Here is a 57671-nt window from a genome sequence, read left to right as displayed (position 1 = left end):
CGTCCGCCGCCGCGGCCAGCCGGCCCTCCGCGATGCCGGGGCCGTCGTCCCTGACCGTCACCAGCACCGCGTCCGGCTCGTCCTCGACGAGGATCCAGGCGTGCGCCTGCTCGCCGGCGTGCCGCCGTACGTTGTCCAGCGCCGCGCCCACCGCGGCGGCCAGCTCCGCGGCCGCCGCCGGGTCGAGCAGCACGGGGGTGCCGGGCGCGGACAGCGTCACCCGGGCCGAGGTGTACGGCACCAGCCGGGTGCGCAGGTCGTGCGGCCCGTCCTGCGCGCCGTCCGCGGTGCGGGGCGCCGGGATCGGGGCGCCGCTGATCAGGGTGCGCAGCGCGGCCTCCTGCTCGCCGGCCATCCGGCCCAGCTCCGCGGCCTCGCCGCCGGCCTGGTTGCCGCGCCGCTGGACCATCGCGAGCACCTGGAGCACACCGTCGTGGATGTCCCTGGCCAGCCGCTCGCGCTCGCGGGTGGCGGCCTCGATCTGCAGCGCGCGGGCCAGGGTCCGCTCGCTGATCCTGGCGACCTCGACGACGTAGCCGATGCCGATGCTGGCGACCCAGACCAGCAGCACGTTGTGCAGGGTGTCGCGGCCCGCGGTGCCGCGCTCGACCAGGTCGGCGGCGGCCACCAGCGAGGAGGCCACGGCGGCCCACCGCCAGCCGCCCTTGATCGCGAAGGCCAGTACGGAGCCGGCCGTCCAGATGGACGGCAGCGTGAAGGCGCCGGAGTCGATACGGGCCTGGGTGTCGACGACCGCGGTCAGCAGTATCCCGGTGAGCGCCAGGGCCAGGTCGGCGGCCAGGAAGCGCTTGGTGCAGCGGCGGGCCGACATCACCCGGCCGAGCGTGGCCAGCGTCCACGCGGCGAGCGTCCCGACGTACACCGCGCCCAGCAGGGGGTGCCGCAGCTCGTCGTACGCGTAGCAGCACAGTGCCACCGCGTAGGCCGCCGTCAGCACCCGGTACGCCACGAGCGCGCGCCACAGCGGCTGCTCCACCGACATCCTCACCCGCGCCACCCTAGCCGTCGGCCGGCCGGGGCCCAGGGTCCTTCCGCAGTACGGCGCCCTCCTCGACAGGGCCGGGCCCCGCCCGCCCACCGTCGTGTGACGACCGACCGCCACCGCCCCGGGGGCGCGTGGGGGCACCCCCCTCTCGCGTCGCTCGCCGGCCGGTGGTCCGGCACGGTCCGAACAGCCCCTTTCGGACGGAGACGAACCGCGCGCGGTCGGTGGCCGGTCGCTCCGTTCTCCCCCAGAGCTTCGCCTGGGGGTGCCCGCCCCTGATGGGGCACCGCCCTCCGCAGGGGCATCCCCTCAGCCACCGCGGCCCGCGAGACCGCGCCCTTCTACCGAAGGGGAACCGCCCGAGCCACCGCGGCCCGCGAAAACGCTCCCCTGCGCAGGGGACCGCACTCCCCGGGCGGCCGGGGGTTACTGGGGCTGGGCCGCGGCCTTGGCCGCCTCGGCCAAGGCCCGCTTGGCCGCCGTCGCGTAGATGTCGACGTACTCCTGCCCGGACAGCTTCATGATCTCGTACATGACCTCGTCCGTGATCGACCGCAGGATGAAGCGGTCGCCCTCCATCCCGTCGTAGCGGGAGAAGTCCAGCGGGCGGCCGATCCGGATGCCGGGTCGTACCGAGAGCTTCGGGACGACCTTCCCCACCGGCTGCACCTTCTCCGTGTCGATCATCGCCACCGGGATCACCGGCGCCCCGCTGGCCAGCGCGACCCGGGCCAGGCCGCCGGGCTTGCCCCGGTAGAGGCGGCCGTCGGGCGAGCGCGTGCCCTCGGGGTAGATCCCGAACAGCTCACCGCGCTCCAGCACGGCGACCCCGCTCTTGACCGCGGCCTCGCCGGCGCCGCGCGCACCGGAGCGGTCGACCGGGAGCTGCCCGACGCCCTTGAAGAAGGCGGCGGTCAGCTTCCCCTTCACGCCGGGCGAGGTGAAGTACTCCTCCTTCGCGATGAAGGTGACCTTGCGGTCGAGCACCGCCGGCAGGAAGAAGGAGTCCGAGAAGGACAGGTGGTTGCTGGCGAGGATCGCGGGACCTTCGTTCGGGATGTGCTCGATGCCTTCGACCCAGGGGCGGAAGGCAGCCTTGAGGGGTGAGCCGATGGCGATCTTCATCGCGCCGTAGAACAACCTCGGACCTCCTGTAGCCGACGCACCGACCTTAACGCCAGCGAGCGGCTCCAGCTGGTTCCGATGGGGCTTACCGCTTGGTATCGCGGCCGCGTACGCTGAACATCCGACCTCCGTGTACCTCGTGTACCCGCGTACGCGGTTTCACGCCCTCGAACAGGAGACCCACGGTGCCGCTCATGCCAGGAGCCGAGCCGTACCGCCATGACGGCGGCGAGATCGGCGTGCTGCTCTGTCACGGATTCACCGGTTCGCCGCAGTCCATGCGCCCCTGGGGCGAGTATCTGGCGGAGCGCGGCCTGACCGTGTCGCTGCCGCTGCTGCCGGGCCACGGCACGCGGTGGCAGGACATGCAGATGACCGGCTGGCAGGACTGGTACGCCGAGGTGGACCGGGCGCTGCGGGAGCTGACCGACCGCTGCTCGCAGGTCTTCGTGTGCGGCCTGTCGATGGGCGGCGCCCTCGCGCTGCGGCTGGCCGCCCGGCACGGCGCGGAGATCAGCGGCCTGGTCCTGGTCAACCCGTCAGTGAAGGCGGACAGCCCGGCACTCAAGGCGGTGTCGGTGCTGCGCCACGCGGTGCCCTCGGTGAAGGGCATCGCCAGCGACATCGCCATGGAGGGCGGCGCCGAGGTCGGCTACGACCGCACTCCGCTGCACGCGGTGCACTCGCTGACCAGGTTGTGGCGGGTGGCGCGGGCCGGGCTGCCGCAGGTGACCCAGCCGCTGCTGCTGCTGCACAGCCGGGTGGACCATGTGGTGCACCCGTCGAACTCGGCGGTGGTGCTGGGCTCGGTGTCGTCCACGGACGTCACCGAGAAGGTGCTGGAGCGCAGTTTCCACGTGGCGACCCTGGACCATGACGCGGAGCGGATCTTCGAGGAGTCCTACGCCTTCGTCGAGCGGCTGTCGGCCGCGGGCAGGGCGGACGACGCGGTGAAGGAGGGCACGGCCGGTGGCTGACCGCGAGGACGAGGGCACCGCCCCGCACGAGGAGGAGCCGCCCCGCCCGCCCCTGGACGAGGACGCGGCCTGGGCCGCGCTGATCGCCGGCTACGACGACGAGCCGGACCCGGGCACGGCCGCGGCATGGCCCGAGGCGGAGAACGTCCCCGTGCAGCCGCCGGACCCGGACCCGACCGACCCCGCGGCGGTGAGCACGGCGCCGCCGCCCGCGGACCGCACGATCGTGATCCACCCGGTGATCAGCGGCCCGCGGGACTTCGAGCTGGCAGACGACGACGAGGACGCGCATTTCGTGCCGCCCGAGCCGCCGCCGCTGCCCGACGCGGACGCGACCACCAAGTTCGCCTGGATCGCGGTGCTGGGCGGCCCGCTGCTGCTGCTCGCCTTCGTCCTGCTCCAGATGGAACTGACCTGGTGGGCGGTCACGGTGGGGGTCGGCGGCTTCCTCGGCGGCTTCGCCACGCTGGTGGCGCGGATGCGTACCGGTGACGAGGACGACGACGATCCGGGCCGCGGCGCCGTCGTCTGAGGACGACGGCGGCCGCGCGGCCCGCGCGCGGGTTCAGCGGATGTACAGCGCCTCGATGTCGGCTGCGAAGTCCGCGAGCACGACGTTGCGCTTGAGCTTCATCGACGGCGTCAGGTGTCCCGACTCCTCGGTGAACTGCGCCGGCAGGATGCGGAACTTGCGCACCGACTCGGCCTGCGAGACCGCCGCGTTGCCCTCGTCGACCGCGTGCTGGACCGCGGCCAGCAGGTCGGGGTCCGTCGCCAGTTCCGCCACGGCGCGTCCCTGCTTGCCCTGCTGGGCGGCCCACCGGGGCAGGAACTCCTCGTCCAGGGTGATCAGCGCGGCCACGAAGGGGCGGCCGTCGCCGACGACCATGCACTCGGCGACCAGCGCGTCGGCCCTGATCCGGTCCTCGATCACCGCGGGGGCGACGTTCTTGCCGCCGGCGGTGACGATGATCTCCTTCTTGCGGCCGGTGATGGACAGGTAGCCGTCCTCGTCCAGCGTGCCGAGGTCGCCGGTGTGGAACCAGCCGTCCGCCTTGGCCTCCGCGGTGGCCCGCTCGTTGTTCCAGTAGCCGGTGAACAGGTGCTCGCCGTACAGCAGCACCTCGCCGTCGTCGGCGATGCGGATGGTGGAGCCGGGCAGCGGCTGGCCGACGGTGCCGATCTTGGTGCGGTCCCAGGGGTTGAACGCGGTGGCGGCGCAGGACTCGGTCAGGCCGTAGCCCTCCAGGACCGTGAAGCCGATACCGCGGTAGAAGTGGCCGAGGCGCTCGCCGAGCGGGGCGCCGCCGGAGACCGCGTGGGTGGCCCTGCCGCCCAGGACCGCCCGCAGCTTGGCGTAGACGAGCCGGTCGAAGACCTTGTGGGTGAAGCGCAGCCGCACCGAGGGGCCTGACGGGGTGTCCAGGGCGCGGCTGTACTCGATCGCCGTGGCCGCGGCCCGGTCGAAGATCTTCCCCTTGCCGCCGGCCTGCGCGGTGGCCCTGGCGGTGTTGTAGACCTTCTCGAAGACCCGCGGCACCCCGAGGATCAGGGTGGGCCGGAAGCCCTGGAGGTCGTCGGTGAGGTGCTTGATGTCGGGTACGTGGCCGAGCCTGACCGGCGCCATCACGCTGGCGACCTCGATCAGCCGGCCGAAGACGTGGGCCAGCGGCAGGAAGAGCAGCACCGAGGAGTCGCCGGTGCGGAAGAGCGGGGCGAGGCGTTCCAGCACGTTGCCGCACTCGGCGAAGAAGCTGCGGTGGCTGAGCACGCAGCCCTTGGGGCGGCCGGTGGTGCCGGAGGTGTAGACGATGGTCGCCGGCGAGTCGGCGTTCGCCGCGGCGCCGCGCTCGTCCAGGACCGCGTCGGAGATGTCGCCGCCGGCCGCGACGAGCGCGTCGACCGCGCCGGTGTCGATCCGCCAGACGTGCTTGAGCTGCGGCAGCCGCTCGCGCACCGACTCCACGGACTTCTCGTGCGCGTCGGACTCCACCACGACGGCGACCGCGCCGGAGTCGGCGAGGATCCATTCGAGCTGGGAGGCCGAGGACGTCTCGTAGATCGGCACGGTGACGGCGCCGGCGCTCCAGATCGCGAAGTCCAGCAGCGTCCACTCGTAGCGCGTCCTGGACATCAGTGCCACGCGGTCGCCGGGCTGCACGCCCTCGGCGATCAGTCCGCGGGCGGTGGCGCGCACCTCGGCGAGGAAGCGGGTCGCGGTGATGTCCTGCCAGTGGCCGGCGGAATCCTTGCGGCCGATGACCGGAGTGTCCGGGTGCTGGGCGGCGTTGCGGCGGATCAGGTCCGTCAGGTTGCCGTCAGCGGGGACCTCGTAAAGGGCCGGAAGGCTGAACTCACGCAAGGCGACTGCTCCTCATCGGTGCCACGGCGCACCCGGAGGGAAGGTGATGGACGGGCTGGACGTTACCCATCGGTAAAGCTCCGGCGGTAGGGGGGCACGACAAGATGTTTTAAGCATCACACACCGGGCCGAGCCGGGGCACCGATGCCCGGAAGACTAGACCAGCGCCCCGCCGATCCGCAGGTGACCCGCGAGCGGAACGGCCCGGCGGCGGCCTATAAAGTGACCGCATGCGGGTGCATGTGGTGAGCGACGTCCATGGTGCCGCCGAGGCGCTGGCCCGGGCCGGCGAGGGCGCCGACGCGCTGGTCTGCCTGGGCGACCTGGTGCTCTTCCTGGACTACGCGGACCACTCCCGCGGCATCTTCCCCGACCTCTTCGGCGTCGAGAACGCCGACCGGATGGTGGAGCTGCGCACCGCCCGCCGCTTCGACGACGCCCGCAGGCTCGACGCGCAACTGTGGACGGGCATCGACCGGCGCGACGCCATCGAGGCCGCGGTGCGCAAGCAGTACGCCGAGCTGTTCGCGGCCTTCCCGACGCCCACGTACGCCACCTACGGCAACGTCGACGTCCCCGGCCTGTGGCACGAGTACGCCGGCCCCGGCACCACCGTGCTCGACGGCACCACCGCGGAGATCGGCGGCCGGGTCTTCGGCTTCGTCGGCGGCGGCCTGCGCACCGCGATGCGCACGCCCTACGAGGTCAGCGACGAGGACTACGCGGCCAAGGTCGCCGCGCTCGGCCCGGTCGACGTGCTGTGCTCGCACATCCCGCCGGCCATCCCCGAGCTGTGCTACGACACCACCGCCCGCCGTTTCGAACGCGGCAGCCAGGCCCTGCTCGACGCGATCCGCAGCGTGCAGCCGAAGTACGCGCTGTTCGGCCACGTCCACCAGCCGCTGGTGGCCCGTACCCGGATCGGCCGCACCGAATGCGTCAACGTCGGCCACTTCAACCACACCCGCACCCCGTGGGTCCTGGAGTGGTGAGGCGCGCGGCGATCCCGACCCGCCGTGGTGACGGCCGCGCCACCTGGGCGCGATAGCCTCTCAGCACACTCCTCAGCACACTTCACGCAGCATCCTGCACCAGTAGTCCGGAGGGCCACGGCGATGGCGGAACACACACGGTCGAGCATCACGATCGAGGCGGCACCGGCCGCCGTCATGGGCGTCATCGCCGACTTCGACCGCTACCCGGAGTGGACCGGCGAGGTCAAGGAGGCCGAGGTGCTCTCCCGTGACGACCAGGGCCGCGCCCAGCAGGTGCGGCTGCTGCTCGACGCCGGGGCGATCAAGGACGACCACACCCTGGCGTACACCTGGATCAGCGCGGACGAGGTGCACTGGTCGCTGGTCAAGTCGCAGATGCTGCGCACCCTGGACGGCTCCTACGCGCTCGCCCCGCTGGAGGGCGGCCGGCGTACCGAGGTCACCTACCAGCTCACCGTGGACGTCAAGATCCCGATGCTGGGCATGATCAAGCGCAAGGCCGAGAAGGTCATCATCGACCGGGCGCTGGCCGGGCTGAAGAAGCGCGTCGAGGCCGCGCCCGAGGATGCCGCGGGCGGCGCCGACGCCGAGACCGCGGGCTGATGCCGGCGGCTCCCGTACGCACTCTGCTCATCACCGGCGCCGGCGGTGCGGGCCGCACCACGGTCGCCGCCGCCACCGCGGCCGCGGCCGCCAGGGCCGGTACCCGCACCCTGCTGCTGACCTACGACCGGGACGCCGCTGCCGCGCTGGCCGGCACCGTCCCCGGGCTCGGCGTCGCCTCCGTCGACCCGGGCGCCGCCTTCCAGGACGCGCTGCTGGACCTGCAGAGCCGGGGCGGCACCCTCCTGGCGCTGCTGGGCGCGGCACCGCTGGACCCGGAGGAGCTGACGCCGCTGCCCGGCGCGGAGGCGCTCGCGCTGCTGCGGGCGGTGCGCGCGGCCCACGACGGTACGTGGGAGCTGGCGGTCGTCGACCTGCCGCCGGTGCGCGAGGCGGTGGCGCTGCTCGCGCTGCCCGGACAACTGCGGCGCTACCTGGCCCGGTTGCTGCCCGCCGACCGGCAGGCGGCGCGTGCGCTGCGCCCGGTGCTGGCCCAGCTGGCGGGGGTGCCGATGCCCACCGAGTGGGCGTACGAGGCGGCGGCCCGCGCGGACCGCGAACTGGCCGCCGTCCAGGCGGTGATCGACGACCCGGGCACCTCGGTCGCGGTCGTGGTCGAGCCGGGTGCGCACGCGGCCGGCGTCGTACGGACCGCGCGGACCGGCCTGGCGCTGCACGGCCTGGGCCCCGCGGCGGTGGTCGCCAACCGGCTGCTGCCGGCCGCCGCGGCCGACCCCTTCCTCTCCGCCCTGTCCGGCATCCAGCAGGACCACCTCAAGGCGCTGGCCGAGGTCTGCGCCGCGGACGGCGTCCCGCTGCACGAACTGCCGCACCTGGGACGGGAGCCGCAGGGTCCCGAGGAGGCACTGGCGGTGCCGTACGAGGCGGCGCACGCGACCGGCGGCGATCCCTGGACCGTGGAGGACCGGCTGAAGGACGAGGGCCACTTCGTGTGGTCGCTGCCGCTGCCGGGGGCCTCCAAGGACGGTCTGGACCTGGTGCGGCGCGGGGACGAACTCGTCGTGGACGCCGGGGGTTTCCGGCGCATCCTGCCCTTGCCCTCGGCGCTGCGGCGCTGCACGGTGGAGGGTGCCGCGCTGCGCGACGGCGCGCTGCGGGTGCGTTTCACGCCGGACCCGGGTCTCTGGCCGCGCTGACCGGGCGGATCGCGCGGGCGGTTCGGCCGGGCCGCCCCTGCGGGTCGTTCAGGTAACGTCGTGAGAAAGCCGCGCACCCGACTGCCGCGCCCGTTTGGAGCCGATCATGAGCGAAGCCACCGACCGTCCGGACGCCGACGCGTGGGCGAAGGCCAGCGCAGAGGACATCGCAGCAGAGCACGCCAGGCGGCGCGAACAGGCGGGCCAGGCAAGCGCCGCCGAGGAGCTGCGGCGCTTCGCCGAGGCGGTCGGCGAAGCGGTCGGTGACCGGTTGGCCGCGCTGCGCAACCCGGCGGTGCAGATGGCCGCGCAGGGCGTCCTGTCCCAGGTGCGTTCTGTTGTCGAACCCATCAAGGAGCGGAATCCCGACGTCTTCGACCATCTGACGGCGGCGGGGGCCGAATTGCTGGCGGCATACCGGTCCGCAGTGGCAGGAGCGGAATCCCGCTGGACCTCGGGCGAGGCCTCCTCGCGTTCAACGGCTGAACACATCGACCTCGACTGACCCCCTCTCCGGTACGGTTCTCTTAGCGGGGATCGACCGAAAACTGAGGGACACATGGGACTCACCATCGGCGTCGACATCGGCGGCACCAAAATCGCGGCCGGCGTGGTCGACGAGGAAGGCTCGATTCTTGAGACCGTCAAGGTGCCGACGCCGCCGACTCCCGAAGGCGTCGTGGACGCGATCGTGGAGGCGGTGCGCCAGGTCAGCACCGGTCACACGATCGAAGCCGTCGGCATCGGGGCCGCCGGCTACGTCGACGACAAGCGTGCCACCGTGCTGTTCGCGCCCAACATCAACTGGCGGCACGAGGCACTGAAGGACAAGGTCGAACAGCGCGTCGGACTCCCCGTGGTCGTGGAGAACGACGCGAACGCGGCGGCCTGGGGCGAGTACCGCTTCGGCGCCGGACAGGGTCACTCCGACGTGATCTGCATCACACTCGGCACCGGACTCGGTGGCGGCATCATCATCGGCAACAAGCTGCGCCGCGGCAGGTTCGGCGTCGCGGCCGAGTTCGGCCACATCCGGGTGGTGCCCGACGGCCTGCTGTGCGGCTGCGGCAGCCAGGGCTGCTGGGAGCAGTACGCCTCCGGGCGCGCCCTGGTCCGCTACGCCAAGCAGCGGGCCAACGCCACACCGGAGAACGCGGAGGCCCTGCTCGCGCTGGGCGACGGGACCGTGGACGGAATCGAGGGCCGGCACATCAGCGCCGCCGCCCGGCAGGGCGACCCGGTCGCCGTCGACTCCTTCCGCGAACTGGCCCGCTGGGCCGGTGCGGGGCTCGCCGACCTGGCGTCGCTCTTCGACCCGTCCGCGTTCATCGTCGGCGGCGGCGTGTCGGACGAGGGCGAGCTGGTCCTCGACCCGATCCGCAAGTCCTTCCGGCGCTGGCTGATCGGCGGGGAGTGGCGGCCGCACGCCCAGGTGCTCGCCGCCCAGCTCGGCGGCAAGGCCGGACTCGTCGGAGCCGCCGACCTGGCACGACAGGGCTGAGCCGATGACGACCGTGGAGGATCTGCCGGGTTCCAGCACCGAGCCGGCCTCGGCGGTCGTCCGCGTGCTCAGCTACAACATCCGCTCGATGCGGGACGACGCGGCGGCGCTGGCCCGGGTGATCCGTGCCTGCGCCCCCGATCTCGTCCTGGTCCAAGAGGCCCCGCGGTTCTTCCGATGGCGCAAGGCCGCGGCCCGCCTCGCACACGCCACAGGACTCGTCCATGTGACCGGCGGCGCCACAGCGGCGGGTCCGATGGTGCTCTCCAGCTTGCGCGCGCACGTCGAACGCACCGAGGACGTCCTGCTGCCGCACCATCCGCCGCTGCACCAGCGGGGGTTCGCCACCGCCGTCCTGCGGATCGGCGGCGCCCGGCTCGGAGTGGTCAGCACCCATCTCAGCCTCAGCCCGGCCGAGCGCTACGAACAGGCCGGGCTGCTGCTGGACCGGGTGGCCGCGATGGGCGAGGCGAACGTCGTGGTCGGCGGCGACTTCAACGAGCCGCCGGACCGCCCCGGCTTCGCCCGTATCGCCGCCCGCCTCCAGGACGGCTTCGCCGTCGCCCCCTGGGGCGGCGAGGTCACCAACGTGCGGGCACCCTTCCAGCGCATCGACGCGGTCTTCACGACGAAGCCGGTCGAGGTGCTGGGCTGCGGGGTGCCGCACGCACTGCCCGGCGTCACCGACGCCGACCTGCACGCGGCCACCGACCACCTGCCGGTGCTGGCCGCGCTGCGTGTCCCCAAGGCCTGACGGCCACCGGCTCAGAGCAGGTCGCGCAGCCGCTGGGCCAGCAGGTCCCAGCGCCAGGACTCCTCCACCCAGGCCCGCCCGCGCTCGCCCATCCGGCGGCGCAGGTCGGGGTCCCGCAGCAGCGTCAGGATGCGCTCCGCCGCCTGCTCGGGGGAGCCGCCGGGGACCACCCAGCCGGTCTCGCCGTCCAGTACCGCGTCCGGGGCGCCGCCCGAGTCGCCCGCCACGACCGGCAGCCCGGTCGCCGACGCCTCCAGGTAGACGATGCCGAGGCCCTCCACGTCGAGTCCGCCGCGCCGGGTCCTGCACGGCATCGCGAAGACGTCGCCCGCACCGAAGTGCGCGGGCAGTTCACCCTCGGGCACCGGCCCGGTGAAGCGCACCGCGCCCGCGACGCCGGTGCGCTCGGCGAGCGTCTCCAGCTCGCTGCGGTACGGGCCGCCGCCGACGATCAGCAGCGCGGTGTCCGGCTTCTCGCGCAGGATCCGCGGCATCGCCAGGATCAGCGTGTCCTGCCCCTTGCGCGGCACCAGCCGCGACACGCACACCACGACGGGGCGGTCCGCGAGCCCCAGCCTGGCCCGTACGACCGACCCGCCCGAGCCGGGGTGGAAGGTCTTCTCGTCGACGCCCGGCGGCAGTTGCACCATCCGCTCGGCGGCCCGCTCGGTCAGCGCGGAGGCGATACGGGAACGCGTGTACTCACCCAGATAGGTGAGGGTGTCGGTGCCCTCGCCGATCCTGCGCAGCAGCTGGCGGCTCGCCGGCAGCTGCGCCCAGGCCGCCTCGTGGCCGTGCGTCGTGCCGACCAGCCGCAGCGCGCCGGCCCTGCGCAGCGCCGGCGCCATCAGGCCCAGCGGGGCCGCCGCCCCGAACCACACCGACGAGCAGCCGTACTGCCGCAGCAGCCGCACCGCGGTGCGCGTCACCCCGGGCGTCGGCAGCAGCATCTTCGTACGGTCCCTGACCACCGGGAACGGCTGCTCGGCGTCGAACCGCGCCACCGCCGTGCGGTCCTTCCACGTCGAGGCGTAGACGACGACCTGGTCCGGGTCCAGCCGCAGCGCCATGTTGTGCACGAAGGACTGGATACCGCCCTGGCGCGGCGGGAAGTCATTGGTGACGATCAAGGTCTTTTCCATCGCCGCCGAGATTACTCCGGCGCCGCGGGCCGCCGCGCAGGCCTCCCTGCGCGTCCCTCCCGCCGGGCGGCCGCCGCGGGCCGCAAGATGCAAGACGTGAGATATCGGCATACGAGCGGTCCGGTGCCGGTGGTGGTCGTGTGGGTGCTCACCCGCGCGGCGCTGCTGGCCTTCGTCTTCGAGCTGGTCCACTTCCCCGGGCAGGTCGTCGTCCACGACGTGTCGGCGGTCTACCAGCACTGGTACCCGACGCTGCGGCGCGGCGCCTTCCCCGCGCACGACGTGACCTGGCAGTATCCGCCGGGCGCCGCGGCCGTGCTGGTCGCCCCGGGCGCGCTGCCGTTCCTCGACTACACCGCGGCCTTCTTCTGGCTGGCCTTCCTCTGCGACGCCGCCGTCCTCGCCGCGCTGCTGCGCGACGCCTCGCGCCGGTCCTGGCGCCTGGACGGCGCGTGGGTGTGGGTGGCCGGGGTCGCGCTGCTCGGGCCGATCGTCTACGCCCGCTACGACGTCATGGCCACCGCCGTCGGCGTCGCCGCACTCCTGGCGCTGCGCCGCCGCCCGGTTGCCGGCGGGCTGCTCGCCGGGGCCGGCGCGCTCATCAAGGTGTGGCCGCTGCTGCTGCTCATCGGCACGCCGCCCGGCCGTGCCACCCGTCGCGCCTGGACCGCGGCGGGTGCCGCCGTCGCGGGCGGCTCGCTGCTCTTCCACGCCACCATGCCGGGCGCCTTCTCCTTCCTGACCTTCCAGCGCGACCGGGGCACGGAGGTCGAGTCGCTCGGCGGCCTCGCCCTGCACCTGGCCAGGCGGGCCGGCTGGCACGGCGTCACCGCACTCCACTACGGCTCGGTGGAATTCCTCGGCTCCCCCGTGGCGGTGGTCAGCGACGTGGCGCTGGCGCTGAGCCTGCTGGCCTTCTGCTGGCTGCTGCTCTGGCGGCTGCGGGCACGGGTCTTCACGGCGGCGACGCCGTACGACGCCGGGTTCGTCGCGGTCCTGCTCTTCACCACCACCAGCCGGGTGATCAGCCCGCAGTACATGGTGTGGCTGGTCGGCATCGGGGCGGTGTGCGCCACGCTGCGGGAGAGTTCTCTGCGGTTGCCGGTGCTCCTGCTGCTGCCTGCGGCGCTTCTGACGACGCTGGAGTTCCCGGTCTACTTCGCGCACGTCGTGCGCAGCGACCTTCTGGGCGTCGCCCTCATCCTCTCCCGCAACGCACTCCTGGTCGCCGCCTGCGTCCTGGCCTGCCGCCGCCTGTGGAGCGCCGCCGCTCCCGTCCGACCCGCGACCCCCGCTCCCCCGCCCGTCCCCGAGCACGCAGCCCCCCGCACCCCCAGGTGACGGCCCCCTGCGGTGGCCGGCCCCCTTCCCAGCGGCACTGTGAACGCAACAGGCCGGGGCTGCCCCCCAGGGGCGCGAGGAACTGCGCGGCCAGCCACGACGGCCGGAGAGCCGACCGCGAACCGCAGGGGGCAGGACCCCAGGGGCGCGAGGAACTGCGCGGCCAACCACGACGGCAGATCAGGCACGCGCGCAGCGCAACGCGCACTCACCCCCGTGGAAAGCCCGCCCGGGCAAGGGCAATGCGCTGGACGGGAGTCGGATGCGTGCCGAAGAGGAAGTGGAGCGCGCGCGGCGGCCGCGGCTCGCCGACGTTCACGACGGTGAGCCGCCGCTGCATGGCGACGAACTGCGCCGGGTCCGCGGTGAGGTCCAGCGCGTGCCGGTCGGCGCGTACCTCCACGCGCCGGCTGAGGGCGCACCCCAGCGGCCCGGCGAGCGCCCCGCCGGCCGAGGCGACCGCCGCGAGCAGCCACGCCGAGCGCGGGTCGGCGAAGTGGTCGACGCCGGCGAGCGAGAGCAGCGGCTCCCAGCTGACGACCGCGGCCAGTACGCACACCCCCAGCGCCGCACCCACCGCGCCCAGCGCGGTACCGCGGGCGACATCGCGGTGCACGACGTGCCCGAGTTCGTGCGCGACCACCAGCTCGACCTCCCGCGGCTCCGCCGTGCTGAGCAGCGTGTCGTAGACGACGATCCGCCGGGTCCGGCCGAAGCCGGAGACGTACGCGTTGAGCGCCGTGGTGCGCCGCGACGCGTCGGCGACCAGGACGTCCCGTACGGTCACGCCGTCGCGCTCGGCCAGCCCGAGCAGGGCGTCGCGCAGCGGCCCTGGGGCCATCGGCGTGAAGCGGTTGAAGAGCGGCTCGAAGAGCACCGGTGCGGCCCAGGACAGCGCGACCGTGGCGGCCGCGGCGCCGAGCGCGGCCCACACCCACCACCAGCGGGTGGCACCGGCCAGCGCGTAGACGGCGAAGAGGGCGCCGCCGACCAGCGGGAGCGAGACGAGCAGCCCGCGCAGGACGTCCACCGCCCAGCCGCCCCAGCCCTGGGTGACCAGGCCGAAGCGGGAGCGTACGACCCGGGTGCGGGCGCCGAAGGGCAGGGCGAGCAGTTGCGGCAGCAGCACCAGCGTGACGGCGCCGCCGGCGACCCGGCCGGCCCACGCGCTCCCGAAGCCCGCGACGAGCCCGGCGCCCGCCGAGGTCAGGCCGAGCCCGAGCAGCAGCGCGAGCCCGGCGGCCCGCCCGCCCAGCGCGACGGGCCACACCCCCTGGCGCAGCGCCCGCGCCCGCGCGACGTACTCGGCGGTGAAGTCCCCCTCGTCCATCCCGTCCTCCTGGCTCATGCCCAGCACAACGCCCCGCCCGCTCATGCCAGTTCCTGCTGGACGTACGTGCGCCAGCGGGAGGTGAAGTCGGCGAGCGACACGTGGAGGGTGCTGTGCAGGAGCGTGTCGAGGGGGGTGCCGGCCGCGGCGGCGCGGTAGAGGGCGGTGAGCTGGGCGGGAGACCACTGGTCGGCGATCATGCGGCAGGCGAGCCAGCCGCCCTCGTAGGCCTGGGCCAGCGCCGTGGAGGTGGGGCGGAAGTCCGCGTCGGCGGGGAGGGTCGCGGGGAGGTGGCCCGCGGTGACGTCCTTGGCCAGCTCGGGGGCGATCTCCGGGGCGGTGCGGCCCGCGTCGCGGTAGGCGACCCAGTCGGCGAAGCCTTCGGACAGCCACAGCGGGGTGTGCGCGGAGGTGGCCGACCGGGTGGCCACATGGGTGGTCTCGTGGGTGAGGACGACCTGCCGCCCGAAGGCGGACAGCTCGCCGAAGGCCGCCGGGTTGACGATCACCCGGTCGGCGGGGGCCTGCGCGCTGCCGCCCAGCTCGCCGGTGGTGACCGCGGCGATGCCCTGGTAGTCGGCCGGGTTCGCGGCGAGCAGCTCGCCGAGCTGGCCGAGGGTGCGCGGCGCCTCGATCACGACGGTGCCGGGCCAGCCGGCCCGGCCCCAGGCGTGCTGCACCTGCGGCACCGCCTCGTCGGCATCGGCCGCGTAGCCGCGCAGCGTCTTGGTGTCGCCGAGGCCGAGCACCAGGCTGCGCGCCCCGCGCACCACGGTGACCTTGCCCTGGTCCCACAGCTGTACGGCGCTGCGCAGCCCGGCGGACGCCCCCTCGTCGTCGGCGGCGACGTACCAGCGCCCGGCACGCTGGGTGAGGGTGAGATACGACGTGGAGACCACCGGCTGCGCGTCGTAGCCGCGCAGCCGGTAGCGCAGCTCGACCTGTGCCCCGGTCCTGCGGGTGCCGTCCGCGGCGGCCGCGGGCGGCAGCGGGAAGGCGCCGGTACGGACCAGGCGGTAGGACCAGTCGGCGAGCGGCACCTGCGCGAGGTTGCCGAACATCCGGCGCTGGTCGGCGAGGAAGCGGGTGGACCGGGGGTCCACCCCGGCGAGGAAGGCCCGCTGGTCGTGCTGCCGCACCGCCGCGGCCTGCCGGTCGAGCAACTGCTGTACGGCGGTGTCGGCGGCGGGCCGCGCGGGCTTGTGCGCCACTCCCCCGCATCCGGTGAGCGCGGCGAGCAGCCCGAGAAGGGCCAGGACGGCGTACACGGCGCCGGCCGTCGAGCGTCGTGGCTGCACCGCGGTCATGCGCCCGATCGTACGGCCCTGCCCTGCCGGCGGCTCTGGGGGCGCCCCGGACCGTACGGCAGGCGCTACGGCCGGGTCACCGCGGTGATCGGCATCATGCCCACGGGGTCGTAGCGGACCTGGGCGCCCGGGTAGGGGGCGTGGATGACGCGGCCGCCGCCGACGTACATCGCGACATGGCCGGCGTCGCCGCGGTAGATGACCAGGTCGCCGGGGCGGGCCTGGTCGAGGGGGACGCGGCGGCCCGCGTTCATCTGCTCCTGGGACGTGCGCGGCAGCGCCACGCCCGCGCGGCCGTAGGCGTACTGCATCAGTCCTGAGCAGTCGAAGGAGTGCGGGCCTGTCGCGCCCCACACGTAGGGCGAGCCGAGGACCTGGCGGGCGGCGGCGACCGCGAGGGCGGCACGGCCGGAGGCGGCGGGCAGCTTCGGCAGGTCGGGCAGCGGGACGCGGTCGCGCGAGGCGCGGTCGCCCATGCCGGGGACGTAGCCGGCCCGCTGGGCGGGGGGCAGGGTGTACAGCACCCGCCTGGCGGCTGCCAGCGCCTGCTGCACCGCGGTCTTGCGCCGCCCCAGCTCCGCGGTGGTCCGGTTCAGTTCCGTGAGCTTGCCGGCCGCCTGGCGGCGCTGCCCGTCCAACGCCTTTTCCGCGTCCTGGAGTTCCCGCAACTGCTGGGTCTGCCGGGCGCCGAGCCGGTCGAGGGCGGCGGCGCGGTCGAGGGAGTGCGCGGGGTCGTCGGACAGCAGCAGCGCGATCGACGGGTCGAGGGCGCCGCCGCGGTACTGCTCCGCGGCCAGCGCGCCGAGTTCGTTCCGCAGTTCGTTGACCCGCTGCTGGCCCTGGGCCGCCCGGTCCTGGAGGGTGGCGACGTCGGCGCGCAACTGCCTGGCGCGCTCCTGGGCGGCGTCGTAGCTCTCGGTGGCCTGCTCGGCCTGCTGGTAGAGCCGGTCGAGCCGGGTCGCGGTGTCCGGGCCAGCGGCCGGTGCGGGGTCGGCCGCAGCGATCTGGGCGGTGCCGCCGGACAGTGCCGCGGTGGCCGCGGCCGCCGCGGACAGCACGGTGACCCGGGTGGTGCGGACGGCCAGGCCTGGCTGCGGTGCGCGTCGATGGGATGCCACAGCAGCCGACAGTAGCCAGCCGGACACCGGCAGTACAAAGGCGAGATGAACCGCACACCTGCCCGCTGGCCGCCCAGCCGCAGGTCAACAGCCCCTTGCGGTCACCGAGGGGCGACCGGCACCACCCGAACGCCGTATTCCCGCGACACCCCGAGGGGTCAGACGCGGACGCCGAACTGGAAGGGCATGTTGCCGATCGACTCGTAGCGCACGACGGTGCCGGGCTTGGGAGCGTGCAGCACCATGCCGTCGCCGGCGTAGAGGCCGACGTGGTGGTGGTCGCTGTAGAAGATGACCAGGTCGCCGACCTGGAGCTGCGACATGCTCAGGTGGGTGCCGGCGTTTGCCTGCTCGGCCGCGGTCCTGGGTATCGTCACCCCGGCCTGGCGGTAGGCCCAGGAGGTGAGCCCGGAGCAGTCGAAGGAGCTGGGGCCGGAGCCGCCGTAGACGTAGGGGTCGCCCCGCTTGGTCTGGGCGGCGGCGTAGGCGGCGGCCGCACGGCCGGAGGCGGAGGTGCCGCCCATCGGTGCGCGCCCGGTGGAGCGGTTGGCGCGGGCCGCGTCGTCGGCTATCTGGGCGCGCTGGGCGGCGGTGAGCGAGTTGAGGATCGCCTGCGCCTGGGCCAGCTTGTTCTTGGCCTCGGTCTTGCGGTTGCCCAGTTCGGTCTTGGTGGCCTGGAGCTCGGTGAGCTTCGCGGTGGCCTCGGCCCGCTCCTGGTCCAGGGTCCGCTTGGCGTCCTGGAGTTGCTGCAGCGCACTGGTCTGCAGGGAGCTGATCTGGTCGAGCGCGGTGGCCTGGTCCAGGTAGCTGTCCGGGTTGGAGGACAGGAACAGCTGCAGCGACGGGTCGATTCCGCCGGTGCGGTACTGCGAGGCCGCGATGGTGCCGATGCTGTCGCGCAGCGTGTTGAGGTGCTGCTGCTGCTTCGCCACCTGGTCCTGCAGCGTGCCGGCCTCGGTCTGCAGCGACTTGAGCTTCTCGTTGGCCCCGTTGTACTTCTCGGTGGCCTGCTCCGCCTGCGTGTAGAGCGCGTCCACCTGGGCCTTGGCGTCCTTGACCGAGGTGGGCTTGCTGGGCTTGGCGGGGGCGGCGTTGGCCGCCTGGGCGGAGAGCGCGACCGCGGCGGCGGCGGTTGCGGTGAGCACGGTCACACGCGTGCGGCTTGCCGGCTTGGGACGACGGTGGGACGCCACGAAGGCGAGCTCCTTCTTCCTTCAGCCGCCTACCGGTTGACCACTGGTGGGCGGCCCCCGACGCGCCACCCGGATTGGATGATCGACTGCGCGGAGGTTCGAGGCCTGACCCTAGTGACCTTTCCGTGATCGGTTCAAATCCTTCAAGGCAAAATCTCGACCGGTTCGCGTTTTCTTTACAGGCTTCACACGCGCAGTGATGATCGTTCGACGCAGAGTGTGCACTAGTGCACTAGTGAACGCCGCCGGGGGTTCGAGCGGCCGGAACTGCCGCGCCGCGGCGGGCGGTCAGACCCGCGCGAGGCGGCGCAGCAGCAGCGTCGAGGCGACCGGACGGGCGCCGGCCTTGGCGACACCGTCGGCCACCTCGCGGTCGGCGGAGACCACCACGATCTGCCGCCCCGGCGGCTCGGCCCGCACCAGCCGCCTGATCAACTCGTCCGCGGTCTCACCGGCCTTGCTGAACAGCACCCGCACCCCGCGCGGCGGCGCGAGCAGGACCGGCATGTCCAGGTCCGCGCCGTCGAAGACACAGGTGACCTCGGCGCCGCTCTGCGCGGCCAGCGCCGCGAGCCCGCCGAGCAGCCGCAGCCGCTGCTTCTCCAACGGCAGGGCCGGGTAACCGGTCTTGGTGACGTTGTAGCCGTCGACCACCAGATGCGCCTGCGGCAGCGCGAGCAGCTGGTCCAGGAGCGCGGGGTCGGTCTCGGACAGCGCCCGGGTCGCGATGTCGCGCGCGCTGAACGTACCGGGGGCCACCGCGTCCACGGTGTCCGCGGGGCGCACCGCCATGGTGTCCCGTGGCGGCAGGGCGAGTTCGCGGCGCAGCCCGGACGCCGCGTCGAGCACCGTGTCGAGCAGCAGCCGCAGCCGTACGTCCTCGATGCTGCGGCCCTCGCGGGCCGCCTTGCGCCCGGTCTCGATGACGGCCTCGGCCTCCGCGAGCCGGGTGCGCAGCCGCCGCGCCTCGCTGTCGGCGGCCGCCTTGTCGTGGGCCGCGGCGGACCGCAACTCGTCGACCTCCGCCTGGAGTCTGCGCTGCGCCGCCTCGGCCCGCTTGACGTCGCTCAGCGCGCTGCGCAGCTTGCGGTGCAGGGCGTCGCTCTCCTTGCGCACCGACTCCAGCTCCGCCCGCGCCCTGGCCGCGTCCGCCCTGCCGTGCTCGTGCAGCGCCTCGACCTCGGTGCGCAGCGCGGCCAGTTCGCGCAGCGCCTCCTCGTCGGCCCGTTCCGCATCCGCCCGCTGGGCCTCCTCACCGGCCGTCGCGACGAGCTTGGCCCAGCCCGCGGGGCGCAGCAGATACGCGGCGGCCGCCACGTCCAGCGGGTCGGCGGCGGGCGGCGGGGTGCCGCCCTCCAGCGCACCGGCCAGTTCCTCCTGCGACTCCCGCAGCCGTCCGGCGACCTTCTGCCGGAAGGCCGGGTCGTGCTCCAGGGCTGCGGCCAGCGCGGTCCCCGCGTACTTCACCCGCCGGGTGGGCGTGAAGCGGGCGTAGGGGCGCAGCGAGACCGGCAGCTCCTGGAAGGTGAAGCCGCCGAAGGCCTCAGCGGCGATCGCGACGACCCGGTGGCGTACGCCCTCGGGCAGCGGCCGATCGAGCGCGGGCTCGCCGCCCGCGGCCTCGTCGGCCCGGTCGCCAAGGTCGCCCGGCTCACCGGGGTCGGCCGGTGCGGGGGGTCCGGCGGGCTCCGCCGCGGCGCCGCTCGCCCCGGCATGCGGAAAACCGCCGATACCGTCCACCAGTCACTCCCGTCCGGTTCTTCGGCGTCCTCCCGGCCCCCTTCGATCCCTCCGGCCCGCCGCCCTGCTGCTTCCATTGTCCCCGCCCGGCGCTCAGCCAGACGCGGAACCGCTCCCGGACGCGCTTTCCGTACTACCGTTCCCGTCGCCTGCGCCGGGCCGGTCGACCAGCTCGACCCGGTCGACCGCGTTGCACCAGCGGCAGCGCACCGACTCCACCGTCTCGGCCAGCACCTCGGTCTCCTCGACCGACGGCTCGCCGCCGAGATCGAGGTGGACGTACTCCACGACCCGCGAGGAGCGGGTCACGTCGAAACGGGTCAGGTTTCCACACAGAGTGCAGCGCCACCGCGTCGTCGCGGTCGGCAGCGGAACCGGCATCGCAGGTACCTCTTCCTCTGATTCCTCTGAATCCACCGTGGGAGCGTGCGTCCCGGTCACCCTAAGGCCTCTGAGGTCCGGCGCGCTGCGGCGAGGCGGCCTATGTCCGTTACGACCGCTGCGTCATGATCGGTCCATGGTCATCCCGGTGTACGACAAGAACCCGGTCCGCCGTACGCCGGTCGTCACTTACGGGCTGATGGCCCTGTGCACCGCGGTCTTCCTGCTCGGACCGCTGTCGGGTTTCACCCCGGTCTACGGCACCGGGCACCAGCTGGCCTGCGAGCAGGCGCTGTACTTCGACCGCTGGGGGGTGATCCCCACCGAGCTGCTCCACGGCCGGCTGCCGGCCACCGGACTCGGCCTGCCCGCCGGCTGCCACGCGCCGGCCTCGTACGCGAAGGTGCCGGTCCTGTCCGTGTTCACCTCGATGTTCCTGCACGGCAGCTGGCTGCACCTGATCGGCAACATGCTCTTCCTCTACGTCTTCGGCGACAACGTGGAGAACCGCATGGGCCGGGTGCGCTTCGCGCTCTTCTACCTGGCGGCGGGCTTCCTGGCCACCTACGGCTTCGCCTTCGCGCACGCCGACGACACGCAGAGCCTGGTCGGTGCGTCGGGGGCGATCTCCGGGGCGCTCGGGGCGTACCTCTACCTCTATCCCAAGGCCCGGGTGACCAGCCTCTTCCCCTTCCTGTTCTTCATCCCGCTGCGCTTTCCCGCGTGGCTGGTGCTCGGCTTCTGGTTCGTCCTGCAGTGGTTCGCCGCGCAGACCGCGGCGGGCGGCCCCGGGGTGGCCTACCTGGCCCACGTGGTCGGCTTCGCCTTCGGCTTCTGCTGGGCGTGGGCGTGCTATCGCCCCAGGTCTAAGCTGGGCGTCGTTGCCGGGACGACCCAAGGAGACGTTCAGTCGTGATCACCGCGATCGTGCTCATCAAGACCACCGTGGACCGGATCCCGGAGATCGCCGAGGCGATCGCCGCGCTCGACCACGTCAGCGAGGTGTACTCGGTGACCGGCACGTACGACCTGGTCGCGCTGGTGCGGGTGGCCCGGCATGACGACCTGGCGGACATCATCCCGGGCCGGATCAGCAAGATCCCCGGCGTCGAGGTGACGGACACGCACGTCGCCTTCCGCACGTACTCGCAGCACGACCTGGAGGCGGCGTTCGCGATCGGCCTCGACGCGTAGCCCCTCCGGGGCGGGACTCCCCCAGGGCGCCTTCGCGCCCCCGGGCACCCCGCTCATCCCCCCGACCTGCCCCTCCCGCCGGGCACGCGACGTCTGCGGCTCCCCTTGCGCGGGGGCCGCGCTTCCGCCGGGCGCCGTGGCTGGTGCGGTGTCCCTCGCGTAAGGGGGCAGCCCTTAGGGGCGTGGGGGGTACCCCCACGCGCCCCTGGCGGTTGCCCCTGCGGAAGGTGAGCCGCACACAGGCCGCCGCGGCCCGCGGAAGCGCGCCGCCCTGCGGCAGGGGCACCCCGCGTCACGGGACCCGCCGTCGTTACGCGGACGGGGAGGGGACGCAGCGGCCGCCCTCGGTGTGGTAAGTCCACGAGGCACCCTCGTGGACAAGCGTGGCCAGAGCGCGCGTGAAGCGCAGGATGTGCTCGGGCGGGGTGCCGACGCCGAAGCTGACGCGGACCGCGTTGAAGGAGAGGTCCTCAGGGGAGCCGCAGGCCCCGGGGTCCTCCGGGCGGCCGCCGAGCAGGTGCTTCACCAGCGGGTGCGCGCAGAAGAGCCCGTCCCGTACCCCGATGCCGTGCTCCGCGGACAGCGCCGCGGCGAGGTGCGAGCTGTTCCAGCCGCTGACGACGAAGCTGAGCACCCCGACCCGGTCGGCGTCCGCGCCGAACAGCGACAGCACCCGCACCTCGGGGATCGCGGCGAGCCCGTCCCGCAGCAGCCCGAGCAGCTGCGCCTCGTGCTCGGCCAGATTGTCGAAACCGGCCTCGGTGAGCGCCTTGCACGCCGAGGCGACGGCGTAGGCGCCGATGACGTTGGGCGACCCGGCCTCGTGCCGGGCGGCCGCCGACTCCTGCCATTCGGCCTCGACTTCGCCGTCGGCCCGCCGCACCACCGTGCGGGTGGCGCCGCCGCCCGCGAGGTAGGGCTCGGCGTCGCGCAGCCAGTCGGGCCGCCCGGCGAGGACCCCGGCGCCGAAGGGCGCGTAGAGCTTGTGGCCGGAGAAGGCGACCCAGTCGACGTCGAGTTCCGCGATGTCCACCGCCCGGTGCGGTACGAGCTGTGCGGCGTCCAGCACGATACGGGCGCCGTGCCGGTGCGCGGCGGCGGCGAGTTGGCGTATCGGCCACAGCTCGCCGGTCACGTTGGACGCGCCGGTGACGCACACCAGCTTGGGTCCCTTGGGCGCCCCGTGCAGCGCCACGTCGAGCGCGGCGACGGCCTGCTCCGGTGTACGGGGCGCGGTCAGACAGGTGACCCGCGCGCCCTTCGCCCGCTGCCAGGGCAGCAGGGCCGCGTGGTGCTCGGTCTCGAAGACGAAGATCTGCGTACCCTCCGGCAGCGCCGCGGCCAGCAGGTTCAGCGAGTCGGTGGTGGACCGGGTGAAGATCACCTGGTCGGCCGGGCGACACCCGAGGAACTCGGCGACGGTGGCCCGGCTCTGCTCGAAGAGCTCGGTGGACAGCTGGGACAGGTACCCGGCGCCGCGGTGCACGCTGCCGTAGTAGGGGGCGTACGCGGCCACGTCGTCCCACACCCGCTGGAGCGCCGGCGCGCTGGCGGCGTAGTCGAGCGCGGCATAGGTGACTTCGCCGCCGGTGACCAGCGGCACGGTCACGTCCCGGCCGAGAACGGGAAGCGGCGGGTTGGGAACGTCGCAGGTCACAGTGGTGCTGGTGAGGGAAACGGTCATGGCAGGCTCCTGGCACGAAGGCAGGCGACAGCAGCGTCGCGCGACAGGGACGCGACGGGCGGTCGGACGGCAGCGGAGGAAGAGGGACCGGTGCACTACGGCACCGCGGTACGGCGGAACCGGGGCCGAAAGGCCCTATCGCATTCGCTTGCGCATGAAAGAACTCCCGAGTCCGGCTTGCTGCGAGCCTCGCTGCCCACAGCCCGGTCATCACCCGGGGCACCCCGCCTCGGACGGAGGGTTGCCGGACAGCGAGCCGGGGCCTTTGCGCTGTCACTCGTGACCTGAGAGGGATTCTGCCACAGGTCGCCGTATACGCAAGGCGCCGTCCGAGGTTCGGACGGCGCCTTGGTGTGCGGGCTGCGGCTCAGGCGTTGGTGGCGGCCGCCCAGCGCTCCAGAACGGCCGCGGCGGCGCCGGAGTCGAGGGACTGCGCGGCCTTTGCCACGCCGGCGGCCAGCTGGTCCTCCAGCGTGCCGGTGCCCGGGTGGAGGGCCACCAGCGCGGCGGCCGAGTTGAGCAGGACCGCGTCCCTGACCGGACCCGTCTCGCCGGCCAGCACCCGCCGGGCGACGTCCGCGTTGTGGGCCGGGTCGCCGCCGCGCAGCGCCTCGACCGGCACCAGGCCGATGCCGATGTCCCGCGGGTCGAAGGCGTGCTGGGTGACCTTGCCGTCGCCGACCACCCACACCTGCGAGGTGGCGGTCGTGGTCAGCTCGTCCAGGCCGTCGTCACCGCGGAAGACCAGCGCGGACGAGCCGCGTTCCGCCAGCACGCCGGCCATGATCGGCGCCATGCGGGGGTCGGCGACCCCGGTCGCCTGCGCGCGCACCCGGGCCGGGTTGGTCAGCGGGCCGAGGAAGTTGAAGGTGGTGGCGACCCCCAACTCGGCGCGGGCGGTGGCCACATGGCGCAGCGCCGGGTGGAACTTCACCGCGAAGCAGAAGGTGATGCCGGCTTCCTCGGCGACCTGGACGACCCGCTCGGGGGTGAGGTCCAGGTTGACCCCGAGGTGCCCGAGGACGTCGCTGGCGCCGCTGGCCGAGGACGCGGCCCGGTTGCCGTGCTTGACGACCTTCGCACCGGTTCCCGCGACGACTATCGCGGACATGGTGGAGATGTTCACGGTCTTGGCCCGGTCGCCGCCGGTACCGACGATGTCCACGGTGGCGCCCGGCACGTCGATGGTGTTGGCGTGCGCGTACATCGCCCGCACCATGCCGCTGACTTCCTCGACGGTCTCGCCCTTGGCCCGCAGCGCCACGGCGAACCCGGCGATCTGCGCGTCGGTGGCGGAGCCGCGCATGATGGCGTCCATCGCCCACGCCGTGTCGTCGACCCCCAGGTCCCGCCCCGCGATCAGCATCGACAGAACGTCCGGCCACGTCCGCAGTGCCCCGGTCTCGTCACCTGCCGGGTTCACAACGCTCATGGTCCACACTCCTGGTGGTGTAAGGGTCTCTGCGGCCCCAGCCTAGCGGCGCGGAGCGCCCCGTAGGGGCGCGGCGAAACCCACGGCTCCCCTGCCGCAGAGGGCTCCTTACAGGAGCGCGGGAACTGCGCGCTCAGCCCACCGCCGGCGGACGGTCCGGCCGGGACCGAACAGCCCCGTTCGGCCGGAAAAGGCCCGGGCCGGGTGGCTCCCTCGACTGAGGGGGCCACCCGGCCCGGGTGGGACCAGTCCGACGGCGAGTCAGTGGTGGCCGTGGCCACTCGTGATCTCGTCGTACTCCTCGACCGTCGGCTTCGGGATCTGGCTGTGCTCGCCGTAGAAGTTGCGGGACAGCCGTGCCCGCACCTTCGTGACCGGGTTGACCTTGCGCTCCACGCCGTTCTCGTCGACCTCGGGGCCGATCTCCAGCGGCTGGGGCTGCGGGTGCGCGGTGAGGACGTGCAGCTGCTCCTGGTCGAGCGGCTCGTGGACCTCGATGAACTCGCCGTGCGGGAGCCGCTTGATGATGCCGGTCTCGCGACCGTGCAGCACCTTCTCGCGGTCCCTGCGCTGCAGGCCGAGGCAGATCCGCTTGGTGGCGAAGTACGCCAGCGCCGGCAGGACGAAGAAGCCGACCCGCACCGACCAGGTGATCGTCTCGATCGACAGGTGGAAGTGCGTGGCCCACAGGTCGTTGCCGCCACCGATCAGCAGCGTGAAGTACAGCGTCAGCCAGGCGACACCGAAGCCGGTGCGCACCGGGCGGTTGCGCGGGCGGTCCAGCAGATGGTGCTCGCTCTTGTCGCCGGTGACCCAGGACTCGATGAACGGGTAGACGGCGATGGCCGCCAGCACCACGGGGAAGACCATCAGCGGGATGAAGACGCCGAGGACCAGGGTGTGGCCCCAGGCGTTGATCTCCCAGCCTGGCATCACCCGGATCAGGCCCTCGGAGAAGCCCATGTACCAGTCGGGCTGCGCACCGGTGGAGACCTGGTCGGGCCGGTACGGACCCATGGTCCAGATCGGGTTGATAGTGGCGATCGCCGCGATGGCCGCGATGACGCCGAAGACCAGGAAGAAGAAGCCGCCGGCCTTCGCGGTGTAGATCGGGAAGAACGGCATACCGACGACGTTCTTCTCGGTCTTGCCCGCACCCGGGAACTGGGTGTGCTTGTGGTAGAAGACCAGGATCAGGTGGGCGACCAGCAGACCCGCCATGATGCCCGGCAGCAGCAGGATGTGCACCGAGTAGAAGATCGGCACGAAGTTGTGGCCGGGGAACTCGCCGCCGAACAGGAACATCGACAGGTAGGTGCCGACGATCGGCGTGGACAGCACTGCGCCCTCGGTGAAGCGGACACCGGTGCCGGACAGCAGGTCGTCGGGCAGCGAGTAGCCGGTGAAGCCCTCGAACATGCCGATGAACAGCAGGGTCCAGCCGAAGAGCCAGTTCAGCTCACGCGGCTTGCGGAACGCTCCGGTGAAGAACACCCGCATCATGTGCACGATCATGCCCGCGATGAAGATCAGCGCGGACCAGTGGTGGATCTGCCGGATGAGCAGGCCACCGCGCACCTCGAAGCTGATGTGCATCGTGGACGCGTACGCGTCCGACATCCGCACGCCCTGCAGCGGCGCGTACGGGCCGTTGTACACGACCTCGTTCATGCTGGGGTGGAAGAACAGCGTCAGATACACACCCGTGAGGATGAGGATCGTGAAGCTGTAGAGGCAGACCTCGCCCAGCATGAACGACCAGTGGTCGGGGAAGATCTTCCGCAGGTTGGACTTGCCGAGCTTGTACAGACCGACTCGGCTGTCAGCCCACTCTGCTACGCGCTGTCCGGGGTGTTTGGGGCCTCGCCGAGTGGTCGTCGAGGTCTCTGTCGAAGTACTCATCCGCGCTCCCAGAAGGCCGGACCGACGGGAACCTCGAAGTCGCTCATCGCGACGAGGTTGCCCTCACCATTGACGCTGATCCGAAGCTGCGGCAGCCGGTGACCGGCGGGGCCGAAGATCACCCTGGCCCCGTCGGACAGGTCGAACGTCGACTGGTGGCAAGGGCAGAGTACGTGGTGCGTCTGCTGCTCGTACAGGCTGACGGGGCAGCCCACGTGCGTGCAGATCTTGGAGAAGGCCACGATGCCCTGGTGCGACCAGTCGAGTTCCTTCTTGTCCTTGATGTCCTCCGGCTTGAGCCGGACGACCATCAGGGCAGCCTTGGCGATCTGCTGCTGGAAGTCCTCGTCCTCCTCGTTCAGCCCCTCGGGCTGGGCGAAGGTGAGCGAGCCGACCGGGATGTCCTCGGGACGCAACGGCTTGTTGGTGTTGGGATTGATCAGCGCCTTGCCCTTGGCCCAGGCGGTGTGCCTGAGCTTGTCCTGTGGCATCGGGCCGAGGTCGCGAAGGATCACGACCGCGGACAGCGGCACCAGGGTGAGCGCGCCGAGCATCGTCGTACGGACCAGCTTGCGCCGGCCGAACGCGCTCTCCTTGGCACCCTGCTTCCACTGCGCCTCGATGTTGGCGCGCAACTCGTCGTCGGCGTCCGCCTGGTGCCGGTCGTCCGGCATCTCCTCGTCGGACATCAGGGTGCGCGCCCAGTGCACGGCGCCTGTGCCGATGCCGAGCAGCGCGACGGCCAGCGAGATGCCGAGCGAGAAGTTCAGCGCACTGACGTGGCCGAGCGGGAAGATGTAGACGTACTTGTCGACCGGGAAGATCACGAAGCTGGTGATGAAGGCGAGGGTGCCCAGCATCGACAGGGTGAACAGCCCTGCAACGACCCGCTCGGAGTGCTTGGCCGCCTTCTCGTCGATGTCCTGACGGCGGTACTCGTGCTCCGGGTGGCCGGGGTTGGCGAACGGGTCGCCGGGGACCGCCGCCTCGGCGCCGTGGGCGCCGTGCGTGGCCGGGAGGTGTTCCTCTGGCTCTGCCATGTCGTTGTGGGATCCGGTTTCGCTCATGACTTCTTGGCCTTGGTCGTGCGGGCCGCGACCCAGGTGGCGACGGCGATCAGTGCGCCGAGACCGAAGATGTAGGCGAACAGCCCCTCAGGCACCGGGCCGAGGCTGCCGAGCGTGAAGCCGCCCGGGTTCTTGCTGTCAGCGGTGTCGACGGCCTGCAGGTACGCGATGATGTCGGCCTTGGCCTGCGACGGCATCGTGGTGTCGGGGAAGGACGGCATGTTCTGCGGGCCGGTCTGCATGGCCTCGTAGATGTGCTTGGGGTCGACGCCCTTGAGCGTCGGCGCGTACTTCCCGTCGGTCAGGGCGCCGCCCTTGCCGACGAAGTTGTGGCACTGCGAGCAGTTGGTGCGGAACAGCTCGCCGCCCTTGGCCGAGTCGCCACCCGCCGGGTCGTACTGGTCGGAGGTGGGAGTCACCGGGCCGGGACCGAGCGAGGCGATGAACGCCGCCAGCTGGTCGATCTGCCCCTGGGTGTACTGCCCCGGCTTCTTCTGGATCTGCGGGCCGGGCTGCTGCGCGGGCATCCGGCCGGTGCCGACCTGGAAGTCCACCGCGGCGGAGCCGACGCCGACGAGGCTGGGCCCGTCCGAGCTCCCCTGGCCGCGCGCGCCGTGGCAACTGGCGCAGCCGACCGAGAACAGCTTCTTGCCCTCGGAGATCTGGATGGACTGGGACGAGTCGTCGGCCTGCGCCTTGGGCGCCGGCGCGAGTGCGGCGTACAGCCCCCCGGTGGCCGCCAGCGCGAAGAGTAGGACGACAAGCGCCGCCAGCGGGTGGCGTCGTCGTGCGGAGAGCTTTTTCACGGATTACCCCGGTGTCAGGATCTCTTGTGTCGATGCTTCGGGTTGTGCCTGTCCGGCACCGTGCTGCGGTACGCGACCGACTACTTGATCAGGTAGATCGTGGCGAAGAGGCCGATCCAGACGACATCGACGAAGTGCCAGTAGTAGGACACGACGATGGCAGCGGTGGCCTGCTGGTGGGTGAACCGCTTGGCCGCGTAGGTACGGCCGAGCACCAGCAGGAACGCGATCAGACCACCCGTCACATGCAGCCCGTGGAAGCCCGTCGTCAGGTAGAACACCGAGCCGTACGGGTCGGAGCTGAGTGAGATCCCGTCCTTCTTGACCAGGTTCGTGTACTCGAAGATCTGCCCGCCGATGAAGACCGCGCCCATCACGAACGTCACGATGAACCAGGAGCGCAGCTTCTTCACGTCGCCGCGCTCAGCGGCGAAGACGCCCATCTGGCACGTGAAGGAGGAGAGCACCAGGATCGTGGTGTTCGTCGCGGAGAACGGCACGTTCAGCGCATCGGCGTGTTCCTTCCAGAAATCGGCACCCGTGACCGACCGAAGGGTGAAGTACATCGCGAAGAGGGCCGCGAAGAACATCAGCTCGGAACTCAGCCAGATGATGGTTCCGACGCTGGTGAGGTTCGGCCGGTTGACCGACGGGTGCGCGTGCCCGGTTTCTACTGCTGTTGCTGTCGCCACGTCCGACATTATGTCGGTCCCTTATCCGGCGCTCACTCCGGGGGTCCCCTTCGGTGTGTCAAGGCCCCGCGGAGGACCGTGTCGGAGGCCGCCGACGTCCCCCGAACGAGGGATGACGATCCGTCCGCGGGATCTCGGGCCGCTACGGACCCTCCACGGACAGCGCCCGCGGGAGTAGCATCCGAAGCACTTGAGAAATCGTTCACGAGGAGCCCACGATGCAGGCGACTGCCACGGTGCTGGTCTACAGCGACGACGCGAACACCCGGGAGCAGGTCCGGCTGGCCGTCGGCCGCAGGCCCGCCGCCGACCTGCCGCCGGTGGAGTTCGTGGAGTGCGCGACGATGCCGGCGGTGCTGACCGAACTGGAGAGGGGCGGCATCGACGCCTGCGTCCTGGACGGCGAGACGGCCCCGGCGGGCGGTATGGGCGTGTGCCGGCAGATCAAGGACGAGATCTTCCGCTGCCCGCCGGTGCTGGTGCTGATCGGCCGCCCGCAGGACGCATGGCTGGCCACGTGGAGCCGCGCGGACGCGGCGGTGACCCACCCGGTGGACCCGGTGGCGCTCAGCGACACTCTCGCGGTCCTGCTGCGGCGCCGGGTCGAGCCGGCCTCGAAGACGGTCGCGGCCCGCTAGGGGCACGGCTCAGGCGGTCTCCGGGCGCAGTCGCGCCGGGTTGGACAGCGGGTTCTTCGCGACGGCCGCCGAGCCCTGCTCGGCCAGGCCCGAGGCCTTCGCGCCCAGGGCGCTGCCCTGCTGCCATTTGGCCGCGTCCAGGTTCCAGTCGCCGTACCCGTTGTCGAACGGCGTCATCGTGGCGCCGTGGCTGTTGATGACCTGGACGACGTCGCCCTGCCGCACGTGGTCGAAGAACCAGTGCGCGTTGTCCGTGCTCATTCCCGTGCAGCCGTGGCTGACGTTGGCGTAGCCCTGCGAGCCCTCGGACCAGGGCGCGGCGTGCACGTATTCACCGCTCCATGTCACCCGTGTGGCCCAGTAGACCGGCAGGTCGTACGAGTCGGAGCTGCCCGCGGCTATTCCGACGGTGGTGCTCTTCATCTGGACGAAGCTCTCCTTGGCGAGCACGACCTTGATGCCGTTGCGGGTGTCGAAGCCCGGCTTGCCGGTGGTGACGGGAATGGTCTTGATGACCTTGCCGTCGTCCTTGAAGGTCATCTGGTCGCTCGCGGCGTCGGTGATCGCCTCGATGCGGTCGCCGGTGTGCAGGGTGAGCGGCTTGTCGACGCCGCCGAAGAGCTTGTTCTGCACCTTGACGCCGCTGAGCGTGCTGCGGACGTCGATCTGGGCGTGCGCGGGCCAGTACTCGCCGGGGCGGTAGTGCAGGGTGCGGTCGTCGACCCAGTACCAGGAGCCGTGTGCTGCCTGCGGGACGCTGCTGACCAGCAGGCCGGACTCCACGACCGCGCGGGCCGCGGGGGACTTCACCGGGGTGCTCAGGGCAGCGGTGATCGGCTGGCCGACCCCGTACGTGCCGGCGTCCGGGCCGAAGGTGACGTGCAGCCCGGCGTCGGCCGGGGTGGTGTCGAAGGTGAGGACCTTGCGGCCGGGGTGGCCGTCGGAGTCCTCGGTGCTCACCCGGACCGTGTAGTGGGCGCCTGCGGCCAGCGCGGTGGTGGACTGCCAGCTGAGGCCGTCCTCGCTGAGCTTGCCGCGTACGTAGCGCCCTGCGCCGTCCGTTGCGGTGACATCGGTGATCCGGCTGCCGTCGTCCTTGACGGTGACCTTGAGCGGCTTGCTGGGGTCCGCCTTGCCGCCGTCGGCGACGGAGTAGGCGACCTTGGCCGCTGATTCGTACGGCGGGGCGGCAAGCGGGTTGCCGTCTCCACCGCATGCGGTGAGCCCCACCGCGAGGGGCGCCACGAGGAGGGCGCAGCGCAACGCTATCCGGCGTCGAGGAATGTGGCTCATGGCCTCACGCTAAGAACCGGCCACCGATTCCGCACGGCAGAAGGGTGCAAAAGGGGCGGGCCGCTGTGCCGCGTCAGACGGTCACTGCGTGCGGTTCTCACCGCGGTAGTACTCGAACACCCAGCCGAAGATCCCGAGCAGGATCACCGGCAGCGAGAAGAACAGCAGCCACCAGCCGAAGATGACGCCCATGAAGGCCAGCGCGCCACCGGCGCCGAGCATCAGCGGCTGCCAGCTGTGCGGGCTGAAGAAGCCCACCTCGCCGGCGTCGTCGGCGATGTCGGCGTCCTCGCGGTCCATCGCCCCGGTGTCGGCCCGGTTCGCGGTGAAGCCCAGGTAGAACGCGATCATGGTGCACAGCGCGAACGCCAGGAAGAGCGCGGTCGTACCGGTCGGTTCCTTGGACCACAGGCCGTACACCACGGCCGTCGCCAGGATGAACAGGGCGAAGCCGCCGAACATCCAACCTTGGACCTTCACTGGCCCGCTCCCTTGCTCTCAGCACCGGTAATGGCCGTGCCCGCGCCGTGGCCCGCGAGGGCGTCGATCGCCGCGATCTCCGGGTGGTGCAGGTCGAACGCCGGGGATTCGGAGCGGATACGCGGCAGCGAGGTGAAGTTGTGCCGCGGCGGCGGGCAGGACGTCGCCCACTCCAGCGAGCGGCCGTAGCCCCACGGGTCGTCGACCTCGACCTTCTTGCCGTACTTCGCCGTCTTCCACACGTTGTAGAGGAAGGGAAGGATCGACAGGCCGAGCAGGAACGAGCTGATCGTGGAGACGGTGTTCAGCGTGGTGAAGCCGTCGGCGGCCAGGTAGTCGGCGTACCGGCGGGGCATGCCCTCGGCGCCCAGCCAGTGCTGGACGAGGAAGGTGCCGTGGAAGCCGAAGAAGAGCGTCCAGAAGGTGATCTTCCCGAGCCGTTCGTCGAGCATCTTGCCGGTCATCTTCGGCCACCAGAAGTGGAAGCCGGCGAACATCGCGAAGACGACGGTGCCGAAGACCACGTAGTGGAAGTGCGCGACGACGAAGTACGAGTCGGACACGTGGAAGTCCAGCGGCGGCGCCGCCAGGATGACACCGGTCAGACCACCGAAGGCGAAGGTGATCAGGAAGCCGACCGACCAGAGCATCGGGGTCTCGAAACTCAGTGACCCCTTCCACATGGTGCCGATCCAGTTGAAGAACTTCACGCCCGTCGGCACCGCGATCAGGAAGGTCATGAACGAGAAGAACGGCAGCAGCACACCGCCGGTCACGTACATGTGGTGCGCCCACACCGTCACGGAAAGGCCCGCGATGGAGATGGTCGCCGCGACCAGGCCGATGTAGCCGAACATCGGCTTCCGGCTGAAGACCGGAATGACCTCGGAAATGATGCCGAAGAACGGCAGCGCGATGATGTACACCTCTGGATGGCCGAAGAACCAGAAGAGGTGCTGCCACAGAAGTGCGCCGCCGTTTGCGGAGTCGAATACGTGTGCGCCGAATTTACGGTCGGCTTCCAGTGCCAGCAGCGCCGCGGCGAGCACCGGGAAGGCCAGCAGCACCAGGACGGCGGTCAGCAGCACGTTCCACACGAAGATCGGCATGCGGAACATCGTCATGCCGGGTGCGCGCATGCAGATGATCGTGGTGATGAAGTTGACCGCACCCAGGATGGTGCCGAAGCCGGACAGCGCCAGACCCATGATCCACATGTCGGCGCCGACACCGGGCGAGTTGACCGCGCTGGACAGCGGCGAGTACGCGAACCAGCCGAAGTCGGCCGCACCCTGCGGGGTGACGAAGCCGCCGACCGCGATGAGCGAGCCGAACAGGTAGAGCCAGTAGGCGAACATGTTCAGCCGCGGGAACGCCACGTCGGGCGCACCGATCTGCAGCGGCATGATCCAGTTGGTGAAGCCCGCGAACAGCGGTGTCGCGAACATCAGCAGCATCACGGTGCCGTGCATCGTGAAGGCCTGGTTGAACTGCTCGTTCGACAGGAACTGGTTGCCGGGCCGCGCGAGCTCGGCGCGCATCAGCAGTGCCAGCACACCGCCGATCAGGAAGAACGCGAACGACGTGACCAGGTACAGGGTGCCGATGGTCTTGTGGTCGGTGGTGGTCAGCCACGTGACCACCACAGAACCGGGCTTCTTGCGGCGGGCCGGGATTTCGTCCGCATAGGAGTCATCGGCCGTCGCGGCGCCCTGCGGTTCGTTGAGAATGCTCATGTGGTCTTGGGCTCCGAGTTCTTCGCGTTGCCCGTGGTGGCGATACCTGACGGGAGATAGCCCGTCTGCCCCTGCTTGGCGAGGTCCTTGAGGTGCGCCTGGTAGGCCTCGGGCGATACGACCTTCACGTTGAACAGCATCCGGGAGTGGTCGACACCGCACAGCTCGGCACACTTGCCCATGAAGATGCCCTCCTTGTTCGGAGTCACCTCGAAGACGTTGGTGTGGCCCGGGATGACGTCCTGCTTCATCAGGAACGGCACGATCCAGAACGAGTGGATGACGTCACGCGACGTGAGCACGAAGCGGACCGTCTGGCCCTCGGGCAGCCACAGCGTCGGACCGGGGTTCCCGGTCTCCGGGTTGCGGCTGGAGGGGGTGCCGACGTCGTAGACGCCTTCCGCGCCCGGCGGGAACAGCAGTTTGTTCGCCGGGATCTCGCTCAACTCGGCCGGGGGCTTCGTGGGCTGAGAGGTGCCGTCGACGTTCTCGACGTAGTTGAAGCCCCAGCTCCACTGGAAGCCCACCACGTTGATGATGTGCTGCGGCTTCTTGGAGGTCGCCAGGAGCTTGTTCTCGTCGCGGGCGGTGAAGTAGAAGAGCACCGCGATCACCACGATCGGAACGATCGTGTACAACGCCTCGATGGGCAGGTTGTAGCGGGTCTGCGGCGGAACCTCGACCTTGGTCCTGCTGCGGCGGTGGAAGATCACGCTCCACAGGATCAGTCCCCAGACCAGTACACCGGTCGCCAGAGCCGCGGCCCACGACCCCTGCCACAGGGCGAGGATGCGGGGTGCCTGTTCGGTGGCAGGACTGGGCATGCCGAGGCGGGGATAGTCCTTGTACGAGCAGCCGGTGGCCATCGCCAGGACCAGGCCCGCAGCCAGCGCCTGCGGGATCCTCCGCCGCAACCCGCGCCGCGACGTGGGAGTGCCGCCCACGCCCTTTGGGCGGTGGGGGAGGTCGGAGCCGTTGGGACTCACGTAGCGCCTTCCCGAGAGTCTCGCCCGCTCGTCCGGGTGTTCCGGCCGTGTGCTGGTCGGTCGGCCCGGGCTGCAGGCAATGAGGTGTGGATGTTTATGCGGACCAAACCCTACTGGACGCAATTTGGGGTCGCGCGGGGAGGGGGTCCAACGCGCCGGGGCTCTCCCCGAAGGGATGGAATCCCGCGCGGACGAGGTGTTCTGACACTGCGCCCAGCCCCTCGCGGCCCCCGGGGCGTAGCGTGCTGGGGTGTCCTATTTCGATATGGCTTCCGCCGCCCCGCTGCACCCGGTTGCCCGCCAGGCGTTGCTCGCCGCGCTCGACGAGGGGTGGGCGGACCCGGCCCGGCTGTACCGCGAGGGACGCCGGGCCAGGCTGCTGCTCGACGCGGCCAGGGAGACCGCGGCGGCGGCCGTCGGCTGTCGCCCCGACGAACTGGTTTTCACTCCTTCGGGAACCCGCGCGCTGCACGACGGTGTCGCCGGGGCGATGGCCGGGCGGCGCAGGACGGGCCGCCATGTGGTGGTCTCCGCGGTCGAGCACTCCGCCGTCCTGCACGCGGCCGACGCCTACGAAGCGGTGCCGGTCGGCGTGGACCGCGCCGGGCGGGTCGCGCCCGCCGACGTGGCGGCGGCGCTGCGCCCTGACACCGCACTGGTGTGCCTGCAGTCGGCGAACCACGAGGTGGGGACGGTCCAGCCGGTCGCCGAGGTCGCCGAGCTGTGCCGCGCCGCGGGCGTACCGCTGCTGGTGGACGCGGCGCAGTCGCTGGCGTGGGGCGCGGTCGAGGGCGGCTGGTCGCTGCTGGCCGGCAGTGCGCACAAGTGGGGCGGACCGCCCGGGGTGGGGCTGCTGGTGGTGCGCAAGGGCACCAGGTTCGCGCCCCAGCATCCCGCGGACGAGCGGGAGTCGGGCCGCTCCCCCGGGTTCGCGAACCTGCCGGCGATCGTGGCCGCGGCCGCGTCGCTGCGGGCGGTACGGAGCGAGGCCGACGCCGAGGCGGCCCGGCTGTCCGCCCTGGTAGACCGGATCAGGGCGCGGGTGCCCGAGCTGGTGCCGGACGTCGAGGTGGTCGGGCACGGCACCCTGCGGCTGCCGCACCTGGTGACCTTCTCCTGCCTCTACGTCGACGGCGAGGCGCTGCTGACCGCGCTGGACCGGGCCGGCTTCTCGGTCTCGTCCGGCTCCTCCTGCACGTCGAGCACGCTGACGCCGAGCCATGTGCTCAAGGCGATGGGCGTGCTGTCCGAGGGCAACGTACGGGTGTCGCTGCCGGCGGGGACGGCGGAGGCGGACGTCGAGCGCTTCCTCGACGTGCTGCCGCCGCTGGTCGCCGAGGTCCGCTCCCACCTCGGGTCGGTCCCGGCGCCGGCGCTCGACGCGGACCTGGTCGTCGACTCGCTCGGCAAGCTGTGCCCGATCCCGGTGATCGAGCTGGCGAAGGTCATCGGCGAGGTGCCGCCCGGCGGGGTGGTCACGGTGCTCTCCGACGACGAGGCGGCGGGGTTGGACATCCCGGCCTGGTGCTCCATGCGCGGCCACACCTACCTGGGGTCCGCCCCGGCCCCCCAGGGCACCGCCTACCGCGTCCGGCGCCAGGCCTGAACCCCGCCTCTGCGGCGGGCGGTGCCTCGCAGGGGCGCGGGCAGTTCCCCGCGCCCCTGCCGGGCGCCCCCCGGGCGCAGGGTCAGGCTCCCAGGTGCCGGTGGACCTCGGAGGCGGCGTCCTCGCCGTACGCCTTGGTGAAGCGCTCCATGAAGTGGGTGCGCCGCAGCTCGTACTCCTGCGTGCCCAGGGTCTCGATGACGAGGGTGGCGACCATGCAGCCGATCTGCGCGGCGCGCTCCAGGCCGACGCCCCAGGCGAGGCCGGACAGGAAGCCGGCGCGGAAGCCGTCGCCGACGCCGGTCGGGTCGACCTTGGCCTGCTCCTCCGCGCAGGCGACCACGATGGGCTGCTCGCCCTTGCGGTCGATCCGCACTCCGTTGGCGCCGAGCGTGGTGATCCGGGTGCCGATCCGGTCGAGGATCTCCTCCTCGCTCCACCCGGTCTTGCTCTCGATCAGGCCCTTTTCGTACTCGTTGTTGAACAGGTACGCGGCCCCGTCGACCAGGACCCGGATGTCGTCGCCGTCCATCCGGGCGATCTGCTGGGAGAAGTCCGCGGCGAACGGGATGCCCCTGGTCCGGCACTCCTCGGTGTGCCGGATCATCGCCTCGGGGTCGTCCGCGCCGATCGAGACCAGGTCGAGGCCGCCGACCCGGTCGGCGACGTGCTGCAGCTCGATCAGCCGCGCCTCGCTCATGGCGCCGGTGTAGAAGGAGCCGATCTGGTTGTGGTCGGCGTCGGTGGTGCAGATGAAGCGGGCGGTGTGCAGCACCTCGGAGATGCGGACCGAGGCGGTGTCGACGCCGTGCCGCTGCAGCCAGGCGCGGTACTCGCCGAAGTCGTTGCCCGCTGCACCGACCAGGATCGGAGCGGTGCCGAGCAGGCCCATGCCGAAGCAGATGTTGGCGCCGACCCCGCCGCGCCGTACATCGAGGGCGTCGACCAGGAAGGACAGCGAGACCGTGTGCAGCTGATCGGCGACCAGCTGGTCGGAGAAGCGGCCTGGGAAGGTCATCAGGTGGTCGGTGGCGATGGATCCGGTGACGGCGATACGCACGGCGGCAGGCTCCTGAGGACGGGGGAATCGTACGCGGGGGGTTGCGTCGGGCTGAGCAGTCGTCCACGCTACCGGCAAACTGGGGCACGGCCGGGACATCCACGGATCGTCCGCCGCCGCCCGCCGGTGCATCCGCGGGGCACGGCGAAACTACCCGATAGTAGGGCTTTCTCCCCGGACCACTCGTGCCTAGTGTCGGTCTTATGAGGTCTACCCCGCGTGCCACCGGTGTCACATCCCCGCTCGCCCCGGTTCCACTCGCCGAGCCGGACTCGCTGGAGCAGCTGATCGGCGACTGCCGGCAGATGGCCGCGCACTGGCACGTCCCCGCCGGTGAGCGCACCGCGTCCGCCCCGGCCGGCCTGCACGGCATCACGGTGCCGCCGGCGTCGGCCCATGTGGTCGCCGGCATGGCGGAGTTCGGCGACTGACCTGCCCCGCGCCGCCCGGGGGAACCGCCGGCCGGCCGGCCGCGTCACATCGGCACCTGACGGTTGACGGAGCCGAGGAGGGCGCGCGGTGAGCAGCGAGCACGACGATCATGAGGTGCGGCAGGCCGGCGAGGGCCACGACACCGGTAAGGACGACGACATCCTCGTCGGCGGTGACGCCGGCGGGCACACGCATGACGGTTCGCCGCGCAGGCGGCGGCTGACGGTCGCCCTGGTGGCAGCCGCGGTGCTGGCGGCCGCGGGCGGCGGGGCGTACTGGGCGTCCGGGGACGGCGGCGGGAAGTCGCCGACGGCGCAGCTCCCCACCAAGTCGGGCACTGCCATCGGCATCGCCCCCGGCACCGGGGGCGGCGACTACCGGCTGACCGGCAGCCTGCCGCAGGACGGCCCGGCGTCGGCCCCCCTCTACCGCCCGGACGGCGGCGCGGACCGTGCCGCGGTCGGCCGGCTCGCGGCACTGCTGGGGGTGACCGGCCCTGTGGTCGCGGACCACGGCTCGTGGCGGGCCGGCTCCGCGGACGGTACGGGTCCCGCACTGCTGGCGAGCCAGGACGCCCCGGGCACCTGGTCGTACGCCTCCAACGGCGCGGTCACCCCGGGCGCCCGGCAGGTCGTGCCGCCCGCGCTGCCGCAGGTCCCGCCGCCCGCGGCGGGCAGCTCCGCGGACTCCGGCTCGACCTCGCACCGGGCGGAGGGCGGCGCCGGGACGTCGGCCTCCACCGGTGCTGACGCGGGCACCCCGCCGATCCCCGAGCAGCAGGCGAAAGCGGCGGCGGCGCCGGTGCTGGACGCGCTGGGCCTGTCGGGCGCGCGGGTCGACGCGACCAGGACGGCCGGCTCGGCCAGGACGGTGACCGCGGACCCGGTGGTCGGCGGCCTGCCCACGCACGGCTGGGACACCACCCTCGACGTCGACCCGAACGGGCGGATCACCGGCGGGCACGGACGCCTGTCGACGCTGGCCGAGAGCGGGAGCCAACCGGTGATCAGCGCCGATCAGGCGTACAGGAACCTGTCGTCGGGGCGGATCATGCAGCCGGACCACCAGATGTCCTGCCAGGTGCCGATGCCCGACAAGGGGCAGGCGCAGCCCGCCGACCCGGGCGGGAACGCCGCGGGACCCGCGGTCTCGCCGACCGTCCCGGGCCAGGACAGGACGCTGCCGACCAGCCTGCCGTGCGTGGCGCCCCGGGTGACGCCGATCGACATCACGGGGGCCGAGTTCGGCCTGGCCCGGGAGTTCGCCCCGGGCGGCCAGGCGCTGGTGCCCGCGTGGCTCTTCGACGCGAAGCCGCAGGGTGCGGCGACCGGCTCGGTCATCGCCCAGCAGGCGGTGGAGCAGTCCGACCTCCAGGACGGCGGCAACACCCCCGGCGGCCCCTCTCCCGCGCCCCCCGCGAATCCTCCGGTGACGCTGTCCGGCTACCAGCCGCACGGCAGCTCGCTGACCCTCACCTTCTGGGGCGGGATCTGCGACACCTACACGGCCGCGGCCGTCGAGTCCCCCGGCCAGGTGCGGGTCACGGTGACCGGCACGCCCAAGGACCCCGGGGCGCCCTGTCCGGCGCTCGCCAAGGCGCAGAGCGCGTCGGTCCGGCTCAGCGAGCCGCTCGGCTCGCGCACGGTGGTCGACACCTCCACCGGCTCCCCGGTCAGGGTTTCCTAGCCGGCCCGCGCCACGGGGCGCAGAAACGCGCGAGCACCCACCGGACGGTGGGTGCTCGCGCGTTTCCGCGCCCCTGAAAACCTCGCTCGCCCCGCAGGGCTGAAGCTCAGTGGAAGGAGTCGCCGCAGGCGCAGGAACCCGTGGCGTTCGGGTTGTCGATCGTGAAGCCCTGCTTCTCGATGGTGTCCACGAAGTCGATGGACGCACCGCCCAGGTAGGGCGCGCTCATGCGGTCGGTGACGACCTTGACGCCGCCGAAGTCCTTGACCACGTCGCCGTCGAGCGAGCGCTCGTCGAAGAAGAGCTGGTAACGCAGGCCCGAGCAGCCGCCGGGCTGGACGGCGACCCGCAGCGCGAGGTCCTCGCGGCCTTCCTGCTCCAGCAGGCTCTTGACCTTGCCGGCGGCGGCGTCGGACAGGAGGATGCCGTCCGTCGTGGTGGTCTCGTCCTGAACCGTCATCTGCTTCACTCCCGGGTTGTACGGACTACTGGCTTACCGACTGCTAACCGGCGCCCTTCCGGATTCATTCCGGGCGGGTCGTGCGAGTCCGCGGTGTCTTCGTCCCCACCATGCTCGCACACGGCGGGCCGCGCACGGCAGGGATGGACGAATGCGTCACATTGACGCGACCCGGCATCGTCAATGTGACGCGAACGGGCTATCATAGATAGCGTCAAGTAGACGAAAAGGTCTGCGCAGTCAAGAAAGGGCGTCCGGCCCGTGACCACCACAGAAACCCTGGACGTACAGCCCACCCCGCTGGCACTGCTGCTGCTCGGCCGGGAGTCCGACCCGCGCAGCGAGCGGGGTGTGGACTGCCCCGGCGACCTTCCCGCGCCGTCCGACCCGGACCTGGTGGAGCGCGCCAGGGCCGCCAAGGCCCGCCTGGGCGAGAAGGTCTTCATCCTCGGCCACCACTACCAGCGCGACGAGGTGATCGAGTTCGCCGACGTGACCGGCGACTCCTTCAAGCTGGCCAGGGACGCTGCGGCCAGGCCCGAGGCGGAGTACATCGTCTTCTGCGGTGTGCACTTCATGGCGGAGTCCGCCGACATCCTCACCTCGGAGCGGCAGCAGGTGATCCTGCCGGACCTGGCGGCCGGCTGCTCGATGGCCGACATGGCCAGCGCCGAGCAGGTCGCGGAGTGCTGGGACGTGCTGGCCGACGCGGGCGTCGCCGACGTCACCGTGCCGGTGTCGTACATGAACTCCTCGGCCGACATCAAGGCCTTCACCGGCCGGCACGGCGGCACGATCTGCACCTCGTCCAACGCCCAGCGCGCCCTGGAGTGGGCGTTCTCGCAGGGCGAGAAGGTGCTCTTCCTGCCCGACCAGCACCTGGGGCGCAACACCGCGGTACGGGACCTGGGCATCGCCCTGGAGGACTGCGTCGTCTACAACCCGCACAAGCCGGGCGGCGGGCTGACCCCCGAGCAGCTGCGGGACGCGAAGATGATCCTGTGGCGCGGGCACTGCTCGGTGCACGGCCGCTTCTCGCTGGAGTCGGTCGAGGACGTCCGCGCGCGCATCCCCGGCGTCAACGTGCTGGTGCACCCCGAGTGCAAGCACGAGGTCGTCACCGCCGCCGACCACGTCGGCTCGACCGAGTACATCATCAAGATGCTCGACGCGGCCCCCGCCGGCTCGGCGTGGGCGATCGGCACCGAGCTGAACCTGGTGCGCCGGCTGGCCAAGGCCCACCCCGACAAGCAGATCGTCTTCCTCGACAAGACCGTCTGCTTCTGCTCGACCATGAACCGCATCGACCTGCCGCACCTGGTCTGGGCGCTGGAGTCGCTGGCCGACGGCAAGCCGGTCAACCGCATCGAGGTCGACGCCGACACCGAGCACTTCGCCAAGCTGGCCCTGGAGCAGATGCTCGCGCTGCCGTGACCGGCGGCCGCCAAGGCCCTGCCGGTACGGGCGGCACGGCGCGATGATGGACCGGTGATCCTTCGACCGGTTCGTGACGACGAGGAGGACGCCGAGGTCGTGCGGGAGGTCACCGCCGCCGCCTTCGGCGCCTCGCACCAGCTCAGCGGCGGCGACCCGGCGGACGCCCGCCCGCCCGGCGGCGCCCGGCCCGAGGTCGCCGCCCGGGAGCGGGGCCGCACCCGCCACCTGGCCAGGACCGACCCGGGCGGCTGCTGGATCGCCCAGGACGAGGCGGCGGGGCCGGTGGGCGCGGTGCTGTCGTCCCGGCGCGAGGGCACCTGGGGCATGTCGCTGCTCGCGGTGGCACCCGGCGCCCAGGGCAAGGGAGTCGGCAAGGCCCTGATGGCCCGGGCGCTGGTGCACGGGCGGGCGTGCCTGCGCGGCATCATCTGCGCCTCGCGGCATCCGGCCGCCCCGCGGACGTACCGCAGGGCCGGTTTCACCCTGCACCCGGCGATGCGGCTGACCGGGGTCGTCGACCCGGCGGGCCTGCCGCCGCTGGACGGCGCCGTGCACGAGGGCACCGCACGGCACCGCGACCTGATGGACTCCGTCGACCGGCGCACCCGCGGCGGCGCCCACGGCCCCGACCACGAGGAACTGCCGCGGCACTTCCGGCTGTTCGTCGTCGACGACCTGGCGGGCAGCGGCTACTGCTACGCCGACGACCACGGCGTCGAGCTGCTGGCCGCGACCTCCCGGCGGCTGGCCACCCGGCTGCTGACCGCGGCCCTGGTGGGCATCCCGCCGGGCCGCCATGTGCGGGTGGCCGGGCTGACCGCCGAGCAGGAGTGGGCGGTCGACGTGGGCATCGCCGCGGGCCTGGACATCTCCAACGACGGCTACGTGTGCCTGCGCGGGATGCGCCCGCCCAACCCGTACATCCCCTCGCAGCTCTTCCTCTGACGCCGCGTGATCCCGCGCGGGATCAGCCGCACGTCCCGTCCGCGACGGCCGGTGCGGCCGGGTGGTGGCGCTGGCCGCGGGGCGGGGCGGACAGCGGGAGGCGGACCCAGACCCGGAAGCCGCCGCCCGGGCGGGCGCCGGCCCGGCAGACCCCGCCGAGCGCGCTGGCCCGCTCGTACATCCCCAGCAGTCCCGGCCCGCCGGTGCCGCGCTCGGTGGGGCCGCCGGGGCAGGGGATGCCGGGCGGCACGTGCGAACTGCCGTCGCCCGCCGCGTCGGGCCGCGGCCTGCCCTGGACGGGCAGCAGCGACGCGGCGGTGCCGGGCGCCCCGTCGTCGTCCACCACGACCTCCAGCGCCCCCGGGTCGCGCCTGATCCTGACGACCGCGCCGGCGCCGGGTCCCGCGTGCTTCTGGACGTTGGTCAGCGACTCCTGGATCACCCGGTAGGCGGTGAGGTCGACGCTGGCCGGCAGCGGCTCCTGCGGGGGCGGTGCCGCCTCGCCGCCGGTGCGGTCCTCCACCGTGACCTGCAGCCCGGCCTGCCGGAAGCCGTCGAGGAGCTGGTCGAGCGACCCGAGCCCGGGGGCCGGCTCCATCGGCGCCGCGGGCTCCCCGCGCTGCCGCAACAGCCCCACGGTGGCCCGCAGTTCGTCCAGTGCCGACCGGCTCGCCTCGCTCACGTGCGCCAGCGCCTGCCGGGCCTGGTCGGGGCGGCGGTCCATGACGTGGGCGGCGACGCCGGCCTGCACGTTGGCCAGCGCGATCTGGTGGGCGACGACGTCGTGCAGCTCGCGGGCGATCCGCATCCGCTCCTCCGCGACCCGCCGCTTGGCCTCTTCCTCCCGGGTCTCCTCGGCCCGCTGCGCGCGCTCCGCTATGGCGGCGGCGTAGGCCCGGCGGCTCCGTACGGCGTCGCCCGCGGCCACGGCCGTACCGGCCCAGGCGGCGACGGCGACGACCCAGCCGTCGACCCAGTGCCGTACGACGAGCAGTGCGGACAGCGCGCAGCCGAGCAGCAGCACGGCCCACAGCACCCTGCGGTGCGGCACCTGCCGCCACCGCACGGGGCGGCCGGTAGCTCTCCTGGGATACTGCACGGTAACCACTGTATTCCGGGGCAGCGCCCCCGCCGATGGCCCGGACGGCCCGCCGGACGGCCGTCCCTGTCCCGGCCGTCGCCGGCGGCCGTCCCTGGTCCGCGGTCAGCCGGTCAGCCCGGGATCAGCCCGTCGTCCTTGAGCATGGCCCTGACCTCGTCGAGGGTGGCGTCCGCCGTGGGGAGGATCAGCTCCGACGGCTCCAGCGCGTCGTCGGGCAGCGGCTCACCGAGGCTGCGGACCGTGTCGAGCAGGGCGCCCAGCGTGCGCCGGAAGGCCTCCTCGTCACCGCTCTCCACAGTGGCGAGCAGCTCGTTGTCCAGCTCGTTGAGCCGGGTGAGATCGGCGTCCGCCAACCTCACCTGGCCCTCCCCCATGATCCGCGCGATCATGACGGCCTCCTCCGTTGCGGCTCCGTTGCTGCCGGGCACACTGCCGGGGTCCGTGACTGCGTGCCGGGTGGGTCTGCGTGCCGGTGAACCGGCCGGCGCTGCCGCCGGCCGCCGCGCCTCACTGCTTGTCGAACCTCGGGGTGTCCTGCGGCTGCCCCTGGGCGTCCCGGTTCCCCTGGCCGCCCTCGATCGCCTGCGGGGCGCTGCCGCCCGCCAGTTCCGCCTTCATCCGCTGCAGTTCGAGCTCCACGTCGCTGCCGCCGGAGATCCGGTCCAGCTCGGCCTGGAGGTCGTCCTTGGCCATGCCGGTCGGGTCGTCAAGGGCACCGGAGGCGATCAGCTCGTCCAGCGCGCCCGCGCGCGCCCGCAGCTGCTCGGTCTTGTCCTCGGCACGCTGGATCGCCATGCCGACGTCGCCCATCTCCTCGGAGATGCCGGAGAACGCCTCGCCGATCTGGGTCTGCGCCTGGGCGGCGGTGTAGGTGGCCTTGATGGTCTCCTTCTTCGTACGGAAGGCGTCCACCTTGGCCTGCAGGCGCTGGGAGGCCAGCGTGAGCTTCTCCTCCTCGCCCTGCAGCGTGGTGTGCTGCGTCTCCAGGTCGGTGACCTGCTGCTGCAGGGCCGCCCGCCGGGACAGCGCCTCACGGGCCAGGTCCTCGCGCCCCAGCGCGAGCGCCTTGCGGCCCTGGTCCTCGTACGTCGCCGACTTCTTCTGCAACTCGGTCAGCTGCAGTTCGAGCCGCTTGCGGGAGGTGGCGACATCGGCCACACCCCGCCGCACCTTCTGCAGCAGCTCCAGCTGCTTCTGGTACGAGTAGTCAAGCGTCTCGCGCGGGTCCTCGGCCCTGTCCAGGGCCTTGTTGGCCTTCGCGCGGAAGATCAGTCCCATCCGCTTCATGACACCGCTCATGGGCCTCGCGCGCCCCCTTCTCCGGCAAACTGCTCCAGCACCTCTACAGACCCCAGCCTACGGGCCTTGGTTCCATTACCGCACTGTTCGGACGCGGATGCGCTCATCCGCAAGGACGATCACGGTTCGGCCACCCCCTGCCCAGGGAGTAGGCGGGGGCTAGGGGCCGGGGGCGGAAGCACGTAACCTTGGAGATGTGTTCCGACGTCGTTCCGAAGATGAGCAGGCCCTCGCCGTAGCCGCAGTGCTTGAGGACCAGACCCGCGACCCGCAGGCTCCCAAGGGTCGCCCCACGCCCAAGCGCAGCGATGCCCAGCAGCAGCGCCGCAAGGTGGCCAACACGCCGACCGACCGCAAGGCCGCTGCCCGGCAGGCCCGCGAGGCCCGCCGCGTCGACCTGGCCAAGCGCCGCGAAGCGCTGGCCAACGGCGACGAGCGGCACCTGCCGGCCGCCCACCAGGGGCCGGTGCGCAAGTTCACCCGCGACTACGTGGACTCCCGCTACCGGGTCGCCGAGTTCTTCCTGCCGATGGCAGTGGTGATCCTTATCGGCAGCCTCATGCCGGCCGTGCAGACGCTCTCGCTGTTCCTGTGGGTGCTGGTCATCGTGCTGATCCTGATCGACTCGGTGATCACCGGCTTCGCGCTGCGCAGGCAGCTGGCGAAGCGTTTCCCCGACCAGAACACGAAGCGCGCCGTCACCTACGGCCTGATGCGGACGCTCCAGATGCGCCGGATGCGGCTTCCCAAGCCGCAGGTCCAGCGCGGCGCCAAGCTCTGAACGGCTTCTTCCCCGGCCTGCCGGCCGCCCCCGGCGGGGGCGGTTTCCACGGCGGCGCCGACACCTGGCTCGCGGGCCTGGGCGGACTGCGGAACACCGTCAGGCAGGAGCTGGTCGCACGGCAGCTGGACGAACAGCTCGCCGAGCACTTCCCGCCCGCGGGCGGCGCCCACGCGGTACGGCGCCTGCGGGTGCTGGACATCGGCCCGGGCCAGGGCACGCAGGCGCTGCGGCTGGCCCGCGCCGGGCACCTCGTCACCGGCCTTGAGGCCGACCCCGCGATGCTGGCCGCCTTCCGGGCGGCGGTGGCGGCCGAGCCCGCCGACGTACGCGCCCGCGTCGTCGTCCTCCAGGGCGACGGCCGCGAGACCGGCAGGCACTTCGGGCCTGCGTGCTTCGACGTGGTCCTGTGCCACGGGGTGCTCATGTACGTGCCCGACCCCGAGCCCATGCTGGCCGCGCTCGCCCGGGTGCTGGCACCCGGGGGCCTGCTGTCCCTGCTCGTCCGCAACGGTGACGCCCTGGCCATGCGGCCGGGGCTCCTCGGCGACTGGGGCACCGCCTTGCAGGCCTTCGGCTCCGCCGGTTCCGCTGGTTACGCCGGTTACGTCAACCGGCTCGGGCTCGCCACCCGGGCGGACCGGCTGGCGCCGCTGACGCAGACGCTCGCCGGGATCTGCGCGCCGCTGCACGCCTGGTACGGCGTGCGGGTCTTCACCGACGCCGCGCCGGACCACGCGGTGGTCCCTTCGGACCCGGGCGCGCTCGCCGCGCTCCTCGACGCCGAGGAGGCGGCCGGCCGCGCCGATCCGTATCGCGGCGTGGCCGCACTCCTCCACGTGTGCGGCCTCCGCACCTGACGCCATGCGGCGCGTTTGCTGCATGCGGTCACCTTTTTCCCCGGTGGGGATTCGCGCCCGCAGGTGATTGCCCCTTGCGGTGGCGTCGCACCCCTCCCACCGTCGTGGTTGCGCGCGCGGTTCCGCCCCCAGAGCTTCGCCTGGGGGTACCCCACGCGTCCCTGAAAAACGCTCACCCTCTCCGCAGAGGGCAAGCCCCGGCAGGGGCAAACCCTGTGCGGAGGAGGATGCAGGTCAAAAGGGGCGCGTGGGGGTACCCCCAGGCGAAGCTCTGGGGGAGGACTGCGCGCCAAGCCCCGACGCGGCTGCAGGTAAACAACGCACCGCAAGGAGCAGCGCCTCAGGGGCGCGGAGAACCGCGCGCCAAGCCCCGACGCGGCCGCAGGCAAAGCACCGCACCGCACCGCAAGGGCACCCACCCAGGCGGCGCTGGGGGCGGAACCGCGCGCGCAAGCACGACGCACCGGGAGGCGCCAGGCACCGCAAGGCGCACCCTCCCAGGGGCGCGGGGAGCTCATCCCGCCTGGCCCAGGCACCCGGATGGGTGCCGGCGGCGGGTGGCGGGGCGGGGGCGGAGGGACGATGCCGGTATGAGGCGACCGCGTACCCTCCTTCTGCCCGGCGCAGCCGCATGCGCATTCGCCATGGCGGCATCCGCATGCACCTCCGGCGCAGCCGGAAACTCGCCCGAGGCGAACGCGCAGGTCGCCGCGGCGTCAGGCGGCGGAGGCGACCTGCAGGCCGCCTACCAGAGCACCGTCAAGGACGTCCTGCCGTCCGTCGTGCAGATCACCACGCAGCAGGACCTCGGCTCCGGCGTCGTCTACGACGACAAGGGCGACATCGTCACGAACGCCCACGTCATCGGCGACGCCACCAGCTTCCAGGTGTCGCTGGCCACCGGCGGCAGCCCGCTCAGCGCGAAGCTGGTCTCGTCCTTCCCCGCCAGCGACCTCGCCGTGATCCGGCTGACGTCCCCGCCCAAGGGCCTCAAGCCCGCCGACTTCGGGGACTCGGGGAAGGTCGCGGTCGGCCAGATCGTGCTGGCGATGGGCAATCCGCTCGGCCTGTCCAGCAGCGTCACGCAGGGCATCGTGTCGGCGACCGGCAGGACCGTCAGCGAGGGCTCGTCCGGCGGCGGCACCGGCGCGACGATCCCCGACATGGTGCAGACGTCCGCCGCGATCAACCCGGGCAACAGCGGCGGCGCCCTGGTGAACCTCGACAACCAGGTCATCGGCATCCCGACGCTGGCCGCCACCGACCCGCAGTTCGGCAGCGGGGCCGCGCCCGGCATCGGCTTCGCGATCCCGTCCTCCACGGTCAAGCGGATCGCCGACCAGATCATCAAGAGCGGCAAGGTCACCGACTCGGGCCGCGCCGCGCTCGACGTGACGGTGCGCGGGGTCGTCGACCAGAACCAGCAGCCGGCGGGCGTCGCGATCGTCTCGGTGAGCAAGGGCGGCGCCGCCGCCGACGCCGGGCTGCGGGCCGGTGACGTGATCACCAAGGTCGGCGGTACGCCGATCACGACCGTCCAGAGCCTCACCACGGCGCTGGCCGCGCTCACGCCGGGCGCGAAGGTCCAGGTCACCTACGACAGGGACGGCGCGACCAGGACGACGCAGGTCACGCTGGGGTCGCTGGGCTGAACGGGAGCGGTGCCGCCCCCCGCTCCCGCGCAGGACGGCACCGGACCGCGTCAGGCGTCGGCGTGCAGGCTCATCGGGCCGTAGATCTTCGCGTCGCCCTCGGAGAGGACGACCTGGTCTGCGCCGCCTTCGAGCAGGTCCTTCCAGGACTCGCCGAGCCAGGACTCGGCGTCGCCCTGCGTGGTGAACTCCTCGGGCTGCACCGCAGGCTCCACCTCGGTGCCGTCGGCCTTCTCGAACCGCCACGTCCACGCCATGTATGTCTCCTCGGTGCCGGGTCCGTCAGTGTCGCAAGTCGGGCAAGTCCATGGTCCAGAGTGCCGCGGGGGCCTGCCAAGGCAGCGTAACCGCACGGTCGGCGGTGGTGGGGCGGTCGCCACAAGGCGAACACCGCGCGCCCCGCGCGGCGTGACGCAGCGCGACGCGAGACGATCGTGCCGTGGAAGTGACTCTGCTCGGCACCGCGGCGCCCGAGGGCCTGCCCATCCCGGACTGCCCGTGCGCGGCCTGCGCCCTCGCCGTGGGCGACGGCGCCCGCGCCCCCGGTTCCGTCCTGGTCGACGGCGTGGTGCTGCTCGACCTGACCCCGGGTGTCGCCCTGGCCGCGGCCCGCGCCGGGCACAGCCTCGCCGGGCTGCGCCTGGTCCTGCTCTCGCACCCGCACGACGGCCCGGCCGTGGAGATCCCGCCGGGCCTGCCCGCACCCACCCGGGTGCCCGACGGGCAGCGGATCACGCTGATCACCGGCCACAAGGTGCGGGCCGTGCCCATGGACGCGCCCGGCACGGGTTACTCCGTCGAGTCGCCCGACGGCCTGCGGCTGCTGTACTTTCCGCCCGGCTGCGCACCGGCAGGCGTCAACGGCACGGACGAGCCGCCGTACGACCTGGTGCTGCTCGACGCGGTCGGGCGCCCCGACGCGCTCGCCCGGCTGCGGGCGGCGGGCGCGGTGGCCGGTACGACCGACGTGGTCGCCGTCCACCTCGGCCACGACGCGCCGCCCGAGCCCGAACTGAACCGGCGGCTGGCCGCGTACGGCGCCAGGGCCGTGCCCGACGGTACGACGCTGGTGGCCGGCGACTACCACGCCGTACCCGACGTGCCCCGCCGCACCCTGGTGCTGGGCGGCGCCCGCTCCGGCAAGTCCGCGGAGGCCGAGCGCCGGCTCGCGACCTTCCCCGAGGTCCTCTACGTCGCCACCGGCGGCACCCGCGACGGCGACGCCGACTGGGCCGACCGCGTCGCCCTGCACCGCGAGCGCCGCCCGGCCGGCTGGCGCACCCTGGAGACCCGCGATCTCGTCCCGCTCCTCGCGGACGCCTCGGGTCCGCCGCTGCTCGTCGACTGCATCGGGCTGTGGCTCACCGACGTGCTCGACACGGAGGACGCCTGGGACGACGAGGCCTGGCACAACGGCGCGGCGCGCCGCGTGCGCGCCCGTGCGGACGAGCTCGCCGCGGCATGGCGCGCGACGCGCCGCACCGCCGTGGCGGTCTCCAACGAGGTCGGCTCGGGGGTGGTCCCGGCGACCTCCGCGGGGCGTCGCTTCCGCGACGAGCTGGGGCGGCTCAACGCGGCGATGGCCTCCGAGTCCGACCACGTCCTCCTGCTGGTGGCCGGCCTCCCCCTCCGCCTGCGCTGAGCGCTTCCCGCGACGCGGGTCGTCACCGGCAGGGGCTGTTCCGGTCCCATCCGGGCCACCGGCCGGTGGATGGCTGGGCGCGCAGTTCCCCGCGCCCCCGAAACGCGCCCTCTGCGGCGGCGGAACCCGGGCGGCGGGGGCGCGGGGCGGAGGGGGCGGTACTGTTCGGCGGGTGAGTGGGATTGAGTTGGATGACTTCGGCTCCCTGGTGGAGCGCCCCGACGCAAGGTTGCGGCGGGACTCGGCGGACCGGTGGCAGGGGCTGGTGCGGCCCGCCGGCGGGCTCGGGAAGGCCGCGGAGTTGGCCGACTGGCTGGCCGCCGTGCAGGGCGCGGTTCCGCTGCGCCCCGTCACCGCGCCCCGCGTCATCCTGTTCGCCGCCGACCACGGCGTCGCGGAGCTGGACGTCTCGACCCGCAAGGCGGGCACGGCCAGTGTCCTGGCCAGGGCCGCGATCGACGGCACCGCCCCGGTGAACGTGATCGCCCGCCGCCTCGGCGTCCCCGTCGACGTCATCGACATGGCGCTGGACTGCGACCCGGCCGACCTGCCGGACGAGGTGACGGCGTATCGGGTACGCCGCGGCTCGGGGCGTATCGACGTCGAGGACGCGCTGACCCGGGAGGAGGCCGAGCAGGCCTTCCGCACCGGCATGGAACTCGCCGACCGGCACGCGGACTCGGGCACGGACCTCGTGGTGCTCGGCGACCTGAGCGTCGGCGGTACGACGCCGGCCGCCGTGCTGATCGCCGCGCTGTGCGGCACCGACGCCTCCGTGGTGACCGGCCGCGGCTCCGGCATCGACGACCTCGCCTGGATGCGCAAGTGCGCCGCGATCCGGGACGCGCTGCGCCGCGCCCGCCCGGTGCTGGGCGACCAGCTGGCCCTGCTGGGCACCGTCGGCGGCGCCGACTTCGCCGCGATGACGGGCTTCCTGCTCCAGGCCGCGGTGCGCAAGCTGCCCGTGGTGCTCGACGGCGTCGTCAGCGCGGCCTGCGCGCTGGTCGGCCAGCGCATCGCCTTCCGCGCGCCGGACTGGTGGCTGGCGGGGCACGCCAGCGGTGAGCCGGGCCAGGCCAAGGCGCTGGACCGGGTCTCGCTCGACCCGCTGCTCGACCACGGCATCCGGGTGGGCGGCGGTGTCGGCGCCCTGCTCGCACTGCCGCTGATCCAGTCCGCCGCGGCCCTGTCGGCGGAACTCCCCGAGGAGGAGCCGGCAGCGGAGCCCGCGGAAGAGGAAGCAGAGGAAGCAGAGGAAGAGGTCTCCGCGGAGGCCTGAAGGGGTCCACCCGACACGCGTAGAGCATAATGACGTAAATCAGACATTATGCTCTACGCTTCCCACTCATGGGAAGTCCGCGCCCTCCAAGCCGCCTGGCAGCGCGCAGCGCGGTCTTCACGGTCTGGTACCTGCGCGTCGTGGCCGCGCTGAACTTCCTCGGCGCCGTCTGGGTCTCCTTCGGCGCCGACATCCGGCGGCACAACGCGCAGGACTACTTCACCCCGTACCTCCTGACGGCCGGCTTCACTTCGGGCGCCATCGCCCTCTTCCTCGCCGTCACGATGCGCCGCCGCAAGCGGGCCGCGTGGATCCTCAACCTCGTGCTGTGCGGCCTGTTCTTCGCCGCGCTGGCGCTGAGCATGATCTGGCCCGACATCCACAAGCACCCCCAGAACTGGGTCTCGCTCGCCCTGACCACGGCCTTCCTGGCCGCGCTGGTCGCCGGGCGGCGGGAGTTCCACGCGAAGGGCGACCCCGCCAACCCGTGGCATGCGGCGGTGGTCGCCGCCGTCGGCCTGGTCCTGGCCTCACTGATCGGCACGGGGCTGGTCGCGGCGACCAACTCCCAGCACGGCGGCACCTTCGGCGACAGCTTCGGCTACGCCCTGCTCCGGCTGATCTCCCTGGTCCCGGGCGACAGCGCGTTCCTGGCCATCTCCACCCCCGGCTGGGTGGACGTGGTCATCAACGTCATGAGCACCCTGCTCTTCGTCCTCGTCCTCTTCGTCGCCTTCCGCTCCCCGCGGGGCAGGGAACTGCTCGGCGCGGACGACGAGCAGCGGCTGCGGGTCCTGCTCGACAGGTACGGCGAGCGCGACTCGCTCGGCTACTTCGCGCTGCGCCGCGACAAGAGCGTGATCTGGTCGCCGAGCGGCAAGTCGGCGATCGCCTACCGCGTGCTGGGCGGGGTCTCGCTCGCCTCCGGCGACCCGATCGGCGACCCCGAGGCCTGGCCGGGCGCCATCGACGCGTGGCTGGCCGAGGCCAGGGAGCACGCCTGGGTGCCGGCCGTGATGGGGGCGAGCGAGGAGGCCGGCACGGTCTACGCCAGGCACGGCCTGGACGCACTCGAACTCGGCGACGAGGCGATCGTGGAGACCGCCGACTTCACGCTCGAAGGGCGCGCGATGCGCACGGTCAGGCAGGCGCACAACCGGGTGCGGCGCTCCGGCTGCACGGTACGCATCAGGCGGCACGCCGACATCCCGGCGAGCGAGCTGGCCGTGCTGCTGGAACGCGCGGACGACTGGCGCGACGGCCAGACCGAACGCGGCTTCTCGATGGCCCTCGGGCGGCTCGGCGACCCGGCCGACGGGCGGTGCGTGATGGTCGAGTGCGCGGACGGCGCGGGTAGCCCGCGGGCACTGCTGAGCTTCGTGCCGTGGGGGCCGCACGGCCTGTCCCTCGACCTGATGCGGCGGGACCGCGGGTCCGACAACGGCCTCATCGAGTTCATGGTCATCGAGCTGATCCAGCGGGCCGAGGAGGTGGGGGTCGAGCAGGTCTCGCTGAACTTCGCGATGTTCAGGTCGGTCTTCGAACGCGGCTCGCGGCTCGGCGCCGGGCCGGTGCTGCGGCTGTGGCACTCGCTGCTGACGTTCTTCTCGCGGTGGTGGCAGATCGAGTCGCTCTACCGCGCCAACGCCAAATTCCGGCCGATCTGGGAGCCGCGGTATGTCCTCTTCGGCAAGTCGAGCGAACTCCCCAGGATCGGCCTCGCGGGCGCCCGCGCCGAGGGTTTCCTCGGCGTCCCCCGCCTCCCCTCCCCGCTCCGCCGCCGCCCGGCGCCCCCCGGCCACCCGGCCGAAAGGGTGTGCCAGTGAAGGCCGCCACGGACAAGGCGGGCGCATGACGGGGCTGGTCGCCGAGTGGGGGGCCGTACTCGGCGGCGTACGAAGGGAGTTGCGGGAGCGAGGGGCGCGGGCGGTGCCGGTCACACTCGGCGCGTGCGCGGGCATCCTGGTGCTCCAGCTGCTCCAGCACGGCCACCGCACCAGCGGCTGGGTGGAACGGCTCGGCGGTGTCTACGCCAGCCTCCCCTGGTGGCAGGCGCTGCTCCGCACCCCCGTCTCGGTCTTCCTGCCCGACCCCTCGCTGCCGGTGTGGGGCCTGCTCCTCCAGGTCGTCGTGGTCTTCGGCATCGCCGAGACCACGGTGGGGCCGCGCCGCACCCTGAGCGTCGCCCTGCTCGCGACGCTGGCCGGCACCGGCTTCGCCCGCTACTCGCTGTGGGCGGGGAAAGCCCCGCACTGGCCGCTCGGCCTGCCCGCGCACGACCTCCTGGTACGCGACACCGGCCCGTCCGCGGCGGTCGTCGCCCTCGGCGTCTACGTCGCCCTGCGCTTCCGGGCGTGGTGGACGGTCGGCACGATCGTGCTGGCGATGGTGGTGGAGGTCGTCTCCCTCCCCAACCTCGCCGGCTACGAGCACCTCGCCGGCGTCGCCCTCGTCCTCGCCCTCTTCACCCGCACCCGCGGCGGAGCGCTGACCCGCGGCGGGTAGCCTCGCGCGGTGACCAACCTCCCCGCCGCCTCGCCCGGCGACGCGCTGCGGTTCGCCTTCGGCACGCTCACCGTGCTGCCCGCCCGGCTCACCCGCTGGGACAGGGCCGCGGCCCGCGGCGGGATGCTCGCCGCGCCGCTCGTCGGTGCCGTCGTCGGCCTGTCCGCCGCGGCCTGCGGCGGTCTCCTGGTCGCCCTCGGCGCGGGGCCGCTGCTCGCGGCGGTCGGCACGGTGGCGGTACCCGCGGTCCTCACCCGCGCGCTGCACCTCGACGGGCTCGCCGACACCGCGGACGCGCTGGGCTCCGGCAAGGAGGCGGAGGACGCGCTGCAGATCATGAAGCAGTCGGACATCGGGCCGTTCGGGGTCGTCGTCCTGGTCTTCACGCTCCTCGCCCAGGTCGCCTCGGCGGCCGCGTGCTACGCCCACGGCTGGGTGTACGGCGGCGCGGCCGCGGTTGTCTCGGCCGTCGCCGCACGGGTGGCCCTCCTCGTCGCCTGCCGGCGCGGCGTACCGGCCGCCAGGCCTGGCGGCCTCGGCGCCGCAGTCGCCGGCTCCGTGCCCCGCTGGGCCGCACTCGGCTCCGCCGCCCTGTACGCCGCCCTCGCCTCCGCCGGCGGCGCCGGCTTCGGGGGCCTGACCCCCCTCCGCTTCGGCTGCGCCGTCCTCCTCGCCACCGCCGCGGGCGACCTCCTCGTGCGGCGCTGCACCCGCCGCCTCGGCGGCGTCACCGGTGACGTCTTCGGCGCCGTCACCGAATCCGCCGCCACCCTGGCCTTCCTGACCCTGTCCCTCCGCTAGCCCCCGAGTGCCCGCGCGCCCGTGCGACCGCAGAGGCCCCAGCGGCAGGCAGCAGGACGCGGCACCCGCGCCGGACAGCGGCGCAGGCAGCACGCGAGCAGGAGCGGGATCCCGACAGGCAGCGGGCGACACAGGACGGCGGAACGCCGACGGCAGCAGGCGGGACGCAGGTAGCAGGCCGGCACAGTGACCGGCGCCGGGTCACGTACCGCAGACGGCGCCCCCGGACTGCCCACGCCTCAGCCACCACGCAACGGACGGCCGCCGGCAGCGGGGAGGGGACGATCCGGGGGTGTCCCCGCAGGCATGCGCGCGGCTCCCGCTGGGACGTTCGGGAAGAGCTCGGGCGCGCAGGCCGAGGAGATACCCCCGGAGCGGCACCGACCCACCCACAGGCGGCACCCGGATCGCCGCCGCCCCACCCACAGGCGGCACCCGCACCCGACCACACACCCGCACGGGCGAGCGGAGCGAGATGGGGGCACCCCCACGCGGAGCAATGGGGGAGGGCGGGCACGCAAGCAGACACACCCCCGGCAAGCGCCAGCGTAGGCTCGGCTGAGCCGACCGCGGATCGCCCCGATGATGTGGCGGAATACGATGCGGGGACGGCCCCGGCCGGGCCATCCACCGGCCTTCTCCAAGGACCTCGACCGAATAGGACCTGAGCCACCGTGACAGCTCTGACACTCAGTACCTCCGCCGCCGCAGCGCTGCGCGCGGACGCCGTCGTCGTGGGGGTGACCAAGGCCGCCAAGGGCGGCCCGCGCGTCGCCCCGGGGGCGGAGACGGTGGACGCCGCCTTCGGCGGCAAGCTCGGCTCGACGTTGGAGACGCTCGGCGCGACCGGCGCCGAGGGCGAGCTGACCAAGCTCCCCGCGCCGGACGGCGTCAAGGCCGCGGTCGTGGTGGCGGTGGGGCTCGGGGACACCCCCGAGGAGGGCGCGGGGTTCGACCCCGAGGCGCTGCGCAAGGCGGCCGGCACCGCGGCGAGGGCGCTGGCGGGAGCCAAGAAGGCGGCGTTCGCGCTGCCCGCGGGCGACCCCGCGGACGTCGAGGCCGTCGCGATCGGAGCCCTGCTCGGCGCGTACGCGTTCACCGCGTACCAGACCGACTCCGGCAAGGGCCCGCTCGGCGAGGTCGCCGTCGTGGGCGCCAAGCCGCGGGACAAGTCGTTCAAGGCGGCGGCGGAGCGGGCGACCGCGGTGGCCGAGGAGGTCAACCGGGCGCGTGACCTGGTGAACACCCCGCCGAACGACCTGACCCCGAAGGCCTTCGCGGCCGCGGTGCAGGCCGCGGGCAAGGAGTACGGCCTGACGGTCGAGGTGCTCGACGAGAAGGCGCTGCTCAAGGGCGGCTACGGCGGCATCATGGGCGTCGGCCAGGGCTCGGCGACGCCGCCCCGGCTGGTGCGGGTGGCGTACTCGCACGCCAAGGCGACCAGGTCGCTGGCCTTCGTCGGCAAGGGCATCACGTACGACTCGGGCGGCATCTCGCTCAAGCCGCCGGGGCACAACGAGACGATGAAGTGCGACATGAGCGGCGCCGCCGCGGTGTTCGCCGCGGTCGTGGCCGCGGCCAAGCTGGGCCTTGAGGTCAATGTGACCGGCTGGCTCGCGCTGGCCGAGAACATGCCCGGCGGCGGCGCGACCCGCCCCGGTGACGTGCTGAAGATGTACAGCGGCAAGACCGTCGAGGTGCTGAACACCGACGCCGAGGGCCGGCTGGTGCTGGCCGACGCGCTGACCAGGGCGTCCGAGGAGGCTCCCGACGCGATCGTGGACGTGGCGACGCTGACCGGCGCGATGGTGCTGGCGCTGGGCGACGGCCGGTTCGGGATCATGGCGAACGACGACGACTTCCGTACCGCGGTGCACACCGCGGCGCTGGCCGAGGGCGAGGACTCCTGGCCGATGCCGCTGCCGCAGCAGCTGCGGAAGACCTTCGACTCCCCGACCGCGGACATCGCGAACATGGGCGTACGCCCTGGTGGCGGCCTGGTCGCCGGACTGTTCCTGCGGGAGTTCGTCGGCGAGGGCATCACGTGGGCGCACCTGGACATCGCGGGGCCGGCCTTCAACGAGGGCGGCCCGTCCGGCTACACCCCCAAGGGCGGCACCGGCTCCGCCGTGCGCACCCTGGTGGCACTGGCCCGGCAGACCGCTGAGGGCGACCTGCTCTGAATCCGGCGAAGTCCGGGTGAGATGTGTCACGTGCGGCCCCCGGCGACATGCCGGGGGCCGCTCGCGGTGTTCCCCGCGGCAGGGCCGGTGGCCCGCGCGCGCCTGAGAAGTGCGAAGATGTTGTCTCGGCACGACAGGGCCCCCTTTAAGACAAAGCGGCCGAACCAAAGCCGCCGACCGGTCATGGTGGACCGGCTCCGGCGAACCCATGCATGGAGGACGTGACGTGGCGAACGACGCCAGCACTGTTTTCGACCTAGTGATCCTCGGCGGCGGCAGTGGCGGCTACGCAGCCGCACTGCGTGCCGCGCAGCTGGGACTGGACGTCGCCCTGATCGAGAAGAACAAGCTCGGGGGCACCTGTCTGCACAACGGCTGCATTCCCACCAAGGCGCTGCTGCACGCCGGTGAGATCGCGGACCAGGCTCGCGAGAGCGAGCAGTTCGGTGTGAAGGCCACCTTCGAGGGCATCGACATCGCGGCCGTCCACAAGTACAAGGACGACGTGATCTCGGGCCTCTACAAGGGCCTGCAGGGCCTGGTGGCGTCACGCAAGGTGACGTACATCGAGGGCGAGGGGCGCCTGTCGTCCCCGACCTCGGTCGATGTGAACGGTCAGCGGATCCAGGGCCGGCACGTGGTGCTGGCGACCGGTTCCGTGCCGCGCTCGCTTCCCGGGCTGACCATCGACGGCAACCGGATCATCTCCTCGGACCACGCGCTGACCCTGGACCGGGTCCCCAAGACCGCGATCGTCCTGGGCGGCGGTGTGATCGGCGTCGAGTTCGCCTCGGCGTGGAAGTCCTTCGGGACCGACGTGACCATCGTCGAGGGCCTGCCGCACCTGGTGCCGGTCGAGGACGAGAACAGCTCGAAGCTGCTGGAGCGGGCCTTCCGCAAGCGCGGCATCAAGTTCAACCTGGGCACCTTCTTCCAGAGCGCCGAGTACACCGCGGACGGTGTGAAGGTGACGCTGGCGGACGGCAAGACCTTCGAGGCGGAGGTGCTGCTGGTCGCGATCGGCCGCGGCCCGGTCTCGCAGAACCTGGGCTACGAGGAGCAGGGCGTCGCGATGGACCGCGGCTACGTCCTGGTGGACGAGTACATGCGGACGAACGTGCCGACCATCTCGGCCGTCGGCGACCTGGTGCCGACCCTGCAGCTGGCGCACGTCGGCTTCGCCGAGGGCATCCTGGTGGCGGAGCGGCTGGCGGGCCTGAAGGCCGTGCCGATCGACTACGACGGTGTGCCGCGGGTGACGTACTGCCACCCCGAGGTCGCCTCCGTGGGCATCACCGAGGCCAAGGCCAAGGAGGTCTACGGTGCCGACAAGGTCGTGACGCTCAAGTACAACCTCGCGGGCAACGGCAAGAGCAAGATCCTCAAGACCACGGGCGAGATCAAGCTCGTCCAGGTCCGCGACGGTGCCGTCGTGGGCGTCCACCTGGTCGGTGACCGGATGGGCGAGCAGGTCGGCGAAGCGCAGCTGATCTACAACTGGGAGGCGCTGCCCGCCGAGGTCGCGCAGCTCATCCACGCTCACCCGACGCAGAACGAGGCAATGGGCGAGGCCCACCTCGCCCTCGCGGGCAAGCCGCTGCACTCGCACGACTGACCCTCATCACGCCACCCATTCGCACAGATCGTGAGGAGTAACCGCAACCATGGCGGTTTCCGTAACCCTGCCGGCGCTCGGCGAGAGCGTGACCGAGGGCACCGTCACCCGCTGGCTCAAGGCCGAGGGTGAGCGCGTCGAGGCCGACGAGCCGCTGCTCGAGGTCTCGACCGACAAGGTAGACACCGAGATCCCCTCCCCCGCGTCCGGCGTTCTCGCGTCCATCAAGGTCGCCGAGGACGAGACGGTCGAGGTCGGCGCCGAGCTGGCCGTCATCGACGACGGCAGCGGTGCCCCCGCAGCCGCCCCCGCGCCGGCTGCCGAGGCCGCCCCGGCTCCGGCCCAGCCGGCTGCCGCGCCGGTCGCGCCGTCCACCGAGGCCGC

At 72.6% G+C, this 57671-nt stretch carries 53 protein-coding genes, 1 pseudogene and 1 riboswitch (1 of these 55 running past the window's edge); of the genes and pseudogenes, 28 read left to right on the top strand and 26 right to left on the bottom strand.

Features of this window, described 5'->3' with window-relative positions:
* Positions 1-1003 carry the 5' portion of a MacS family sensor histidine kinase gene (macS, locus tag NFU81_RS23460; protein ID WP_251493164.1) on the bottom strand. 176 nt of this gene lie to the left of the window's left edge, so the window shows 1003 of its 1179 coding nt (coding positions 1-1003); the start codon lies at positions 1001-1003; the stop codon falls past the left edge of the window.
* A gap of 429 nt (positions 1004-1432) precedes the next feature.
* Positions 1433-2146 (bottom strand): lysophospholipid acyltransferase family protein, encoded by a 714-nt coding sequence (locus tag NFU81_RS23455; protein ID WP_251493085.1) that lies wholly within the window; start codon positions 2144-2146, stop codon positions 1433-1435.
* 170 nt (positions 2147-2316) lie between these two features.
* On the opposite strand from NFU81_RS23455, the gene NFU81_RS23450 reads away from it, so the two are divergent.
* Positions 2317-3108, top strand: coding sequence for an alpha/beta hydrolase (locus NFU81_RS23450; protein ID WP_251493083.1), 792 nt, complete (start codon positions 2317-2319; stop codon positions 3106-3108).
* A complete protein-coding gene (locus NFU81_RS23445; protein ID WP_251493081.1) occupies positions 3101-3640 on the top strand; it encodes a hypothetical protein in 540 nt (179 codons plus the stop codon). Before NFU81_RS23450 ends, NFU81_RS23445 begins: the two co-directional genes overlap by 8 nt.
* Before the next feature lie 33 nt (positions 3641-3673).
* On the opposite strand, the gene NFU81_RS23440 is transcribed toward NFU81_RS23445, so the two are convergent.
* On the bottom strand, positions 3674-5470 hold the full coding sequence (locus NFU81_RS23440) for an AMP-dependent synthetase/ligase (RefSeq protein ID WP_251493079.1): 1797 nt from the start codon (positions 5468-5470) through the stop codon (positions 3674-3676).
* A gap of 230 nt (positions 5471-5700) precedes the next feature.
* On the opposite strand from NFU81_RS23440, the gene NFU81_RS23435 reads away from it, so the two are divergent.
* The 6 genes from NFU81_RS23435 to NFU81_RS23410 all read left to right on the top strand — a co-directional run bounded on the left by NFU81_RS23435 (position 5701) and on the right by NFU81_RS23410 (position 10480).
* Positions 5701-6462 (top strand): metallophosphoesterase family protein, encoded by a 762-nt coding sequence (locus NFU81_RS23435; protein ID WP_251493077.1) that lies wholly within the window; start codon positions 5701-5703, stop codon positions 6460-6462.
* A gap of 123 nt (positions 6463-6585) precedes the next feature.
* Positions 6586-7068: an SRPBCC family protein gene (locus tag NFU81_RS23430; protein WP_251493075.1), complete on the top strand. Its 483-nt coding sequence runs from the start codon at positions 6586-6588 to the stop codon at positions 7066-7068.
* Positions 7068-8225 carry an ArsA family ATPase gene (locus NFU81_RS23425; RefSeq protein WP_251493073.1) on the top strand — a complete coding sequence of 386 codons (1158 nt, stop codon included), beginning with the start codon at positions 7068-7070 and terminating at the stop codon, positions 8223-8225. Before NFU81_RS23430 ends, NFU81_RS23425 begins: the two co-directional genes overlap by 1 nt.
* 106 nt (positions 8226-8331) lie before the next feature.
* Positions 8332-8730: a DUF5304 family protein gene (locus NFU81_RS23420; RefSeq protein ID WP_251493071.1), complete on the top strand. Its 399-nt coding sequence runs from the start codon at positions 8332-8334 to the stop codon at positions 8728-8730.
* Between the two features lie 54 nt (positions 8731-8784).
* A complete protein-coding gene (locus NFU81_RS23415) occupies positions 8785-9726 on the top strand; it encodes an ROK family glucokinase (RefSeq protein WP_251493069.1) in 942 nt (313 codons plus the stop codon).
* A 4-nt stretch (positions 9727-9730) separates the two neighbouring features.
* Positions 9731-10480 (top strand): endonuclease/exonuclease/phosphatase family protein, encoded by a 750-nt coding sequence (locus tag NFU81_RS23410; protein ID WP_251493067.1) that lies wholly within the window; start codon positions 9731-9733, stop codon positions 10478-10480.
* Between the two features lie 11 nt (positions 10481-10491).
* Here NFU81_RS23410 and NFU81_RS23405 read toward each other — a convergent pair whose 3' ends face one another.
* Entirely contained in the window at positions 10492-11622 is a 1131-nt protein-coding gene (locus NFU81_RS23405) for a glycosyltransferase family 4 protein (protein WP_251493066.1), read from the bottom strand.
* 96 nt (positions 11623-11718) lie between these two features.
* Here NFU81_RS23405 and NFU81_RS23400 point away from each other — a divergent pair, with 96 nt between their 5' ends.
* Positions 11719-12963, top strand: a complete 1245-nt coding sequence (locus NFU81_RS23400) for a glycosyltransferase family 87 protein (RefSeq protein ID WP_251493064.1) — start codon at positions 11719-11721, stop codon at positions 12961-12963.
* 208 nt (positions 12964-13171) lie between these two features.
* Here the strand turns inward: NFU81_RS23400 and NFU81_RS23395 are convergent, their stop codons facing one another.
* From NFU81_RS23395 to NFU81_RS23370, 6 genes are all read right to left on the bottom strand, one after another.
* The gene (locus tag NFU81_RS23395; protein WP_251493062.1) at positions 13172-14338 is read right to left on the bottom strand and encodes a M48 family metallopeptidase; all 1167 of its coding nucleotides are present in this window, start codon (positions 14336-14338) and stop codon (positions 13172-13174) included.
* Positions 14335-15600 carry a hypothetical protein gene (locus NFU81_RS23390; RefSeq protein WP_251493060.1) on the bottom strand — a complete coding sequence of 422 codons (1266 nt, stop codon included), beginning with the start codon at positions 15598-15600 and terminating at the stop codon, positions 14335-14337. The genes NFU81_RS23395 and NFU81_RS23390 overlap by 4 nt, the downstream gene beginning before the upstream one ends.
* A 65-nt stretch (positions 15601-15665) precedes the next feature.
* Positions 15666-16718, bottom strand: a complete 1053-nt coding sequence (locus NFU81_RS23385) for a C40 family peptidase (RefSeq protein WP_251493058.1) — start codon at positions 16716-16718, stop codon at positions 15666-15668.
* A 158-nt stretch (positions 16719-16876) separates the two neighbouring features.
* Complete coding sequence (locus tag NFU81_RS23380; protein ID WP_251493056.1) at positions 16877-17911, bottom strand: C40 family peptidase; 1035 nt, start codon at positions 17909-17911, stop codon at positions 16877-16879.
* A 288-nt stretch (positions 17912-18199) separates the two neighbouring features.
* Positions 18200-19498, bottom strand: coding sequence for an NYN domain-containing protein (locus tag NFU81_RS23375; protein WP_251493162.1), 1299 nt, complete (start codon positions 19496-19498; stop codon positions 18200-18202).
* Between the two features lie 246 nt (positions 19499-19744).
* On the bottom strand, positions 19745-20032 hold the full coding sequence (locus NFU81_RS23370) for a hypothetical protein (protein WP_251493054.1): 288 nt from the start codon (positions 20030-20032) through the stop codon (positions 19745-19747).
* 136 nt (positions 20033-20168) lie between these two features.
* Between NFU81_RS23370 and NFU81_RS23365 the strand changes: the two genes are divergently transcribed.
* Together NFU81_RS23365 and NFU81_RS23360 are read left to right on the top strand one after the other, a co-directional pair.
* The gene (locus NFU81_RS23365; RefSeq protein ID WP_251493052.1) at positions 20169-20948 is read left to right on the top strand and encodes a rhomboid family intramembrane serine protease; all 780 of its coding nucleotides are present in this window, start codon (positions 20169-20171) and stop codon (positions 20946-20948) included.
* Positions 20945-21226 (top strand): Lrp/AsnC family transcriptional regulator, encoded by a 282-nt coding sequence (locus NFU81_RS23360; protein WP_033172449.1) that lies wholly within the window; start codon positions 20945-20947, stop codon positions 21224-21226. The genes NFU81_RS23365 and NFU81_RS23360 overlap by 4 nt, the downstream gene beginning before the upstream one ends.
* 310 nt (positions 21227-21536) lie before the next feature.
* On the opposite strand, the gene NFU81_RS23355 is transcribed toward NFU81_RS23360, so the two are convergent.
* The 6 genes from NFU81_RS23355 to ctaE all read right to left on the bottom strand — a co-directional run bounded on the left by NFU81_RS23355 (position 21537) and on the right by ctaE (position 28818).
* Entirely contained in the window at positions 21537-22910 is a 1374-nt protein-coding gene (locus tag NFU81_RS23355; protein WP_251493050.1) for an aminotransferase class V-fold PLP-dependent enzyme, read from the bottom strand.
* A gap of 168 nt (positions 22911-23078) precedes the next feature.
* A riboswitch (SAM riboswitch) is annotated at positions 23079-23195 on the bottom strand.
* Positions 23196-23277: 82 nt separating this feature from the next.
* A complete protein-coding gene (gene trpD / locus NFU81_RS23350; RefSeq protein ID WP_251493049.1) occupies positions 23278-24342 on the bottom strand; it encodes an anthranilate phosphoribosyltransferase in 1065 nt (354 codons plus the stop codon).
* Between the two features lie 261 nt (positions 24343-24603).
* Positions 24604-26244, bottom strand: a complete 1641-nt coding sequence (gene qcrB, locus NFU81_RS23345; protein WP_251493047.1) for a cytochrome bc1 complex cytochrome b subunit — start codon at positions 26242-26244, stop codon at positions 24604-24606.
* Entirely contained in the window at positions 26241-27311 is a 1071-nt protein-coding gene (gene qcrA, locus NFU81_RS23340) for a cytochrome bc1 complex Rieske iron-sulfur subunit (RefSeq protein ID WP_251493045.1), read from the bottom strand. Before qcrA ends, qcrB begins: the two co-directional genes overlap by 4 nt.
* A complete protein-coding gene (gene qcrC / locus NFU81_RS23335; protein ID WP_251493043.1) occupies positions 27308-28117 on the bottom strand; it encodes a cytochrome bc1 complex diheme cytochrome c subunit in 810 nt (269 codons plus the stop codon). The genes qcrA and qcrC overlap by 4 nt, the downstream gene beginning before the upstream one ends.
* Positions 28118-28197: 80 nt before the next feature.
* Positions 28198-28818, bottom strand: a complete 621-nt coding sequence (gene ctaE, locus NFU81_RS23330) for an aa3-type cytochrome oxidase subunit III (protein ID WP_033172455.1) — start codon at positions 28816-28818, stop codon at positions 28198-28200.
* 209 nt (positions 28819-29027) lie between these two features.
* Here ctaE and NFU81_RS23325 point away from each other — a divergent pair, with 209 nt between their 5' ends.
* A complete protein-coding gene (locus tag NFU81_RS23325) occupies positions 29028-29447 on the top strand; it encodes a response regulator transcription factor (RefSeq protein ID WP_251493041.1) in 420 nt (139 codons plus the stop codon).
* A 9-nt stretch (positions 29448-29456) separates the two neighbouring features.
* On the opposite strand, the gene NFU81_RS23320 is transcribed toward NFU81_RS23325, so the two are convergent.
* The 4 genes from NFU81_RS23320 to ctaC all read right to left on the bottom strand — a co-directional run bounded on the left by NFU81_RS23320 (position 29457) and on the right by ctaC (position 33942).
* Positions 29457-30740 (bottom strand): L,D-transpeptidase, encoded by a 1284-nt coding sequence (locus tag NFU81_RS23320; protein WP_251493039.1) that lies wholly within the window; start codon positions 30738-30740, stop codon positions 29457-29459.
* Between the two features lie 81 nt (positions 30741-30821).
* The gene (locus NFU81_RS23315; protein WP_251493038.1) at positions 30822-31220 is read right to left on the bottom strand and encodes a cytochrome c oxidase subunit 4; all 399 of its coding nucleotides are present in this window, start codon (positions 31218-31220) and stop codon (positions 30822-30824) included.
* A complete protein-coding gene (gene ctaD, locus NFU81_RS23310; protein ID WP_251493036.1) occupies positions 31217-32956 on the bottom strand; it encodes an aa3-type cytochrome oxidase subunit I in 1740 nt (579 codons plus the stop codon). Before ctaD ends, NFU81_RS23315 begins: the two co-directional genes overlap by 4 nt.
* A complete protein-coding gene (ctaC, locus tag NFU81_RS23305; protein WP_251493034.1) occupies positions 32953-33942 on the bottom strand; it encodes an aa3-type cytochrome oxidase subunit II in 990 nt (329 codons plus the stop codon). Before ctaC ends, ctaD begins: the two co-directional genes overlap by 4 nt.
* 250 nt (positions 33943-34192) lie before the next feature.
* On the opposite strand from ctaC, the gene NFU81_RS23300 reads away from it, so the two are divergent.
* Entirely contained in the window at positions 34193-35548 is a 1356-nt protein-coding gene (locus NFU81_RS23300; protein ID WP_251493032.1) for a cysteine desulfurase/sulfurtransferase TusA family protein, read from the top strand.
* A gap of 82 nt (positions 35549-35630) precedes the next feature.
* On the opposite strand, the gene NFU81_RS23295 is transcribed toward NFU81_RS23300, so the two are convergent.
* Positions 35631-36608, bottom strand: a complete 978-nt coding sequence (locus NFU81_RS23295; RefSeq protein WP_251493030.1) for a carbohydrate kinase family protein — start codon at positions 36606-36608, stop codon at positions 35631-35633.
* A gap of 203 nt (positions 36609-36811) precedes the next feature.
* On the opposite strand from NFU81_RS23295, the gene NFU81_RS23290 reads away from it, so the two are divergent.
* Positions 36812-37039, top strand: a complete 228-nt coding sequence (locus NFU81_RS23290) for a hypothetical protein (protein WP_251493028.1) — start codon at positions 36812-36814, stop codon at positions 37037-37039.
* 88 nt (positions 37040-37127) lie between these two features.
* Positions 37128-38726, top strand: coding sequence for a hypothetical protein (locus NFU81_RS23285; RefSeq protein ID WP_251493026.1), 1599 nt, complete (start codon positions 37128-37130; stop codon positions 38724-38726).
* 106 nt (positions 38727-38832) lie between these two features.
* Here NFU81_RS23285 and NFU81_RS23280 read toward each other — a convergent pair whose 3' ends face one another.
* Positions 38833-39186, bottom strand: a complete 354-nt coding sequence (locus NFU81_RS23280) for a HesB/IscA family protein (RefSeq protein WP_033176230.1) — start codon at positions 39184-39186, stop codon at positions 38833-38835.
* Between the two features lie 261 nt (positions 39187-39447).
* Here NFU81_RS23280 and nadA point away from each other — a divergent pair, with 261 nt between their 5' ends.
* The gene (gene nadA / locus NFU81_RS23275) at positions 39448-40620 is read left to right on the top strand and encodes a quinolinate synthase NadA (RefSeq protein WP_251493024.1); all 1173 of its coding nucleotides are present in this window, start codon (positions 39448-39450) and stop codon (positions 40618-40620) included.
* Between the two features lie 54 nt (positions 40621-40674).
* A complete protein-coding gene (locus NFU81_RS23270) occupies positions 40675-41568 on the top strand; it encodes a GNAT family N-acetyltransferase (protein ID WP_251493022.1) in 894 nt (297 codons plus the stop codon).
* Between the two features lie 22 nt (positions 41569-41590).
* Here NFU81_RS23270 and NFU81_RS23265 read toward each other — a convergent pair.
* The 3 genes and pseudogenes from NFU81_RS23265 to NFU81_RS23255 form a co-directional block, all read right to left on the bottom strand.
* A pseudogene (locus NFU81_RS23265) lies at positions 41591-42724 on the bottom strand (sensor histidine kinase); the annotation flags it as partial.
* Between the two features lie 56 nt (positions 42725-42780).
* Entirely contained in the window at positions 42781-43059 is a 279-nt protein-coding gene (gene pspAA, locus NFU81_RS23260; RefSeq protein ID WP_251493018.1) for a PspA-associated protein PspAA, read from the bottom strand.
* Between the two features lie 118 nt (positions 43060-43177).
* The gene (locus tag NFU81_RS23255) at positions 43178-43969 is read right to left on the bottom strand and encodes a PspA/IM30 family protein (protein WP_251493016.1); all 792 of its coding nucleotides are present in this window, start codon (positions 43967-43969) and stop codon (positions 43178-43180) included.
* 196 nt (positions 43970-44165) lie between these two features.
* On the opposite strand from NFU81_RS23255, the gene NFU81_RS23250 reads away from it, so the two are divergent.
* From NFU81_RS23250 to NFU81_RS23240, 3 genes are all read left to right on the top strand, one after another.
* Positions 44166-44750: a DUF3043 domain-containing protein gene (locus NFU81_RS23250; RefSeq protein ID WP_251493014.1), complete on the top strand. Its 585-nt coding sequence runs from the start codon at positions 44166-44168 to the stop codon at positions 44748-44750.
* Positions 44751-44827: 77 nt separating this feature from the next.
* Positions 44828-45610: a class I SAM-dependent methyltransferase gene (locus NFU81_RS23245; protein ID WP_251493160.1), complete on the top strand. Its 783-nt coding sequence runs from the start codon at positions 44828-44830 to the stop codon at positions 45608-45610.
* Between the two features lie 644 nt (positions 45611-46254).
* Positions 46255-47262: a S1C family serine protease gene (locus NFU81_RS23240; RefSeq protein ID WP_251493012.1), complete on the top strand. Its 1008-nt coding sequence runs from the start codon at positions 46255-46257 to the stop codon at positions 47260-47262.
* 50 nt (positions 47263-47312) lie between these two features.
* On the opposite strand, the gene NFU81_RS23235 is transcribed toward NFU81_RS23240, so the two are convergent.
* The gene (locus NFU81_RS23235) at positions 47313-47519 is read right to left on the bottom strand and encodes a hypothetical protein (protein WP_251493010.1); all 207 of its coding nucleotides are present in this window, start codon (positions 47517-47519) and stop codon (positions 47313-47315) included.
* 182 nt (positions 47520-47701) lie between these two features.
* On the opposite strand from NFU81_RS23235, the gene NFU81_RS23230 reads away from it, so the two are divergent.
* The 8 genes from NFU81_RS23230 to NFU81_RS23195 form a co-directional block, all read left to right on the top strand.
* Complete coding sequence (locus NFU81_RS23230; protein ID WP_251493008.1) at positions 47702-48904, top strand: bifunctional adenosylcobinamide kinase/adenosylcobinamide-phosphate guanylyltransferase; 1203 nt, start codon at positions 47702-47704, stop codon at positions 48902-48904.
* 172 nt (positions 48905-49076) lie between these two features.
* A complete protein-coding gene (gene cobT, locus NFU81_RS23225) occupies positions 49077-50183 on the top strand; it encodes a nicotinate-nucleotide--dimethylbenzimidazole phosphoribosyltransferase (protein ID WP_251493006.1) in 1107 nt (368 codons plus the stop codon).
* 68 nt (positions 50184-50251) lie between these two features.
* Positions 50252-52009: a phosphatidylglycerol lysyltransferase domain-containing protein gene (locus NFU81_RS23220; protein WP_251493004.1), complete on the top strand. Its 1758-nt coding sequence runs from the start codon at positions 50252-50254 to the stop codon at positions 52007-52009.
* 25 nt (positions 52010-52034) lie between these two features.
* Positions 52035-52688: a hypothetical protein gene (locus tag NFU81_RS23215; protein WP_251493002.1), complete on the top strand. Its 654-nt coding sequence runs from the start codon at positions 52035-52037 to the stop codon at positions 52686-52688.
* Between the two features lie 9 nt (positions 52689-52697).
* Positions 52698-53489 carry an adenosylcobinamide-GDP ribazoletransferase gene (locus NFU81_RS23210; protein ID WP_251493000.1) on the top strand — a complete coding sequence of 264 codons (792 nt, stop codon included), beginning with the start codon at positions 52698-52700 and terminating at the stop codon, positions 53487-53489.
* Between the two features lie 674 nt (positions 53490-54163).
* Entirely contained in the window at positions 54164-55672 is a 1509-nt protein-coding gene (locus tag NFU81_RS23205) for a leucyl aminopeptidase (protein ID WP_251492998.1), read from the top strand.
* Positions 55673-55898: 226 nt separating this feature from the next.
* Complete coding sequence (lpdA, locus tag NFU81_RS23200; protein WP_251492996.1) at positions 55899-57287, top strand: dihydrolipoyl dehydrogenase; 1389 nt, start codon at positions 55899-55901, stop codon at positions 57285-57287.
* Positions 57288-57336: 49 nt separating this feature from the next.
* Positions 57337-57671 (top strand): biotin/lipoyl-containing protein (locus tag NFU81_RS23195; RefSeq protein WP_285833821.1); only part of this gene is annotated, 335 nt, incomplete at its 3' end.

This window comes from Actinacidiphila cocklensis (assembly GCF_907177275.1).
Taxonomy (GTDB): domain Bacteria; phylum Actinomycetota; class Actinomycetes; order Streptomycetales; family Streptomycetaceae; genus Actinacidiphila; species Actinacidiphila cocklensis.
Note: the sequence above shows the minus strand (reverse complement) of the source record. Positions and strands in the feature narration are given on the sequence as shown.

Bases quoted from the DNA above. Each gene is read 5' to 3' on its own strand.
- NFU81_RS23435 (WP_251493077.1), top strand. From the start codon at position 5,701: ATGCGGGTGCATGTGGTGAGCGACGTCCATGGTGCCGCCGAGGCGCTG.
- NFU81_RS23430 (WP_251493075.1), top strand. From the start codon at position 6,586: ATGGCGGAACACACACGGTCGAGCATCACGATCGAGGCGGCACCGGCC.
- NFU81_RS23425 (WP_251493073.1), top strand. From the start codon at position 7,068: ATGCCGGCGGCTCCCGTACGCACTCTGCTCATCACCGGCGCCGGCGGT.
- NFU81_RS23420 (WP_251493071.1), top strand. From the start codon at position 8,332: ATGAGCGAAGCCACCGACCGTCCGGACGCCGACGCGTGGGCGAAGGCC.
- NFU81_RS23415 (WP_251493069.1), top strand. From the start codon at position 8,785: ATGGGACTCACCATCGGCGTCGACATCGGCGGCACCAAAATCGCGGCC.
- NFU81_RS23410 (WP_251493067.1), top strand. From the start codon at position 9,731: ATGACGACCGTGGAGGATCTGCCGGGTTCCAGCACCGAGCCGGCCTCG.
- NFU81_RS23405 (WP_251493066.1), bottom strand. From the start codon at position 11,622: ATGGAAAAGACCTTGATCGTCACCAATGACTTCCCGCCGCGCCAGGGC.
- NFU81_RS23395 (WP_251493062.1), bottom strand. From the start codon at position 14,338: ATGAGCGGGCGGGGCGTTGTGCTGGGCATGAGCCAGGAGGACGGGATG.
- NFU81_RS23390 (WP_251493060.1), bottom strand. From the start codon at position 15,600: ATGACCGCGGTGCAGCCACGACGCTCGACGGCCGGCGCCGTGTACGCC.
- NFU81_RS23370 (WP_251493054.1), bottom strand. From the start codon at position 20,032: ATGCCGGTTCCGCTGCCGACCGCGACGACGCGGTGGCGCTGCACTCTG.
- NFU81_RS23365 (WP_251493052.1), top strand. From the start codon at position 20,169: ATGGTCATCCCGGTGTACGACAAGAACCCGGTCCGCCGTACGCCGGTC.
- NFU81_RS23355 (WP_251493050.1), bottom strand. From the start codon at position 22,910: ATGACCGTTTCCCTCACCAGCACCACTGTGACCTGCGACGTTCCCAAC.
- trpD (WP_251493049.1), bottom strand. From the start codon at position 24,342: ATGAGCGTTGTGAACCCGGCAGGTGACGAGACCGGGGCACTGCGGACG.
- qcrB (WP_251493047.1), bottom strand. From the start codon at position 26,244: ATGAGTACTTCGACAGAGACCTCGACGACCACTCGGCGAGGCCCCAAA.
- qcrA (WP_251493045.1), bottom strand. From the start codon at position 27,311: ATGAGCGAAACCGGATCCCACAACGACATGGCAGAGCCAGAGGAACAC.
- ctaE (WP_033172455.1), bottom strand. From the start codon at position 28,818: ATGTCGGACGTGGCGACAGCAACAGCAGTAGAAACCGGGCACGCGCAC.
- NFU81_RS23325 (WP_251493041.1), top strand. From the start codon at position 29,028: ATGCAGGCGACTGCCACGGTGCTGGTCTACAGCGACGACGCGAACACC.
- NFU81_RS23320 (WP_251493039.1), bottom strand. From the start codon at position 30,740: ATGAGCCACATTCCTCGACGCCGGATAGCGTTGCGCTGCGCCCTCCTC.
- ctaD (WP_251493036.1), bottom strand. From the start codon at position 32,956: ATGAGCATTCTCAACGAACCGCAGGGCGCCGCGACGGCCGATGACTCC.
- NFU81_RS23290 (WP_251493028.1), top strand. From the start codon at position 36,812: ATGAGGTCTACCCCGCGTGCCACCGGTGTCACATCCCCGCTCGCCCCG.
- NFU81_RS23280 (WP_033176230.1), bottom strand. From the start codon at position 39,186: ATGACGGTTCAGGACGAGACCACCACGACGGACGGCATCCTCCTGTCC.
- pspAA (WP_251493018.1), bottom strand. From the start codon at position 43,059: ATGATCGCGCGGATCATGGGGGAGGGCCAGGTGAGGTTGGCGGACGCC.
- NFU81_RS23255 (WP_251493016.1), bottom strand. From the start codon at position 43,969: ATGAGCGGTGTCATGAAGCGGATGGGACTGATCTTCCGCGCGAAGGCC.
- NFU81_RS23240 (WP_251493012.1), top strand. From the start codon at position 46,255: ATGGCGGCATCCGCATGCACCTCCGGCGCAGCCGGAAACTCGCCCGAG.
- NFU81_RS23235 (WP_251493010.1), bottom strand. From the start codon at position 47,519: ATGGCGTGGACGTGGCGGTTCGAGAAGGCCGACGGCACCGAGGTGGAG.
- NFU81_RS23220 (WP_251493004.1), top strand. From the start codon at position 50,252: ATGGGAAGTCCGCGCCCTCCAAGCCGCCTGGCAGCGCGCAGCGCGGTC.
- NFU81_RS23215 (WP_251493002.1), top strand. From the start codon at position 52,035: ATGACGGGGCTGGTCGCCGAGTGGGGGGCCGTACTCGGCGGCGTACGA.